Annotated in this window: 53 protein-coding genes (2 of these 53 cut by a window edge); 23 read left to right on the forward strand and 30 right to left on the reverse strand. The window is 67.1% G+C overall.

The features are described 5' to 3' along the window. A protein-coding gene (locus ORI27_RS10920; RefSeq protein ID WP_265996843.1) for an Ig-like domain-containing protein crosses the window boundary here: on the reverse strand, positions 1–1,560 show its beginning. It extends 12,591 nt beyond the left edge of the window; 1,560 of the gene's 14,151 nt are visible here — the first part of the coding sequence; it begins with the start codon at positions 1,558–1,560; its stop codon lies beyond the left edge, outside the window. A 746-nt stretch (positions 1,561–2,306) separates the two neighbouring features. Beyond that, entirely contained in the window at positions 2,307–3,413 is a 1,107-nt protein-coding gene (locus ORI27_RS10925; protein WP_265996844.1) for an Rv2629 family ribosome hibernation factor, read from the reverse strand. 285 nt (positions 3,414–3,698) lie between these two features. On the opposite strand from ORI27_RS10925, the gene ORI27_RS10930 reads away from it, so the two are divergent. The 3 genes from ORI27_RS10930 (at position 3,699) to ORI27_RS10940 (ending at position 7,627) form a co-directional block, all read left to right on the forward strand. Continuing rightward, positions 3,699–5,579, forward strand: coding sequence for an MFS transporter (locus ORI27_RS10930; protein ID WP_265996918.1), 1,881 nt, complete (start codon positions 3,699–3,701; stop codon positions 5,577–5,579). A 242-nt stretch (positions 5,580–5,821) separates the two neighbouring features. Beyond that, positions 5,822–6,601 (forward strand): PASTA domain-containing protein, encoded by a 780-nt coding sequence (locus ORI27_RS10935; RefSeq protein ID WP_265996845.1) that lies wholly within the window; start codon positions 5,822–5,824, stop codon positions 6,599–6,601. A gap of 195 nt (positions 6,602–6,796) precedes the next feature. Next, positions 6,797–7,627, forward strand: a complete 831-nt coding sequence (locus ORI27_RS10940; RefSeq protein ID WP_407666278.1) for an SDR family oxidoreductase — start codon at positions 6,797–6,799, stop codon at positions 7,625–7,627. 17 nt (positions 7,628–7,644) lie between these two features. Here ORI27_RS10940 and ORI27_RS10945 read toward each other — a convergent pair whose 3' ends face one another. From ORI27_RS10945 to ORI27_RS10970, 6 genes are read right to left on the reverse strand one after another with little or no spacing between them, the layout of a single operon-like run. Beyond that, entirely contained in the window at positions 7,645–8,211 is a 567-nt protein-coding gene (locus ORI27_RS10945) for a hypothetical protein (protein WP_265996847.1), read from the reverse strand. A 38-nt stretch (positions 8,212–8,249) separates the two neighbouring features. Then, a complete protein-coding gene (locus tag ORI27_RS10950; RefSeq protein WP_265996848.1) occupies positions 8,250–9,191 on the reverse strand; it encodes an alpha/beta hydrolase in 942 nt (313 codons plus the stop codon). 5 nt (positions 9,192–9,196) lie between these two features. Further along, the gene (locus tag ORI27_RS10955) at positions 9,197–10,678 is read right to left on the reverse strand and encodes a flavin-containing monooxygenase (protein WP_407666279.1); all 1,482 of its coding nucleotides are present in this window, start codon (positions 10,676–10,678) and stop codon (positions 9,197–9,199) included. After that, positions 10,660–11,385 carry an SDR family NAD(P)-dependent oxidoreductase gene (locus tag ORI27_RS10960; protein ID WP_265996850.1) on the reverse strand — a complete coding sequence of 242 codons (726 nt, stop codon included), beginning with the start codon at positions 11,383–11,385 and terminating at the stop codon, positions 10,660–10,662. Before ORI27_RS10960 ends, ORI27_RS10955 begins: the two co-directional genes overlap by 19 nt. Positions 11,386–11,431: 46 nt before the next feature. Continuing rightward, a complete protein-coding gene (locus tag ORI27_RS10965; protein WP_265996851.1) occupies positions 11,432–12,187 on the reverse strand; it encodes an HpcH/HpaI aldolase family protein in 756 nt (251 codons plus the stop codon). Continuing rightward, entirely contained in the window at positions 12,184–13,155 is a 972-nt protein-coding gene (locus tag ORI27_RS10970) for a zinc-binding dehydrogenase (protein ID WP_265996852.1), read from the reverse strand. The genes ORI27_RS10965 and ORI27_RS10970 overlap by 4 nt, the downstream gene beginning before the upstream one ends. A 119-nt stretch (positions 13,156–13,274) precedes the next feature. Here ORI27_RS10970 and ORI27_RS10975 point away from each other — a divergent pair, with 119 nt between their 5' ends. Beyond that, entirely contained in the window at positions 13,275–14,126 is an 852-nt protein-coding gene (locus ORI27_RS10975) for an SMP-30/gluconolactonase/LRE family protein (protein ID WP_265996853.1), read from the forward strand. Next, positions 14,123–14,941, forward strand: a complete 819-nt coding sequence (locus ORI27_RS10980) for a thioesterase family protein (RefSeq protein ID WP_265996854.1) — start codon at positions 14,123–14,125, stop codon at positions 14,939–14,941. Before ORI27_RS10975 ends, ORI27_RS10980 begins: the two co-directional genes overlap by 4 nt. On the opposite strand, the gene ORI27_RS10985 is transcribed toward ORI27_RS10980, so the two are convergent. The 4 genes from ORI27_RS10985 to ORI27_RS11000 are packed head-to-tail and all read right to left on the reverse strand — an operon-like array spanning position 14,938 to position 21,693. Next, positions 14,938–16,215 (reverse strand): MFS transporter, encoded by a 1,278-nt coding sequence (locus ORI27_RS10985; RefSeq protein WP_265996855.1) that lies wholly within the window; start codon positions 16,213–16,215, stop codon positions 14,938–14,940. The two genes, ORI27_RS10980 and ORI27_RS10985, sit on opposite strands and share 4 nt — an antisense overlap. Before the next feature lie 46 nt (positions 16,216–16,261). Further along, positions 16,262–17,614 (reverse strand): FAD-binding oxidoreductase, encoded by a 1,353-nt coding sequence (locus ORI27_RS10990; protein WP_265996856.1) that lies wholly within the window; start codon positions 17,612–17,614, stop codon positions 16,262–16,264. Continuing rightward, positions 17,611–20,991: a TM0106 family RecB-like putative nuclease gene (locus ORI27_RS10995; RefSeq protein WP_265996857.1), complete on the reverse strand. Its 3,381-nt coding sequence runs from the start codon at positions 20,989–20,991 to the stop codon at positions 17,611–17,613. The genes ORI27_RS10990 and ORI27_RS10995 overlap by 4 nt, the downstream gene beginning before the upstream one ends. A gap of 30 nt (positions 20,992–21,021) precedes the next feature. Beyond that, positions 21,022–21,693: an LppP/LprE family lipoprotein gene (locus ORI27_RS11000; RefSeq protein WP_265996858.1), complete on the reverse strand. Its 672-nt coding sequence runs from the start codon at positions 21,691–21,693 to the stop codon at positions 21,022–21,024. Here ORI27_RS11000 and ORI27_RS11005 point away from each other — a divergent pair. Continuing rightward, positions 21,687–23,372 carry a DEAD/DEAH box helicase gene (locus tag ORI27_RS11005; protein ID WP_265996860.1) on the forward strand — a complete coding sequence of 562 codons (1,686 nt, stop codon included), beginning with the start codon at positions 21,687–21,689 and terminating at the stop codon, positions 23,370–23,372. The two genes, ORI27_RS11000 and ORI27_RS11005, sit on opposite strands and share 7 nt — an antisense overlap. Beyond that, complete coding sequence (locus ORI27_RS11010; RefSeq protein WP_265996861.1) at positions 23,369–24,508, forward strand: acyltransferase family protein; 1,140 nt, start codon at positions 23,369–23,371, stop codon at positions 24,506–24,508. The genes ORI27_RS11005 and ORI27_RS11010 overlap by 4 nt, the downstream gene beginning before the upstream one ends. 71 nt (positions 24,509–24,579) lie before the next feature. Here the strand turns inward: ORI27_RS11010 and ORI27_RS11015 are convergent, their stop codons facing one another. The 3 genes from ORI27_RS11015 to ORI27_RS11025 are packed head-to-tail and all read right to left on the reverse strand — an operon-like array spanning position 24,580 to position 27,358. Next, a complete protein-coding gene (locus tag ORI27_RS11015; RefSeq protein WP_265996862.1) occupies positions 24,580–25,440 on the reverse strand; it encodes an endonuclease domain-containing protein in 861 nt (286 codons plus the stop codon). Between the two features lie 56 nt (positions 25,441–25,496). Then, positions 25,497–26,120, reverse strand: a complete 624-nt coding sequence (locus ORI27_RS11020) for a TetR/AcrR family transcriptional regulator (RefSeq protein WP_265996863.1) — start codon at positions 26,118–26,120, stop codon at positions 25,497–25,499. Continuing rightward, positions 26,120–27,358, reverse strand: a complete 1,239-nt coding sequence (locus tag ORI27_RS11025; protein ID WP_265996864.1) for a cytochrome P450 — start codon at positions 27,356–27,358, stop codon at positions 26,120–26,122. The genes ORI27_RS11020 and ORI27_RS11025 overlap by 1 nt, the downstream gene beginning before the upstream one ends. Before the next feature lie 224 nt (positions 27,359–27,582). On the opposite strand from ORI27_RS11025, the gene ORI27_RS11030 reads away from it, so the two are divergent. The 7 genes from ORI27_RS11030 to ORI27_RS11060 all read left to right on the forward strand — a co-directional run bounded on the left by ORI27_RS11030 (position 27,583) and on the right by ORI27_RS11060 (position 33,811). Then, positions 27,583–27,798 (forward strand): FitA-like ribbon-helix-helix domain-containing protein, encoded by a 216-nt coding sequence (locus tag ORI27_RS11030; RefSeq protein ID WP_265996919.1) that lies wholly within the window; start codon positions 27,583–27,585, stop codon positions 27,796–27,798. Next, the gene (locus tag ORI27_RS11035; RefSeq protein ID WP_265996866.1) at positions 27,795–28,235 is read left to right on the forward strand and encodes a type II toxin-antitoxin system VapC family toxin; all 441 of its coding nucleotides are present in this window, start codon (positions 27,795–27,797) and stop codon (positions 28,233–28,235) included. Before ORI27_RS11030 ends, ORI27_RS11035 begins: the two co-directional genes overlap by 4 nt. Before the next feature lie 470 nt (positions 28,236–28,705). Beyond that, a complete protein-coding gene (locus tag ORI27_RS11040) occupies positions 28,706–30,511 on the forward strand; it encodes an NAD(P)H-dependent oxidoreductase subunit E (RefSeq protein WP_323055594.1) in 1,806 nt (601 codons plus the stop codon). Continuing rightward, a complete protein-coding gene (locus ORI27_RS11045; protein WP_265996867.1) occupies positions 30,508–31,221 on the forward strand; it encodes a 2Fe-2S iron-sulfur cluster-binding protein in 714 nt (237 codons plus the stop codon). Before ORI27_RS11040 ends, ORI27_RS11045 begins: the two co-directional genes overlap by 4 nt. Further along, on the forward strand, positions 31,218–31,847 hold the full coding sequence (locus ORI27_RS11050; RefSeq protein WP_265996868.1) for an NADH-quinone oxidoreductase subunit B family protein: 630 nt from the start codon (positions 31,218–31,220) through the stop codon (positions 31,845–31,847). Before ORI27_RS11045 ends, ORI27_RS11050 begins: the two co-directional genes overlap by 4 nt. A gap of 13 nt (positions 31,848–31,860) precedes the next feature. Beyond that, the gene (locus tag ORI27_RS11055) at positions 31,861–33,327 is read left to right on the forward strand and encodes a Ni/Fe hydrogenase subunit alpha (protein ID WP_265996870.1); all 1,467 of its coding nucleotides are present in this window, start codon (positions 31,861–31,863) and stop codon (positions 33,325–33,327) included. Continuing rightward, a complete protein-coding gene (locus tag ORI27_RS11060; protein WP_265996872.1) occupies positions 33,311–33,811 on the forward strand; it encodes a hydrogenase maturation protease in 501 nt (166 codons plus the stop codon). The genes ORI27_RS11055 and ORI27_RS11060 overlap by 17 nt, the downstream gene beginning before the upstream one ends. On the opposite strand, the gene ORI27_RS11065 is transcribed toward ORI27_RS11060, so the two are convergent. The 5 genes from ORI27_RS11065 to ORI27_RS11085 all read right to left on the reverse strand — a co-directional run bounded on the left by ORI27_RS11065 (position 33,808) and on the right by ORI27_RS11085 (position 38,397). Beyond that, positions 33,808–34,749 (reverse strand): Acg family FMN-binding oxidoreductase, encoded by a 942-nt coding sequence (locus ORI27_RS11065; RefSeq protein WP_265996873.1) that lies wholly within the window; start codon positions 34,747–34,749, stop codon positions 33,808–33,810. The two genes, ORI27_RS11060 and ORI27_RS11065, sit on opposite strands and share 4 nt — an antisense overlap. Before the next feature lie 89 nt (positions 34,750–34,838). Continuing rightward, complete coding sequence (locus tag ORI27_RS11070; RefSeq protein WP_265996874.1) at positions 34,839–35,072, reverse strand: hypothetical protein; 234 nt, start codon at positions 35,070–35,072, stop codon at positions 34,839–34,841. A 202-nt stretch (positions 35,073–35,274) separates the two neighbouring features. Beyond that, complete coding sequence (locus ORI27_RS11075) at positions 35,275–36,642, reverse strand: FAD-binding oxidoreductase (protein WP_265996875.1); 1,368 nt, start codon at positions 36,640–36,642, stop codon at positions 35,275–35,277. 37 nt (positions 36,643–36,679) lie between these two features. Then, positions 36,680–37,153 carry a DUF3237 domain-containing protein gene (locus tag ORI27_RS11080; protein WP_265996876.1) on the reverse strand — a complete coding sequence of 158 codons (474 nt, stop codon included), beginning with the start codon at positions 37,151–37,153 and terminating at the stop codon, positions 36,680–36,682. Further along, complete coding sequence (locus ORI27_RS11085) at positions 37,150–38,397, reverse strand: multidrug efflux MFS transporter Tap (protein WP_265996877.1); 1,248 nt, start codon at positions 38,395–38,397, stop codon at positions 37,150–37,152. Before ORI27_RS11085 ends, ORI27_RS11080 begins: the two co-directional genes overlap by 4 nt. 53 nt (positions 38,398–38,450) lie before the next feature. Between ORI27_RS11085 and ORI27_RS11090 the strand changes: the two genes are divergently transcribed. Together ORI27_RS11090 and ORI27_RS11095 are read left to right on the forward strand one after the other, a co-directional pair. After that, positions 38,451–39,278: a uracil-DNA glycosylase gene (locus ORI27_RS11090; protein WP_265996878.1), complete on the forward strand. Its 828-nt coding sequence runs from the start codon at positions 38,451–38,453 to the stop codon at positions 39,276–39,278. Between the two features lie 114 nt (positions 39,279–39,392). Continuing rightward, positions 39,393–40,424, forward strand: a complete 1,032-nt coding sequence (locus ORI27_RS11095) for an LLM class flavin-dependent oxidoreductase (RefSeq protein ID WP_265996879.1) — start codon at positions 39,393–39,395, stop codon at positions 40,422–40,424. Between the two features lie 67 nt (positions 40,425–40,491). Here the strand turns inward: ORI27_RS11095 and ORI27_RS11100 are convergent, their stop codons facing one another. Together ORI27_RS11100 and ORI27_RS11105 are read right to left on the reverse strand one after the other, a co-directional pair. Next, a complete protein-coding gene (locus ORI27_RS11100; protein ID WP_265996880.1) occupies positions 40,492–40,929 on the reverse strand; it encodes a nitroreductase family deazaflavin-dependent oxidoreductase in 438 nt (145 codons plus the stop codon). A 10-nt stretch (positions 40,930–40,939) separates the two neighbouring features. After that, positions 40,940–41,371: an HIT family protein gene (locus ORI27_RS11105; RefSeq protein ID WP_265996881.1), complete on the reverse strand. Its 432-nt coding sequence runs from the start codon at positions 41,369–41,371 to the stop codon at positions 40,940–40,942. 37 nt (positions 41,372–41,408) lie between these two features. Between ORI27_RS11105 and ORI27_RS11110 the strand changes: the two genes are divergently transcribed. Then, positions 41,409–42,800, forward strand: coding sequence for an amidase (locus ORI27_RS11110; RefSeq protein WP_265996882.1), 1,392 nt, complete (start codon positions 41,409–41,411; stop codon positions 42,798–42,800). Here ORI27_RS11110 and ORI27_RS11115 read toward each other — a convergent pair. After that, the gene (locus ORI27_RS11115) at positions 42,797–43,297 is read right to left on the reverse strand and encodes a DNA-deoxyinosine glycosylase (RefSeq protein WP_265996883.1); all 501 of its coding nucleotides are present in this window, start codon (positions 43,295–43,297) and stop codon (positions 42,797–42,799) included. The genes ORI27_RS11110 and ORI27_RS11115 overlap by 4 nt on opposite strands. Positions 43,298–43,323: 26 nt before the next feature. On the opposite strand from ORI27_RS11115, the gene ORI27_RS11120 reads away from it, so the two are divergent. Further along, entirely contained in the window at positions 43,324–44,448 is a 1,125-nt protein-coding gene (locus ORI27_RS11120; protein WP_265996884.1) for an adenylate/guanylate cyclase domain-containing protein, read from the forward strand. 13 nt (positions 44,449–44,461) lie between these two features. On the opposite strand, the gene ORI27_RS11125 is transcribed toward ORI27_RS11120, so the two are convergent. Next, the gene (locus ORI27_RS11125; RefSeq protein WP_265996885.1) at positions 44,462–44,668 is read right to left on the reverse strand and encodes a hypothetical protein; all 207 of its coding nucleotides are present in this window, start codon (positions 44,666–44,668) and stop codon (positions 44,462–44,464) included. A 75-nt stretch (positions 44,669–44,743) separates the two neighbouring features. Between ORI27_RS11125 and ORI27_RS11130 the strand changes: the two genes are divergently transcribed. Then, positions 44,744–45,319 carry a hypothetical protein gene (locus ORI27_RS11130; protein WP_265996886.1) on the forward strand — a complete coding sequence of 192 codons (576 nt, stop codon included), beginning with the start codon at positions 44,744–44,746 and terminating at the stop codon, positions 45,317–45,319. Between the two features lie 86 nt (positions 45,320–45,405). Here the strand turns inward: ORI27_RS11130 and ORI27_RS11135 are convergent, their stop codons facing one another. Together ORI27_RS11135 and ORI27_RS11140 are read right to left on the reverse strand one after the other, a co-directional pair. Further along, positions 45,406–47,274 (reverse strand): ABC transporter ATP-binding protein, encoded by a 1,869-nt coding sequence (locus ORI27_RS11135; protein WP_265996921.1) that lies wholly within the window; start codon positions 47,272–47,274, stop codon positions 45,406–45,408. 35 nt (positions 47,275–47,309) lie between these two features. Beyond that, a complete protein-coding gene (locus ORI27_RS11140; protein WP_265996887.1) occupies positions 47,310–49,064 on the reverse strand; it encodes an ABC transporter ATP-binding protein in 1,755 nt (584 codons plus the stop codon). Positions 49,065–49,228: 164 nt separating this feature from the next. Here ORI27_RS11140 and ORI27_RS11145 point away from each other — a divergent pair, with 164 nt between their 5' ends. Next, complete coding sequence (locus ORI27_RS11145) at positions 49,229–49,795, forward strand: DUF3558 domain-containing protein (RefSeq protein WP_265996888.1); 567 nt, start codon at positions 49,229–49,231, stop codon at positions 49,793–49,795. Positions 49,796–49,827: 32 nt separating this feature from the next. Beyond that, a complete protein-coding gene (locus ORI27_RS11150; protein ID WP_407666282.1) occupies positions 49,828–50,340 on the forward strand; it encodes a DUF3558 domain-containing protein in 513 nt (170 codons plus the stop codon). Between the two features lie 77 nt (positions 50,341–50,417). On the opposite strand, the gene ORI27_RS11155 is transcribed toward ORI27_RS11150, so the two are convergent. After that, positions 50,418–50,924, reverse strand: a complete 507-nt coding sequence (locus tag ORI27_RS11155) for a SixA phosphatase family protein (RefSeq protein ID WP_407666280.1) — start codon at positions 50,922–50,924, stop codon at positions 50,418–50,420. A 115-nt stretch (positions 50,925–51,039) separates the two neighbouring features. On the opposite strand from ORI27_RS11155, the gene ORI27_RS11160 reads away from it, so the two are divergent. Together ORI27_RS11160 and ORI27_RS11165 are read left to right on the forward strand one after the other, a co-directional pair. Beyond that, entirely contained in the window at positions 51,040–52,191 is a 1,152-nt protein-coding gene (locus tag ORI27_RS11160) for a metallophosphoesterase family protein (protein ID WP_265996890.1), read from the forward strand. After that, the gene (locus ORI27_RS11165) at positions 52,188–54,809 is read left to right on the forward strand and encodes an AAA family ATPase (RefSeq protein WP_265996891.1); all 2,622 of its coding nucleotides are present in this window, start codon (positions 52,188–52,190) and stop codon (positions 54,807–54,809) included. The genes ORI27_RS11160 and ORI27_RS11165 overlap by 4 nt, the downstream gene beginning before the upstream one ends. A gap of 12 nt (positions 54,810–54,821) precedes the next feature. Here the strand turns inward: ORI27_RS11165 and ORI27_RS11170 are convergent, their stop codons facing one another. The 3 genes from ORI27_RS11170 to ORI27_RS11180 form a co-directional block, all read right to left on the reverse strand. Next, the gene (locus tag ORI27_RS11170; RefSeq protein ID WP_265996892.1) at positions 54,822–55,103 is read right to left on the reverse strand and encodes a hypothetical protein; all 282 of its coding nucleotides are present in this window, start codon (positions 55,101–55,103) and stop codon (positions 54,822–54,824) included. 80 nt (positions 55,104–55,183) lie between these two features. Next, positions 55,184–55,975: a cysteine hydrolase family protein gene (locus tag ORI27_RS11175; RefSeq protein ID WP_323055595.1), complete on the reverse strand. Its 792-nt coding sequence runs from the start codon at positions 55,973–55,975 to the stop codon at positions 55,184–55,186. A 56-nt stretch (positions 55,976–56,031) separates the two neighbouring features. Continuing rightward, positions 56,032–56,681, reverse strand: the 3' portion of a protein-coding gene (locus ORI27_RS11180) for an SDR family oxidoreductase (RefSeq protein WP_265996893.1). Its footprint extends 154 nt past the window's final position; the window shows 650 of its 804 coding nt (coding positions 155–804); the start codon falls outside the window, past its right edge; it ends in the stop codon at positions 56,032–56,034.

Here is a 56,681-nt window from a genome sequence, read left to right on the forward strand (position 1 = left end):
CGCGTCCTGGAAGCCGCTGCCGGCATAGATGCGGGAGCCATCTCGGCTCATGGCGAGCCCGGCCACCGCGGTGTCCCCGAGGTTGATGCTGTGGCCGGCGTTGCCAGCCGTGTCGCTGGGGCTGATCGTGACGGTGACCGTCGTGGTGGCATCACCGCCGTGGCCGTCGGAGACGGCCACGGTGAAGGTGTCGGTGTCCTCACCCTCGGTGGTCGCGGCCTGCTGGCGGGCCTGTTCGGTCGGGGTGTAGGTGAACGCGCCGCCGCTGGTGACCACGACACTGCCCTTGGCGGTGGTGGCCGATCCGGTGAAGGTCAGCGAATCGTGATCAGAATCGGTGGCCGCGACCGAACCGGTCACCACCCCGTCAGAGCCCGTCGCCATGGCGACGGTGGTAATGGCCGGCGCGGTGTTGGCCGGCTCAACCTGGACGGTGACCGCCACCTCGAGGGTCCCGCCCCGCCCGTCGCTGGCCACCACGGTGAAACTGTCGGTCTCCTCCGAGGAGCCGGCCCCCGCCGAAGACGCATCATGGCGGGCGGAATCTGTTGGGGTATAGGTGAATCCGCCGCCAGGGGTGACGGTGACAACACCTTTACCGGGGGTGACGCCCACCGAGTACGTCACGGTATCCCCGTCGGGATCAGCGGCTGAGACCGTCCCGGTGACCACACCGTCGACCGCCGGGGCGCCGACCGTCGCGACGCCGTTGACGGGGGAGTGGTTGACAGCGGCGGTCGGGGTGATCGGCACGGTGAGGCTGATCGGGGTGGAGTTGACACCATCGGAGACGGCGATCACCGCCGTCACGCTGTCCACCCCGGGGGTGGCAGCCGCCTCATCGCGGGCAGCGGTGCTGGGAGTGAAGGTGAACGCCCCGGTCGTGGAGCTGATCGAGAAGTCACCGGCGGCCACGACCGCGGAGTTACCCGAACCCAGCGCGTAGGAGAGGGTTTTGTTCTCCGGATCGGTGGCATAGACCTGGCCGGCGACGACCCCGGTGGTGGTGTCGACGGTATAGGTATAGGACGGGTTTCCGGCCACCGGCGCCTGGTTGACCGGAGCCAACACCGTGATCTTGATGACCGCCGTCACCGGCGAGTCGATCCCGAGCATCCCCAACAACCCGTGGGTGTGGGCCGGATTGCCTGCCCGGTCATCAACGATCACTTTGAACGTGTCGGTGCCGCCAGCCGCGGCGATCGACTCATCCGGGGTGTAGGTGAAAGTCCCGTCAGCATCGACGCTCGCCGTCCCGTGTGTCGGGGCCACATCGACGGTGTAGGTCAACACGTCACCGTCGAAATCGCTGGCCCCGATCGAACCGGTGATCACCCCGGTCTGTGGGTCCTGACCCGAAATCACCGGATGCGCGACCGGTTTCTGGTTATTCCACGACCGCAGATTCTGGCGCACGCCCACCCACAACGCACCCACAACATCAGGCAACGGCAACGCCGGAATCGGCAGACCAGAAGCCAACGGCCCCAACCCGACCCACGTCAACACATCAGTGATGACACTCTTCAACGTCACCGGAGCCGCAGAAGCAAACGCCACCGGCGCACCAGATGCGAAGGCCGCCGGTGCCAACACAGACCCGGTGATCACACCGGCCGCTGCCGGGGCCGTGGGAGAAACGGCGAGAGAATCAACGGAGGGTTCGACACCGTCACCCGAGGCGGCGTTTCCCGCAGGTGTCGTGGCCCGCTTGGGTACCGCATTCGCGCGCGTCGCACCTGCTGCCGCGGGGCGGTCGTCGACCGCGGACCGTGTTGCATCTGATCCGGCGGGCTCGCCGCGCTGGGCCGCCACTCGAGGGCCCGTAACCGGTCGCCGAGGACCCGCCACCGAACCCGTCGCGCGCCCCGACTTCCCTGTGGATGCGGAGCCCGTCGTCCCACCGGTGTTGGCTCCCGAAGTTGACGATGATCCGTCGCGGCCGCCCGATGCCGCACCTCCGGTGCCGTCGGCATGGGCTACCGCGGGCCCGTTGGCCAGAGCCAGCCCCAAGCCCAAGGCGACGGCACCGGTACCCAACCAGCTGTAGGGTTCGCGTCCCGACTGCTTGGCTCGATGGCGACCGGCTTTCCTGTGCGACGGGACGTGAACACGCCGACCGGACCGGTGCTTGGCAGCCACGTACCCCCCTGAGCGCTGCAAGACTGCTTCGAGAATTCCGAAAGAATGCTGTGTGAGTTATAGCACTTGACCTAGTCAAAGGCACAGTGAACTCACCAAAAGTCCGTGCAAGGCGTTTTCGGCAAACAGTGGTTCTGGTCGGTCAGCGCACCCGACGACGCAAGCTAGCCCGCCGAACTGTTCTCCGCGTACCGCAGCACCGCGCCGAACCCGTCGGCCAGGGTCAGCCGCTCGTCGGTGCGCACCAGCGCCGCGTCGGTGGCCACCGCCAGCAGCGGTAGCGCTTCGTCGGCACGCAGCGTGCGCTGCGGTGCGCCGCCGAGACTGGACACGGTGTCGGCGTCGGGTGCGATCGTGGCCAGGTCGGTGTCGGCGACCACGGTGGCCTCCCCGACATCGCCGATGATGAGGGTGTCCACCGCGCCGTCGCGCAACGCGGCGGTCACATCGGCCAGCCCCTCGACGGCCAACCCGGTGCCCCGGCCCGCGGCGAACCGCGCAGCGGCGTCGGCGATCGACGCCAGGCGGCGCTTGAGGAACTCCTGACCGATCTCGTGCTGCACCTCGGTCGCGTCGATGCCGGCTGCGCGCCCACCACCGGTCAGCTGGACGGCCTTCTCGGCCACCCGCTCCGGCAGCGCGGAGACCAGTTCGGCGCGGGCGTCGACCTCGCCTTCGATGAACACCAGCCCGGCTCGGCTCTCGTCGGTCAGATGGGTGATGCGGTCGGCGACTTCGCGGATGTTCTTGCGCACGGCTTCCTCGACCCGCGGCTGCGCCTTGCCGTATTCGTGGTGCTCGGCAGCCTTGGCTTTGTGGACGGGGTAGCCCTTGCCGTCGACGCTTTCGGTGTCGACGCGGCCGGAACGGTGCACGGTGATGTCGGCGCCGGTGTGATCGACCGCGACCCGCAGATAGGCGGTGTGCAGCAAGCCGTGCGTGACGATGGGCACCACGTACGGCAGTTCGGAGACCCGCACGACCGTCGTGGTCGGGGGGCGGATGAGGTGCTCGTCGAGGACGACGGTGTCGCCGGCGGCGATCACCGCCCGGCCGCTACGGCCCACCGGCGGGTGGGCTGCGCGCACCGCGGTATCGATGGCCTCGATCACCGCCGCACCCACGGCCTGCTCCTCGAGATGCTTACGGATGTCGCGCAGCCTGGCGTCGAGCTGGGCTACGGCGTCCTGGGTGTCATGGGAATCATCGAAGTAGATCGAGACGAACGGCCCCTTCGCGTCCACTAGTGGGCGAAAGCGATCCGAATGCATGGCTCCTCCTGCGCTGGAAATCGGTCTGGAAAGGGGCACCCGTGTGCCTCAAAGTACGCCCGACTCGCCACGTTCCGGCCGGGGCCCTCCACCGAGCGCCCGTTCGCCGGGCCGATAGGCTCGAACCGCGGCGCGACGGCAGCGGCGAAGCTTGAGCGGCTGCGGCGGCGTTACGCACGTGGTGTTGCTGCTCATCGATCACGCGCGCGGGCCGACAACGGTTTCGCCAGCGCACGCCGACACCGTCGCAGGTAGCCGAAACGAGGTATGGATATGACCAGGAACATGGCCGGCCCCGCGCCGGACGTGGACTTGGACCCCGACTCGCCCGGCGTCCCCGCGAATCCGTGGCATGCGCTGTGGGCGATGCTGGTCGGCTTCTTCATGATCCTGCTCGACTCGACAATCGTCGCGGTCGCCAACCCGAGCATCATGGATGCACTGGAGATCACCGACTACGACACCGTCATCTGGGTGACCAGCGCCTACCTGCTGGCCTATGCGGTGCCGTTGCTGCTGGCGGGGCGTCTCGGTGACCGCTTCGGTCCGAAGAATCTCTACATTGCCGGGCTGGCGGTCTTCACCGCGTCCTCGCTGTGGTGCGGCATGGCCGGCTCGATCGACATGCTGATCGCCGCGCGCGTCGCACAGGGACTCGGCGCCGCCCTGCTGACTCCGCAGACCCTGTCGATGATCACCCGGATCTTCCCGCCCGAGCGCCGGGGTGTGGCGATGAGCCTGTGGGGCGCGACAGCGGGGGTCGCCACCCTGGTCGGCCCGCTCGCTGGGGGGGTGCTCGTCGGCCGCCTGGGCTGGGAGTGGATCTTCTTCGTCAACGTGCCGGTCGGCGTCATCGGCCTGGCATTGGCGGTCTGGCTGATCCCGACGCTGCCCATCCGGCGTCACCGGTTCGACGTGGTGGGTGTGCTGCTCTCCGGTATCGGCATGTTCCTGGTGGTCTTCGGGCTGCAGGAAGGCCAGAGCCAGCACTGGGCGGCCTGGATCTGGGCGGTCATCGTCGCCGGAATCGGGTTCGTCACCGCGTTCGTGTACTGGCAGTCGCTCAACCGGCACGAGCCGCTGATTCCGCTGCAGATCTTCGCCGACCGGGACTTCAGCCTGTCCAACCTCGGCGTCGCGGTGATCGGTTTCGTGGTCACCGCGATGATGCTGCCGGTGATGTTCTACGCCCAGGTGGTTTGTGGGCTGTCGCCGACGCGCTCGGCGCTGCTGATCGCCCCGATGGCGGTGGCCAGCGGTGTGCTGGCCCCGTTCGTGGGACATCTGACGGATCGGGCGCATCCCCGCCCGATCCTGGGGTTCGGCTTCTCGGTGGTGGCGATCGCCCTGACCTGGTTGTCGATCGACATGACACCCACGACGCCGATCTGGCGGTTGGTGGTGCCGCTGACGGCGATGGGAATCGGCATGGCGTTCATCTGGGCGCCGCTGGCTGCCACCGCCACCCGCAACCTGCCGCCACACCTGGCGGGCGCCGGTTCCGGGGTCTACAACGCGACCCGCCAGGTGGGTTCGGTGCTCGGCAGCGCCGGGATGGCCGCATTCATGGCGTCTCGGATCAGCGACGAGATGCCCGCCGCACCGTCCGCCGACCTGGGGGTGTTGCGGCTCCCGTCGTACCTGCACGAGCCGTTCGCCGCCGCCCTGGCCCAGTCGATGCTGTTGCCGGCGTTCGTCGCGCTGTTCGGGATTGTCGCGGCGCTGTTCGTGCTCGGCGGACTGGGCGTCCGTTTCGTACGCCAGGGTGGGGACGCCGATGACGACATCACCGATCCGATTCCGGTCTACGACGACGGCTATGACGACGACGACTACGTCGAGTACCTCGTGGAGCGGACCTACCTGCCCGCATTCGTGTCCGAGCCCGTCGATGACGAGACCGAAGTGATCGTGTGGCAGCGTCCGGCGGACGAGCCCGAGCCACAGGGCGACCTTCCCGCTGGGCCGATTGGATTCGCGCACAACGGCTTCCATATCGACGGCCAATCAAACTACCGGTCCCTGGAGAGCGTTGCGCCGCCCGAGTCGGCATGGCTGTCACAGCATCGCCTCACCGAGCAGAGCGAGGCGCGGCGTGGTCGCCACTACCGCGCCGACCGCGACGACGTCGAGACCTACGGTCGCCATTCCCGTCCGGGTGACTGATGAGCCCCGGTCGTTCTCGCGTCCACAGCACCGATTGGACGCTGGTCTGTCCCCAGATTTGGGATCGGTAGCGCCAAGAACTGTCTTCAATGCTGTCGTGACCGCTGCATCCAGCAGTGACCTAGTGCAACGGATGCGACATGAGAACGATCAAGCCGGTCTTGACTGTGGCGGTGGTGGGTTCCCAGCAGCTCTTGCGAGGTCGCCATCCGGTCCCCGAGCGACTGAAGGCTCTATCTGCCATGACTTCGAGGATTATCGCTGCGTGCGCGACGACAGTGCTGGCGCTGGCGGGAGGCCTGGCCGCGCCCAGCGCGGCCCAGCCGGTTCCGGGCACTCTTGACCAACTGTGCGGCACACTCGCCTGGCCGCGGCCGCTGCCGGACGTGGCCGGCCAGTTCTTGAGCCAGACGATCAGGCTTGGGGCGCTGGGTTGTTGGACCAACGTGCGAGGTATCGCCCCGGACGGGCATGACCCGGTCCACAGTCCTGTCGGCACCGACCGCACGGACTTCCGCGTCTCCGCTGTGTCGCCCAGCCCGGGCACTCCGGTGGGGCGCAACGAGACGGTGACTCTGCAGCTGACCCCCGCCGACCCGGCGGCGCCCGCGGTCTTCCACCCCTGTGACTGGGTATCCGCCGATGAAGCGGGCGCGCTGCTCGGCGCACCGGTCCAGACCCGACCACTTGGCGACCAAGCCGGCTCGGTCGACATCTCCTGCAGTTACAGCAGCGGCGTCAGCGACACCGCCATGCAGGCCGGTCTGCGCCTGCCTCAATCCTTCCCGGTAACCGCCGCAGCACAGTTCGGGCTGGCGACCAGCGCGAAAAACGGCACACCGCTCGACGGTGTCGGCGTCCAGGCGCAGTGCGTTTTGGAGCCGTCGACAACTCCGCCGTCCACCACCGTGGTGGTCCTCCTCGATGGGAACCGGCTGTACCGCGCGACCAGCTGGTATGGCACCTCGTGTGAGAAACTCAAGCAATTCGCGCAGATCGCCATTGGTCGTATCGGCGTGTGACCGATATCGAGGCCGCCATCTTCGTCTTCGACCAGGACCAGTTGTTCGGCCTCGATGAGGGGCCTTCAAGCGAGGGTGCCGTGTGCCGAGCTGGCCTCGGTTCTGATCCGGCCGACGCAGACCCCCGCGACCGTTCTTCCCCTCAGAGGACTATGCTCGCTGAAAAAGAGAATGCAATTTTCAGTGAGGAGAATGATGGCCGAGAAGCACTCGCTCACCGATCGCACCCTGGTCGTATCGGGGGGTAGCCGGGGCATCGGTCTGGCCATCGCGCTCGGCGCGGCTCGGCATGGCGCGAATGTCGTGCTGCTGGCCAAGACCGCCGAGCCGCACCCGAAGCTGCCCGGCACCGTGTACACCGCCGCCGCGGAGATCGAGGCGGCCGGCGGCAAGGCCATCGCCGTGGTCGGCGACGTGCGCAGCGAGGACGACGTGGCCCGCGCCGTCGACGCCGCGGTGCAGCAGTTCGGCGGCGTCGACATCTGCGTCAACAACGCCAGCGCCATCGCCACCGATCCGACCGAGACGCTGTCGGCCAAGAAATTCGACCTCATGCAGCAGATCAACATTCGCGGCACGTTTCTGTTGACCAAGGCCTGCTTGCCACATCTGCGCAAGTCGCCGAACGGTCACGTCCTCACCATCGCGCCGCCGCTGAACCTCAATCCGCACTGGCTTGGCGCGCACCCGTCCTACACCCTGTCCAAGTACGGGATGACCCTGTTGTCGATGGGGTGGGCGGCTGAATACGCCGACACCGGAATCGGTTTCACCTGCCTGTGGCCCGAGACCTACATCGCGACCTCGGCGGTGGCAAACTCCGCCGACTTCGAGGACGCCCTGGCCGCCTCGCGCAGCCCCGAGATCATGGCCGACGCGGCTGTCGAGATCTTCACCTCGGCCGGCTCGCAGGTCAACGGGGACTGCTCGATCGACTCCGACGTGCTGCGGGCAGCGGGTATCGACGACCTGACCCGCTACGGCGGCGGGGACAACCCGATCATCGACATCTTCGTCGACCGGTAATCGGGGAGGGAGAACTCTCAGCCGACCGGCAGCAGGTCCGGGTACTCAGTCGCGATGTGCTGGCCGTAGCTGTGGAACACCTCGAAGGCGGTGACGGCCGGGTCCAGCCCAGCGGCAAACCTGGCCTGCGCTTTGAATACCCGTGCGGCCGCGCTCAATTCGTGGCGGACCTCGTCACCGGGGCGGCCCAGGGTGGGAACCCATACCTCACCCCACATGGTGACTTCGGTGCGCGCCGAGCGCACCGAGGCGGCCAGTGCGTCGCGCACCCGATCGTCGGCGCTGCACGCCGCGCCGGCGACCGCCAGCGCGGCCGGTGCCTGCACGTTTCGGTCAAACACCGCTGCCAGGCTGACCGCCTGCACCCCGAGGATCTGCAGTGCGGCGCCGTCGCCGGGCTCGGTGACAGCGACCCGGACGTCCCAGCCGGCCATGACCCGGTCGAACAGCCAGCCGCCCGCCGAGCCCACGACGTCGGCGGCATGGGTGCCGACGACGTCGAGTTGATAGCGGGCGAGCCTGGTCGTGCGCTGCCGTGACCGTGCGACCTCGCGCTGCCGGTCTCGTTCGTCGATGTCGAACACGCCACCCAGCGTGACACTTCTAGGCCAATCTGTAAAGGTCATGATCGGTCGAAGAAACGCCTGAGTGCCTGCGCCTGCATTGCCAGCAGCGCCTGACTGACCTCCCAGTCGGGACACAGCGAGTCGAATCCGTGACAGGTCCCGCCGAAGATGTGCATATCAGTGCGCACGCCGGCCCGCATGAGCTGCCGGGCGTACTCCAGCGCCTCGTCACGCAGTGGATCCAGTTCCGAACACGTGATGAAGGTGCTTGCGGCACCGATTATTTGGCGGTTGCGCCCCGGCACCGACGCGGGGCTCGGCTCCGCCTCGCCGAGGTAGTGCCGCCACATCAGTGCGGCGGCGACACCGTCGAAACCCGGCGTCGATCCGAACTCCGCCTTCGACGCGGTGGGACGGTCGTCGAGTACCGGCTGATGCAGTACCAAGCCGACGACCGGTGGCACGGTCTCGGCCGCCGCGCGCTGGGCCAGCCCGGCCGCCAGTGCCCCTCCGGCACTGTTGCCGGCCAGCACCAGCCGGTCGCGATCGAGTCCCAAATCCGAGGCCGCTCGCGCGGCCCACACCAGCACCGTCGACGCATCATCGAGAGCCGCGGGGTAGGGATGCTCGGGGGCCAAGCGGTAGTCTACGGATATCACCGTGCAAGCACCTTGGCGGGCGAGTTCGACGCACTGCCGGTGGTCGGTGTCCAGATTTCCCAGGACGAATGCACCGGCGTGGCAATAGATCACCGCCGGTGACGGCGGAGGTGCGCCGCGGTACACGCGTACCCGGACCGCCGGTCGCTGAGCGCCGGGCACCGTTATGTCGGAGATCTCGACGCCGGAGGAATCGATTTGCCCGATTGCGTCGCGCCGTCGCTGATTCAGCGAATCCCGCACGGCGGCAAGTCCGCTGGTGGACAGGTCACTGCGCGCCGCGGCGAACGCACGTAGCGCGGGGTCGAGGCGACCGAGGATGTCGGGGTCGGGCTCCATGGCCGCTACGGGCCCGGCGGCGGAGTGAACGTGTAGTCGCGTGCGCGGAACCGGCGCGTCATCGACCAGAATGCGCGAGCACTGCGCGGCCACTGCGTGACCACCCGGCCGTTTGGTGCCCGGAAGTAGTTGCTGCACCGAGTCGTCCAGACGGTGCCCGCCATCCACCGGTCGACCTTGGCCAAGAAATCAGCCATCGCCGAAGAGCGCACCGCGACGTACCGTCCACCTGTTCGGCGCAAGTGTTCGAGCGCCCGCACGATGTAGTGCGCTTGGGCTTCGAGGACGAAGATCACGCTGTTGGAGCCGACATTGGTATTGGGTCCGTAGAGCATGAAGAAGTTCGGGAAATCCGGAACCGTCATACCCAGATAGGCGAAGGCGCCGTCGCGCCAGGTGTCGTGCAGCGAGCGTCCGCGTTCGCCGATGACCTCGATCTGACCCAGGTAGTCGGTGGCGGCATAGCCGGTGGCGCACAGCACCACGTCCACATCCAGTTCGGAACCGTCCTCGGTGACCAATGACCGCGCCCGAAGCGAGCGGGCCGGGCTGGACACCACCTCGACGTGCGACTGGGTCAACGTCGACAGGTAGTCGGCGGCGAAGACCAGCCGTTTACAGCCCAGTGGGTGATCGGGAGTCAGCTTGGCCCTCAACTCGGGGTCGGCGACGGTGGACTCCAGGAATCGCAACGAGATGTCTTTGAACTCTTGGGTTTTGTCGCTGCCGTTCTCGATCACCGAGATATTTCGTTCGCTGCGCAGCCACAGGCGGGTTCGGTAGAACTTCTTGGCGAACGGGATGTGCTTGAAGATCCAGCGTTCCCGGTCGGTGTACGGGCGGTCGGGCTTAGGCAGCACCCATGTGGGTGAGCGCTGTACCGAATACACCTTGGCGGCCACCTTGGCGACCTCTGGCAGCAGCTGTGATGCGGTCGAGCCGGTGCCCAGCACGGCGACCCGCGTCCCGGTGAGGTCCACGGAATGGTCCCACTGAGCGGTGTGCATCAGGGTCCCGGTGAACGGTTCCTGCTCGGTCAGGTCGGGTAGCAGCGGCCTGGTGAACATCCCTACGGCGGAGACCACGATGTCGAAGGTGTGGCGCTGTCCGGTCGAGTCGGTCAACGTCCAGGTATTGGCACCGGGATTCCACTGGGCCGTCGTGATTTCGGTATTCAAGCGCAGGTGCGGCCGCAGACCGTGGCGGTCGGTGGACCGTTCGAAGTACTCGAGCAGTTCGGGCTGGTCCGGCCACATCCGGCTCCACTCCGCGTTCAGGTCGAACGAATACGAGTACAGGTGCGACTTCACATCACAGGCCAGTCCCGGATAGGTGTTGATCCGCCAGGTTCCGCCGACCCCGTCCTCCCGGTCGAAAATCGTGAAGTCCCGGAAGCCGGCCTTTTCCAGGAAGATACCCAGGGCCAGCCCGCCCGGCCCGGCGCCGATGATGCCGACCGACACCCGCGTCATCCGATCCGCAGGCATTGTCCACCGTCGATGATGAGCTCTGCTCCGGTGATGAACGACGCGTGCTCGGACACCAGGAAAGCCACCGCATCCGCGACCTCCATCGGCTGACCGAGCCGCCCGCCGTACGAGCGCTCGATCAACCGCTGCCGGGCCGTATCGTCGAGCATGGGTGTGTCGATCGGCCCGGGGAACACCGCATTGACCCGGATGCCGTCACCGGCCAGTTCCGCCGCGGCGATCTGGGTCAGGCCGCGTAGCGCCCATTTTGAGGAACCGTAGGCCGCATGGAATGGAAAGGGCCGGATCGCGCCGGTGCTGCAGGTGTTGACGATCGCTGCGCCCTCGGCGCGGCGCAGGTGCTCCAGCGCGGCTCTGATTCCCAAGAATGGACCTAGAGTATTGAAGCGCCAACTACTTTCGAAGCCCTGTGCGGTCTCCTCGGAAAGCGAGGCCCGGTGCAGAACACCGGCGTTGTTCACCAGCGCGCTCAGCCCGCCGAAGCCCTCGACCACCGCGCTCACCGCGTCCGACCACTGCTGCTCGGAGGTGACATCCAGCTCGACGGCAACCACACCTGGGTCATCGAGTGCTTCGACCGCGGTGCGCAGCTCGTCGATGCGCTTGTCGGCGGCGGCGACCTGGAAGCCGTCGGCGCGCAGCCGCTTGACGAGTGCCGCGCCTTGACCTCGTGCCGCGCCGGTGATCAGCGCGACTCTCGACATGCGCCGCTCCTCCTCATCGCTTCGCTCTGCATCGTCGCCGGCGGGGTCATGCGCGGCCCTCGGCTTCGGCGAGGTGGGCGGTCGCACCGCGCCGCAGTGCCCCCGACTCCGGGGCGAGGGTGATCATCTGAAAGCCCAAGGCGGCCAATTCCTTTCCTGTCACACCATCTCCGGCATGGATGCCCGACACAACGCCGGCCGCCGTGGCGGCCTGTTGCACGCGCACCATCGCGTCGAGAACCTTCGGGTTGCCGGTCGCCTTGACCACGCCCACGCCCAGCGAGATCGCCAGATCCGCCGGGCCGACGTAGACGCCGGCCAGGCCCGGCGCCGCGCAGATATCTGCGACCGCGTCCAGCCCGGCCATTGTTTCGATCATCGCGAACACGCTGACCCGGGACGCCAACGCCACGGGGTCGTGGCCCAGGCTGGCTTGCAGCGGGCCGAAACTGCGGATTCCCTCCGGCGCGAACCGGGTCGCCGCCACGGCGTCGGCGGCCTGCTCAGGGCGATCGACCATCGCGACGATGATCGCGTCGGCGCCGGCGTCGAGCACCCGGCCGATCGGAGCGGGGGCCGGCGACGGCACCCGGACGGCGGTGGCGATCGGGACATGCTCGATGCGGCGCAGGGTGACCGCGACGTCGGCGTCGTCGAGGTAGCCGTGCTGGATGTCGAATCCGACGTAGTCGTAACCGGCGCGCGCGAATTCATCGGGTCCGGCGAACGAGGGGCCGGTGATCCAGCCACCCCACACCTGTGGTTTGCCGGCCAAGGCCTGCTGCAACCTGCTGTCGCTCATGACGCCGCGATCGAGATCTTGACCCGGCCCGGCGTCGGGCGGCAGGCGAACTCAAACGCCTCCTGCACCTCGGTGATGCCAAAAGTATGGGTGACGTACATGTTCAACAGATCGGGATGCTCACGGGCGAATGCATCGGCGGCATCGAGCACCCGCCGGCGGTCCAGCGTCACACCGGATTTCAGTGTGAGGTTGTTGCGCAGCATGGTGCGCATGCTGATCGGGTAGCTGTCGTCGTCGGGTACGCCGAAGTAGAAGACCGTGCCGCCGAACCCAGTAGCCTCGACCGCATTGTTCAGGGTGGCCACCTGGTGGCCGACGGCTTCGATCACGACGTCGGGCTTGTCGTGCGGTGCGAGGTGAGCCACCCAGCGATCGCTGGTGGCTCGCACCACGGTATCCACCCCGAATTTCGCAGCGATGTCGTCACGGTAGATGGGGTCGACTCCGGTGACATGCTCGGCGCCGCACGCCTTGGCCACATACGAGAACAGCAGGCCGATCGAGCCCTGGCCGATGACGGCGACGTGCTTGCCGGCCAGCGGCGGAAGTTGTTCGAGTGCATACAGAATGCAGGCCAGCGGCTGCAACCCGACCGCATGGGCTGGGCTGAGCGCGGGATCGTAGGGGGCCAGCCCGCCGCCGTCGGAGACGACGAACTCCATCAGGCCGTCGAAGCCGGACGCCCATCCGACGACCCGGTCGCCGGGTCGGTGATCGGGATGGGCACTGGCCAGAACCTCACCGACGATCTCATGGATCGGAAAACCCGCCATCTCGGCCGCCAGTGCACCGGTATCACCGGGCAGCCGGCCCTGCACACCCTTGAAGCCCGGGATATCGCTGCCGCAGATGCCGGCGGCGAGAAATTTCAGCAGCACCTGCCCGTCGCGCAGCCGGTCGGACGCCGGTTCGGCCACCGCGATCCGTTCGAACGTATACGGCGCGACGAGCCGATAACACCACACGGGTTAGGCCTCCGATGACGCGTGGGTCGTTGACAGTGCCACATACGGAGCGTGACACTTATGCGATGTTTTGTAAAGTACGGCGGAGCGTAAAGCAGGGCTATGTGTAAGGGCACGGAATGACAGCGATCGGTTCGCCGCCGCGTACCCCGCTGGCCGACGGCTTCTGTTTCGGCGAGGGGCCGCGCTGGTTCGAAGGTCTGCTGTGGCTGTCCGACATGCTCGGCGAGGCGGTGCACACCGTCACGCTGGACGGATCGGTCACCACGCTGGCGCTTCCCGGCCACGCTCCGGCGGGTCTGGGTTTCCGGCCCGACGGCACGCTGCTGATCGTGTCGACCGAACGCCGCGTCGTTCTGCGCTACGACGGCGATGCGGTCACCGAGGTCGCCGACCTGTCCCGGATCGCGCCGGCTAGTCTCGGCGACATGGTGGTCGACGCCGACGGGCGGGCCTACATCGGGTCCCAGGCCCGCGAGGGCGGCATCATCGTTCGGCTCGACCCCGACGACTCGCTCACCGTGGTGGCCGACGATCTCGACTTCCCCAACGGCATGGTGATCACGCCCGACGGCGGCTCGCTGATCGTGGCCGAGTCGATCGGGCGCCGGCTGACGGCCTATGACATTGACGACGACGGGTTGTCCGGGCGCCGGGTCTTCGCCGACGGGCTGGACGGCCCGCCGGACGGGATCGCGCTGGACGCCGCGGGTGGGGTGTGGACGTCGATGACACTGGCCCACCAGTTCGAACGCATCGTGGGCGGTGGCGCGGTCACCGATCGGATCGACATCGGTGACCGGGCGGCCATCGCCTGCATGCTCGGCGGCCCGGACCGGCGCACCCTATTCCTGGTGTCGACGCCGGATGCCTATCCGCAGCGACTTGTCGGCACCCGCGGCTCGTGTGTCGAGACCGTCAGGGTCGATACTCCTGGCGCGGGCTTTCCGTCGACCGAAAGGCGAGCATGACCGACAGCTACTACGAACTCGTCGACCCGGATGATCCGCGGGGAGAGAAATTCCGGGCCACCGACCTGGTTCGCAGCACCTGGACGTCGCATATCCAGCACGCGGGTCCGGTGTCGGCACTGCTGGTGCGTGCCTTGGAACGGTGTGAACAACGCGACGACACCCGGCTGAGCCGGGTGGTCGTCGACCTGCTTGGTCCGGTCCCGGCAGAGGGAGATCTGTGGGTGACCGCGACGCTCGAAAGAGGTGGCAAGCAGATCGAATTGGTCTCCGCACAGATGCTTGGCCAGGGCCCTGACGGCCGGCCGCGTCCGGTTGCACGGGCCAGTGGCTGGCGGCTGCACACGCTTGACACCACCGCGTTGCTCTCAGCGCCAGTCGCGCCGCTGCCTGCTCGTGCGGACGGCTACAACCGCAACCTGGCCGACAAGTTCGAACGCAACTACGTGCACAGCCTGGAGTGGCTGTGGCTGACCAAGCCGATGGCGCCCGGTCCGGGGGAGTCGTGGCTGCGGCCGCTGGTCGATCTGGTGCAGGGTGAGGAGATGACCCCGCTGGAGCGGCTGTTCGCGGTGGCCGATGACGCCAACGGTATCGGTTCCAAGATAGACATCACCAAGTACGCGTTCCTCAATACCGATCTGGCGGTGCATGTGCACCGGGTTCCCGCCGGTGAATGGATCGGTGTCCGCGCCGAGACGATGTACGGGCCGGACGGGGTGGGGACGACGGTGGGCACGTTGTTCGACGACGACGGCGCCATCGGCGCCATTCAGCAGTCGGTGCTGGTGCGGCCGCGCCCGTCGAAGACCTAACCGGTGTCGGCCGGGTGTCGTCGACGGCCGAGCAGCAGGATCGGGACGAGGGCGGCGCCGGCGCCGGCGCCGATGACGGCGAGGGTGGGGTAGCTGGTCGCAGCGACGATCACCCCGGACAGCAGCCCACCGGCCGCCCCGGCGAGAGCGACGAAGAGGTCAACGGTCCCTTGGGTTTTCGCGCGGGTCTCCAGTGCGGTGGCATTGGCGACGGTAGTTGTACCCGAGATCAGCCCGAGACTCCAACCGAAACCGAGCAGGGCCAGCGCCGCCGCGAGCGCGACGACCGAGTCCGCTGGGGCGAGGCTGGCCAGGACGCCGGCCGCGACCAGCGCCAGCGCGGCCAGCCCAGCGGTCTTCGGGGCCCCGATGCGGTCGACGAGATACCCGGACAGCGGCGACGGCAAATACATGGCGGCCACATGGATGGAGATGACCAGGCCGGCATCGGCGAGTTCGTGGTGGTGGTGCTGCATGTACACCGGGGTCATGGTCATGATCGCGACCATCACCAGCTGGGTGATCATCATGACGGCGGCCCCGGCGAGCACGAAACGGTTCCCTATCGAGGAGGCCGCGGAGGTGGCCTCGGGCGGCGCGCCGGTCAGATCGACGTCGCCGTCCCGGTCCGGCAGGGCGGCGGCCAGCAGTAGCGGGTCGGGACGCAGCAGGATCCAGATGATGATCGCGGCGGTGCCGTAGGCGAAGGCGGCAAGCAGGAAGGGCCCGGCCAATCTCGGCACGCCGATGGTCACGGCGATATCGCCGAGAACGTCGACCAGGTTGGGTCCGACGACGGCGCCGAGCGTGGTCGCGACGAGCACCGTGCTGATGGCGCGGGCACTGTGGTCGCGGTGGGCCAGGTCCGCGCCCGCATAGCGGGCTTGCAGGTTGGTCGCGGTGCCCGCGCCGTAGACGAACAACGCGACGAACAGCAGTGCCACGTTGCCGGCGACGGCGGCGGCAATGATGCCGATGCTGCCCAGCGCACCGGTGGCGTAGCCGGCCGCCAGGCCCGTGCGGCGGCCCAACCGCTGGGAGAGCCCTCCGACGCCGGCCGCTGCGGCGGCCGAGCCGATGGTGAACAGGGCAGTGGGCAGACCGGCCAGGCCGGTGGAGCCGAGCATGTCCTGGGCCAGCAACGCTCCCACGGTGATGCCGGCGGCCAGTCCGGCGCCGCTGAAGACCTGGGCGGCGAACAGCACCCTCAGCGTGCGCTTCTGGACGGCGTCCAGGCGTCTGCCGGCCGTGGCGTCGGCGTCAGGTGTGGGCACAAGGGCTCTTTCGTCGAATCAGTCGAAGCTCTCGGCGGACTGCGGGTCAGTCGAACAGCACCGCGGGATTCAGATAGCCCGTCGGGTCGAAAGCGGCCTTGATGGTGCGCATCGCCGCGATGTCGGCATCCGAGCGTGCCATGCCGAGGTAGGCGCGCTTGCGGCTGCCGACTCCGTGCTCCGAGCTGACATTGCCGCCGTGGGCGGCAATGAGTTCCATCATCACGGCGTAGAGGTGGCCCTCCTGTTCGGCACCGCAGCGCAGCACGTTCAGATGAAGATTGCCCTCGCCGATATGGCCGAACAGCACCGGGATGGCCTCCGGCGCGTGCTCGGCGATCAGCCCGGCGGAGTCGGTGGCGAACGACGGGATCGCCGAAAGGGGTAGGGAAACATCGAATTTCAGCGGCGGCCCGAAGAGCCCGACCACCTCTGCGGTGGATTCGCGGACCTCCCAGAGCCGTTGCTGGGCAGCGTTGTCGATGCCGACTGCCGGTTCACCGCTCAGGTCGGCATCCTCCAGCGTGTCGGCCAACCGCTCGGTGAGGTCGGTTTCGCCGGCCAGCTCGATCAGCAGCAGCCAGTCTCCGCCGCTCGGTACCGGCACATCGAGATGGGCGGCCGCCAGTGCGGCCGACCGTCCGTCGATGAGCTCCAGAGCGGCAATGGATTCGGTGTCGCGCAGTACCCGGCCGGTCGCCACCAGGGCATCGAGGTCGGCGAACCCGCACACCGCTGTCACCCGGTGCGCGGGGACCGGGTGCAGTCGAAGATCCAGGCCGGTGATCACTCCCAACGTGCCTTCGGCGCCGATGAAGAGCGACGCCAGGTCGTAGCCGGTGTTGTCGGACCGCACCTGGCTGTGCCGGTGCACCACCGAGCCGTCGGGCAAGGCGACGTCCAGGCCGATCACCTGCTCGCCCATGTTGCCGTAACGAACGGTGCGCAGGCCGCCGGCGTTGGTGGACGCCATCCCGCCGACGGTGGCCGAGTCGCGTGCGGCGAGGTCGACTCCGAACAGCAGGCCGGACACGGCAGCTGCCCGCTGCACGGCGGCCGCCGTCACGCCGGCCCCCACCCGGATCCGCCGCTCGACGACGTCGACGTCGCCGATCTCGGTCAGCCGCTCGGTGGACAGCAGGACGTCGTCGTGTTCCGGCACCGTTCCGGCTACCAGGGAGGTGCGTCCGCCCTGCACCGTCACGGACACCTCCGATGCGCGGCATTCCCGCAATACCGCTGCGACTTCATCGGCCGAACCGGGTCGCACCAGCGCACTGGCCTTTCCGCGGTAGCGGCCGGTGTGGTCGACGCTGCGGCCATCGAGGACGTCGGTGTCGGTGACGACATGGGCGGCGCCGACGATGGCTTGGAGCCGTTCGGCCAGCGATGAACTCATGGCGCACACATTGCCAGGAAAGCCCCCAACTCCACCAACCCTGCCGGCGTCGACGGCAGGTAGTCGGTCAGCATCGTCGACCGCACGATCACCGCCGCGTACTTCGCCCGGCTCACCGCGACGTTGAGGCGATTGCGATTGAGTAGGAAGGAGATTCCCCGCGGTACCTCCGCGATCGAGGAGGCCACCATTGAGATGAAGACGACCGGGGCCTGGCGGCCCTGGAATTTGTCCACCGTGCCGGCCTGCACCTCGGCCAATCCCGCCGCGTCGAGCAGGCGGCGTAACAGCACCACCTGGGCGTTGTAGGGCGTGACGATCAGCACGTCGGCGGCGGTCAGTTCTCGGGTGCCGTCCTCGTCGGTCCAGGCTGAGCCGAGCATGCCGATGATCTCGGTGACGATCGCCTCGGCCTCCTGCCGGCTGTCGGTCGAATTGCCGTCGTGATCGACGGCGAGCACCCGTACGCCGGGCCGGACCCCGGCGAGCCGGCGGGCGGCGGTGCGCTCTTCGACCGAGTGCAGCCGGTTGTCGTAGGAGAGCCGCGACACCGCAGCACACACCGCCGGGTGCATGCGATACGACCGGTCCAGGAAGTAGCCGAGATCTTCGGGCAGAGTGTGCCGTCCGTCGACCAGCCAGCCCAGCGCGGACGCGTCCACCGGTTCGGGGTGGGTGCCCTGGCTGACCTGGGGAAGTTGCTGCGGGTCGCCGAGCAGCAGCAGATTGGTGGCCGCCTGGGCGACGGCGATGGTGTTGGCCAGGCAGAACTGGCCGGCCTCTTCGATCACCAGCAGGTCCAGAATTGCCGGCGGTACCCGTGTCCGGTTGGCGAAATCCCATGCCGTTCCGCCGATCACACAGCCTTCGTTACCGGCTATGAAGGCGGGGTAGACCTTCTCGTCGATGGTTGTCCAGGCGCCGGTACCGCTGGGCTTCTTGGCGACCAGAGTCGGGTCCACCCCGGCACCGATGATGTCACGAAACAAGTTCTCCACCACGGCATGTGACTGAGCGACGACGCCGATGCGCCAACGGTGTTCTTTGACGAGCACGGCGATGACGCGGGCGGCGGTGTGGGTCTTGCCGGTTCCGGGTGGTCCGTGCACCGCCACATACGACGAATCCAGCCCCAGCAGCGCGGTAACGATATCGGCGGCGCTGTCGCCGGTACGCGGTAGCGAGGTGCTGGTGCGCGGCGGGCGCCGCAGCAGGATGTCAACTACGGCCGACGGAGGCAGGCCGGGGAGCCCGGCCGCGATTTCGGTCGCGGTGGCGTCGATCGACTCACGCAGCGCTTTGGTGTGAAACGGCGGGCCCGGCGTCAGCGCGAACGGCAACGCCTCAAACGGGCCGCCGCTCTTCGGTTCTCGCTCCATCACCAGCACCTCGGTGGGCGCGGCCGGGTCATCGCAGCCGAGTACCGATACCGAAGCGAATGCCCGCCGCTCGGGGTCGTCGGACAGGCCGCTCGGGGTCGGCGGGTCATACAGCGCATACATCTCGGCGCTGAGCTCGCCGGCGGTGATCACGCCGTCGAGCAGCAACCGCCGCTGTTGCTTGCGCGCGCGCGGCGGGATATGCCACTCGGTGTCGACCTCTGCCCCCTCGACGAGGAAAACTCCCGGCGTGTCGGACCATTCGTCAACCGGACTGTTGAGTCGGTCGAAGTGTCCCCACCAGAACGGTTTGTCCTCGCGGCGGTGATACCCGCGGGCAGCCGCGATCATCGCGACCGCGCGCTGGTCCGGGCTGCGGGTGGTGAGGTCGTCGCCGGCGAACGCGCGCAGCGTACGGTCGAGTTCGTCATCGACGTCGAGCGGCCCGCTGTCGCTGACCGGCTGTGGCCCCAGCGGCGGCACGCCGGCTTCAAAGGCGCGGCGCAGTAACCAGTCCCGGAGTTTGCGGGTCGACCGGCAGTCGTAGTGGTTGTAGTCCTCGATCTCCTTGAGCACCGCCGTGGCCTCGCTGTCGTTGCCGTCGGCGAGCAATTCGCAGTAGCGGGCATACATCGTGATCGAGTCGGCGGCGGTGGTGACGTCACCGGTCCGCAGTTCGTCGCCCATGTAGAGCGGTTCCAGAGACTTCAGGCTGTAGTTCTCGGTGCCCACCCGAATGCTCTTGCGTACAAAGGGATATAGGTCCACCAGGACGCCGTTGCGTAACAGATCGTCGACCTCGTCTTCACCCTCACCGTAACGGCCGGCCAACCGTAGCAGGGCAGTCTTCTCGTACGCCGCGTAGTGGTAGATGTGCATCTTCGGATACCGCTTGCGTCGCTTACGCACGGCATCCAGAAAGCCTTTGAGCGCCTTGCGTTCCTGGCGTCGGTCGTGGGCCCACAGCGGCCGGAAGTCCCCGCCCGCGCCAAGCACCCCGAACAGGTATTCCAGCCCCCAGTCGGTGCCGTCGGCGGTCCATAGCGGGTCACCTTCGAAATCGAAGAACAAGTCGCCCTTGTCGTGGTCCGGCAACAGCATCAGCGGCTGCGGGTCCACCACCTCGAAGGGCGGCTTGCCGTCCACCCGCGGGGCGAGCTGCAGCCGCGCCTGCCCCCGCAGTGAGGCCACTGAGCGGGCCGGCAGGTCGGGCACCGGGGCGTCGTGCGTTGCCAGCTCGGTCACGGTCGTGATGCCGGCGTCGATCAGGCGGGCGCGCTGGCTCACCCGCATCCCCGCCACGAGCAGCAGATCGTCACGCTCGCGTAGCTGGCCCTCGCACTCGGGGCAGCGCATACACGCGCGCACCGATTCGTCCTCCCAGCTGACCGCGACACCGTCGGCGAGGTGCCCATCCAGCAGGGCCTGAAGTCCGGAGCGACGGGAGCGGTAGACCGGGAGCAACTCGTCCACGCGGTAGGCCCGAGTGGTGCCGTTGCCCAGCACCAGTTCCACCTCGTCGTGGACGTCGACACCCGCGGCGGTGAGGGTCTCGGCGTAGGCGGCCAACTGCAGCAGGGCCTCCACCTTCACCGATCGGGCGAGCTTGGTGTCGCGCAGCCGATAGCGGTCGGCCTCGAGGAGCAGAAAGTCCGCGAAACCCACGAAGCGCCCGTCGAACATCGCGGCCTGATAGATGACGGGTGCGCGCCGCTCGACGGCGCGCAGCGTGGCGGTTGCGGCGGCGGTCAGCCCGGGCACCGTGTAGACGGGCCTGCCGATGACCGTGACGTCGGCCGCCGCGCGGAGCTCGTCGAGGTGGCGCTGTTCGTGCTGGCCGCCGAGCTCGGCGGTACGCGCCAGCAGCTCGTCGGTGACCGAGACGGCCGGCCCCCGGCCCAGCTGCGCATCGAAGGCGCGCAGCAGCGCAAACTCGCAGCGTGCGGCCGCGGCGAGGTCGGAGGCGCTGTAGATGACGCGGTCCTCGGCGACGAACACAGACCCACTGTAGGCGCGGGTACCGACGGCTCAGCCGTTGCCGATCAGCTCCACACCGTTGCCGTTCCAGCGGAACTTCACCACGCTCTGCATGCCCAGGCCGTTGACGTAGGCCAGGGCGACGGTGTCACCGGTGCTCTGCGTGGTGTCGACGCCGTTGAAGCCGTAGGTGTCGGGCACGCCGGTCGGAATGTACTTGCCGAGATGGAACAACACCGCGCGGGTATTGGGGTTGTCGGCGTTGGTGTTGGCCTTGATGATCACCGCCGACAGCTGGGCGCATTCGTTGTAGTTGCCGGCTATCGGTACGGGATACCAGCCCTGTTCGCTGCGCGGGTCGCGGGGCAGCTCGGAGACCGCCTGGGCGATGGCCGGAGCGGCGAGGTTCACCGCGCACGGGTCCGGTGGTGGTGGCGTGCTGCTCGGCGGTGGCGGCGGCGCGCTCGTCGGCGGGGGCGCCTCGGTGGTGGTCACCGCGCTCGATGTCGGCTGCGGAGTCTTGGCCACCGTCGAGTCGCCAGAACTGCAGCCCGCGAGTGCAGCGGCCAGCACGGCTCCCGCCACCGCGATCGTGAGCCCTGTTCCCCGGGTCGCTTCGCTCCTGCCCGCCGCCCGCTGCCACACACCGGCGACGGTACCGGCCTTCTCGAGCAGAAGCGGGTTACGGCACGCTCCGGCAGTAGACTGCAGATCCGATGACATCCCCGGACGACGCCCCCCAGACCTTCGCCGACCTGCAGATCCACCCCGCGGTGCTGCAGGCTGTTGCCGACGTCGGCTACGAAACACCGTCGGCGATCCAGGCGGCGACCATCCCGGCGCTGCTGGCCGGCTCCGACGTCGTCGGCCTGGCGCAGACCGGTACGGGCAAAACCGCGGCCTTCGCGATCCCGATCCTGTCCAAGATCGACCCGGAAAGCCGCAACACGCAGGCGCTGGTGCTGGCACCGACCCGCGAGCTGGCCCTGCAGGTCGCCGAGGCGTTCAGCCGCTACGGCGCACACCTGAAGATCAACGTGCTGCCGATCTACGGTGGCTCGTCCTATGTTCCGCAGCTCGCCGGGCTCAAACGCGGCGCCCAGATCGTGGTCGGGACCCCCGGGCGCGTCATCGATCACTTGGAGAAGGGCAGCCTGGACCTGTCGCACCTGGACTACCTGGTGCTCGACGAGGCCGACGAGATGCTGCAGATGGGGTTCGCCGAGGACGTCGAGCGCATCCTGGCCGACACCCCGGAGTACAAGCAGGTCGCGTTGTTCTCGGCGACCATGCCGCCGGGGATCCGCAAGATCACCACCAAATACCTGCATGACCCCGTCGAGGTGACGGTCAAGTCCAAGACCCAGACCGCCGAGAACATCACCCAGCGCTATTTCCTGGTGTCGTATCCGCGGAAGATGGACGCGCTGACCCGCCTGCTCGAGGTGGAGCAGGGCGACGGGATGATCGTGTTCGTCCGCACCAAGCAGGCCACCGAGGAGGTCGCCGAAAAGCTGCGGGCCCGTGGATTCGCCGCGGCCGCCATCAATGGTGATATCCCACAGGCGGTCCGCGAGCGAACGATCAGTCAGCTCAAGGACGGGACCGTTGACATCTTGGTGGCCACCGATGTCGCTGCCCGCGGGCTGGACGTCGAGCGCATCTCGCATGTGGTGAATTTCGACATCCCGCACGATCCGGAGTCCTATGTGCACCGCATCGGGCGCACCGGCCGGGCGGGGCGCTCGGGCACCGCGCTGCTGTTCGTGACGCCGCGCGAACGGCACCTGCTGAACTCGATCGAGCGGGTCACCCGGCAGAAGCTGGTCGAGGGTCAGCTGCCGTCGGTCGACGACGTCAACGCCCAGCGGGTGGCCAAGTTCCAGGACTCGATCAGCGAGGCGCTGAACGCTCCCGGATTCGAGATGTTCCGCCGGTTGATCGAGGACTACGAGCGCGACAACGACGTGCCGATGGCCGATATCGCCGCCGCGCTGGCACTGCAGAGCCGTGACGGCGCGGAATTCCTGATGACCGAGCCGCCGCCGGAGAAGCGTCGCGAGCGCCCAGAGCGTCCCGAACGTGAACGCGCACCGCGCAAGACCCGCGACGATCTGGCGACCTATCGCATCGCGGTCGGCAAGAAGCACAAGGTCGGCCCCGGCTCGATTGTCGGGGCGCTGGCCAACGAAGGCGGCTTGCATCGAAGCGATTTCGGGCACATCACCATCAAGGAGAACTTCTCCCTGGTCGAACTGCCCGCCAGCCTGTCCAAGCAGACCCTGAAAGCCCTTGAGAAGACCCGGATTTCCGGTGTGTTGATCGATCTCAAGCCCGACCGCGGCAACCCGAGATACGACGCGCGTCCCTCCGGCGGGAAGCCCCGGCGCACGAGCCGATGACCGCGTCCGGCCAGGTCGATCAGGGCGGTCTGGAAGCGGTCTCCGGAGTCGACCGGGTCGCCTCGCTGACCGGGATCCGGGCGGTCGCCGCGCTGCTGGTGCTGGCCACCCACGCCGCGTACACCACGGGCAAGTACACGCACGGTTTTGTGGGCCTGGTGTATTCGCGGATGGAGATCGGCGTGCCGATCTTCTTCGTGCTGTCGGGCTATTTGTTGTTCGGCCCGTGGGTGCGCGCGGCGGTCGGCGGGCAGACGCCGCCGTCGGTGCGTCGCTACGCCTGGCACCGGGTGCGGCGGATCATGCCGGCCTACGTCGTCACCGTGCTGGCCGCCTACCTGATCTACCACTTCCGCACCGCCGGACCCAATCCGGGCCACACCTGGATCGGGCTGCTACGTAATCTCACGCTCACCCAGATCTACACCGACAACTACATGTTCAACGGTTATCTGCACCAAGGGCTCACGCAGATGTGGAGCCTGGCCGTCGAAGTGGCTTTCTACGTCGCGCTGCCGGTGCTGGCATGGCTGTTGCTGGTCGTGGTGTGCCGGCGGCGGTGGCGGCCGAGGTTGTTGCTCGCCGGGCTGGTGCTGCTCGCGCTTGTCAGCCCGGCCTGGATGGTCCTGGTGCACACGACGGATTTTCTGCCCAGCGGAGCCCGGCTGTGGCTGCCCGGCTACCTGGCCTGGTTCATCGGCGGAATGTTGCTCACGGTGTTGGGTGCGATAGGAGTTCGGGTGTACGGCTTCATCGTCGTGTCGCTGGCCGTCGTGAGCTTCCTGATCGTGTCCACGCCGATCGCCGGCGAGCCCACCACCTCGCCGAGCGGGCTGACCGAGGCGCTGGTCAAGACGGTCTTCTACGCGGTGATCGCCACGCTGATGGTCGCGCCGCTGGCTCTGGGTAACCGAGGGTGGTATGCGCGCGCCCTGGCCAGCCGCCCGATGGTGTGGCTGGGGGAGATCTCTTATGAGATCTTCCTGGTGCACCTCGTGGTGATGGAGATCGCGATGGTGGAAGTCCTGGGGTGGCCGGTCTACACCGGGTCGATGCCGGCGCTGTTCCTCGTCACGCTGGTCATGACGATCCCGGTGGCGTGGGTGCTGCACCGGTTCACCCGGGTGCGCACCTAGTCTCACAGCCGAGTCTGCGGTGATTGCGTGATTCTTGCGAAAATCCCACGCTGACGGCAGGTCCAGTGCGCTCACCGCAGAATCGATGCGCGCCGACCCAGGGCGTCGCGCACTCGCCGAACAATGTCGCCCGACGTGTGCTCGGCAAGCACCCGGATGACGATCCAGCCGAGACGCTCAAGTTCCTCGAGGCGAATGACGTCCTTATTGTGCTGCCAGCGATCGGTGCGGTGATGGTCGCCGTCGTACTCGACAGCGACCATCAACTCTTCCCAGCCCATGTCGAGGTAGTACGTCGTGAAGCCGTCGGCACTTCGTACGGGAATTTGCGTTCGCGGCCGCGGGAGCCCGGCATCGATCAGGGTCAGCCGCAACCAACTTTCCCTGGGCGATTGCGCCCCGGCGTCGACGAGAGCCAGCACAGCTTCCAGCTGGCGAAGGCCTCGTGCGCCGGGATGCTGCTTGGCGAGCGCGGCTACCTCCTCAACCCCGATACCCGTGGCACGCAACAGTGCGTCCATCCGGGCGACCGTCGAGCGCGTTGGTTGGCGTCGACCGATATCAAAGGCTGTCCGTTGCGGGGTGGTGACCGGCAAGTCGCCCAACAGCATCCGCTCCTCGGTCTGGATACGCATATCGTGCGTCCGTAGACCATGTGGTGGCCTGGCGTTCGATGCCACCAGCTCGACGGGCAAACTGCCATCCAGCCACTTCGCGCCGTGCAGACTCGCTGCTGTCAGACCCATGACGGTGCCGCTCCGATGTGACCACAGCCATGCGGCCCTTGCACGCTCGTGAAGTGTGAGCTCAATCCCCTTTGGGGCGTATACATTCGGAAAGACTGCGCGATAGTGAGCGCGCAATTGATGGCCGCGCAAGGCGTCGCTCGCGATCGCTTCGCTCCCGATGAAGGGTGATTCGATGTTCGCCATGGCGACACCTTCGGATCACTGCCCGACGCTGAGCCGCCCACTCTGCACTCAGCGCGTCATCCTGGGGATGAATCTCGATCTGTGCGCAGACTCGATGCCTCCACCGCAGACTCGCTGGGGCACACCATCGGGACGACGAACTCCTCGAGCATCGCGCGCTCGTCGTCGGCGTCGCGGCCCGGGAAGATCAGCAGCGAGGTCAGCACCCTGACCAGCCAGCGGGCCCGGCGGTGGACGACATCGGGGTCGTCGGGTCGCAATGACAGCAGGAAGCCCGATGTCAGCGCCTGGATGACCTCGGACTGTTCGGCCATCTCGGCCCCGATGGGGGAGTCGGTGGTGGCGAACCACGACGACAATGCCGGGCTCTCGCGGACGAGCTTCATCGACGCGCCGAGTCCGGCCAGCAGCCGTTCCCGTGGATCGGGAATCCCGCGGACCAGTTCGGTCATCTGCTCGTGCAACCGGTACGCCTCACGGTGTACGTAGGCGGTGTGCAGCACCTCGCGGTTCTCGAAATAGCGATACAGCGTTGCCCTGGAACATCCCGCACTGCGGGCGATGTCGTTCATGCCGACGCTGGCCACGTCGTGGTGGGCGAACAGTTCGCCGGCCGCGTCGAGGATGCGGTCGGCGGCCACCTCAGCGCGCCGCGAACTCAGCCAGTCCTTGCCGGCCATCAGCCGCGCACCCGGAACGGCACCGACAGTGGGCGACGCACGTAGCCGCCACCGGCCCAGACGATGCCCGACTCGTCGATCTCGAAATCGGGGCAGCGGGAGAGCAATTCGGTCAGCGTCACCCGCGCTTGCATTCGCGCTGCGGCCGCGCCGAGGCAGTGATGGGCGCCGTGGCTGAACGTGAGGATATTGCGCGGGCGCCGGGTGACGTCGAGCTCGCCCGCGTCCGGGCCGTACTGTCGCTCGTCGCGGTTGGCCGACCCGTACAGCAGCAGCACCTTGCGTCCGGCCGGGATGGTCTTGCCGTGCAGCTCGACGTCGCGGGTGACGGTGCGGGCCAGCCCCTGAACCGGGGACGTCAGCCGCAACAGCTCGTCGACGGCATCGGGAATGAGCTCAGGCTGCTCGACGAGCATCCGGCGCTGGTCGGGACGTTCGGCGAGCAGCGGCATCGACCCGCCGAGCAGGCCGGTGGTGGTGTCGTTGCCCCCGGTCACCATCGTGAAGGTGAAGGCCAGCACGGACAGCGTGCCGGCGATATCACCGTCGGCGCCGACGCCGGCGGCCACCAGGTGCGACACGGTGTCGTCCTCGGGCTCGCGCCGGCGGCGCTCGATGAGTTCGGTGAAGTAGGCCATCATCGACCCGACCGCGTCGCCGACGGTGGCCAGTGCGCCACCGATGCCATCACTGGAGGTGTTGGCGGCCACGATCGCATCGGTCCAGCCGTCGAACTGGTCACGGTCATGGTCGGGAACGCCGAGGTAGTGCGCGACCACCATGGATGGCAGCGGTTTGAACAACTCGGTGACGATGTCGCCGCCTCCGTTGGCGCGCAGCCGCTCGATGCGCTCCACGACGAACTCCCGCACCTTGGGTTCGACCGCTTCCACCTGCCGGGGGGTGAAGCCGCGGGACACCAGTTTGCGGAATTCGGTGTGTACCGGTGGATCCTGCATCACCATCGGCGGGTTATCTTGCAGTCCAATCAGTTCCAGCTCGTTGTAGGTGACGGTGAGGCCCTGGGCGGAGGAGAACGTCTCGTGGTCGCGCGCGGCGGCGAAGATGTCGGCGTGCCGGGACAGCACCCGATAGTCGTGATCGGGGTTCTCCGGTACGACATGGTGTACCGGGTCGCGGTCGCGTAACGCCCGGTACATCGGCCAGCGGTTGCCCCAGGTCTCCGGGGTGGCGAGCTCGAAGCGGGCCTCTGCTTCGTGAGACACAACAGCAGTCATGTCTTATGAGTACGACAAGATCGCTGCTGTGTCAATGCCCGGCCGGGATCCCAGTAGATTTGTCCTAGTGCCAGACGGTTTGTCCACCGTGTGTCCAATTGGAAGGCCAAGTGGGACGCGCATGTGGTCGGTGGCGGAGGTGGAACGTCCTGGTAGGTGCGGGGGGCCTGATGGGCATCAATTTGATATCACAATATTGATATCGTTTTCGCATGGAGCAGATCGTGATCCGAAACCTTCCCGAAGGAACCAAGGCGGCGCTGCGCGTGCGCGCTGCACGTCACCAGCACTCCGTCGAAGCCGAAGCCCGCGCGATCCTCACGGCGGGGCTGTCGGGCGAAGATGTCCCCATGTCAGTACTGCTGGCTGCCGACACCGGCCATGACATCGACTTCGATCCGCAACGTCTCGGCCTGACCGCCCGCACCCCAGAGCTGTGACCTACGTCCTCGATACCAACGTGGTGTCCGCTTTGCGCGTACCGGGACGCCATCCGACCGTGGCGGCATGGGCGGACTCGGTTGAAGTGTCCGAACAGTTCATCGCAGCCACAACGATGGCTGAGATCGAACGCGGCGTGATCGCCAAGGAGCGGACCGACCCAGCCCAGGGTGAGCATCTGCGGCGCTGGTTCGACAACAAAGTGTTGCCCGTGTTCGCCCACCGGACACTGGCTTTCGATCTGGCCGCCGCCCGCATCCTGGCCGCCGCCCGCATCCTGGCCGCCTACCGCGTGCCAGAGCACGCTCCCTACGACGTCGCACTGATCGCGGCCGTCGCCCAGGCCACCGACAAGATCGTCGTAACCCGCAACACCCGACACTTCGAACCGCTCGGCGCCCGATGCCTGGACCCCTGGGAGTGGACTACACCGTGAACGCGAGCGGGGATGCGAACTCGCAGCCAAGTCGGTCCGACCGCAATGCGGCTCAGCCGATGGGTGCGCGCCGAAGCTCAATCGCTGGTGGTTGATAAATGACGTATTTCCGGGACGAATCGTGCATGAAAAACCCGGGACGCTGCAAATCACGGCAGGTCACGGTTGAGTCGAATGACAGACGCGTCGGGAACCTACAGCCCGGCCGGGATTACCTCTGGGTCACGGTCAGTTCGCTTGGATTCCGATCAGGGTTTGCGCAGACGCCATCGGTGATGTCCACGTCGTGGGCGTGAGTCGGAGCGCCGCTGCGAATTTGCCTCCTCCACAAGGTAAAAACCAGCGTTGCGTGTTAGCCTCGCGGGACCACTCAGCCCCGTCGGGGGGCGGTGGGAGGCCCGATGAAGCGTCACCGTTGCCGCGCAAATCTTCAGTTCACCCTTGCGTACGGAACTCGATACCCTGATTGAGTGGGCGGTACAGTGACCACGACTTTCGACATCGCGACAGTTCTCGACGGCCGCAAACGTGACCGCGTCGAGCTCATCGACATCCTGTGGGAGGTCCAGCGCGGCGCGGGTTACCTCGATGCCGGTGTCGCCGAGCAGATTGCCGAGTGGCTCGGGCTCTCCGTCGGCGACGTCTTGGAGACCGCGACGTTTTACCATTTCTTCCACACCGAGCCGTCGGGCCGCTACCGAATTTATTTGAGCAACAATGTTGTTGCGAAAATGCGGGGCTATGACGCCGTGCATGAGGCGCTGGAACGTGCGACCGGTACGCGGGTCGGCGGACCGGGGTCGGCGGACTTCGGATTGTTCGAGACCGCCTGCATCGGACTGAGTGACCACGAGCCCGCGATGCTGATCGACGGCGTGGTGTTCGCGGATCTGACACCGGAATCGGTCACCGAGATCGTCGATGCGCTCAAGAGCGGTCGGTCGCCGGCGCAGATCGCCAACCCGGCCGCTATTCCGACTCAGGATGTCGCCTACGTCGAGGCCCTGACCCGCACGGCCGTGCACACTTCCGGGCCGGTGTTCTTCACCGGCGAGACCGACCACGCCGCACTGGTGGGCCGCTGCCGTGACACCGATCCCGAGGACGTGATCGCAACCATCACCGAGTCGGGTCTGCGCGGCCGTGGCGGTGCGGGCTTCCCTACCGGCAACAAGTGGAAGTTCTGCCGGGCGGCAGCCGGAGACGAGAAGTACATCATCTGTAACGCCGACGAGGGCGAGCCGGGAACCTTCAAGGACCGGGTGCTGCTGACCAACTCGCCCAAGGACGTCTTCGCGGGTATGGCGATCGCGGCCCACGCCGTTGGCGCCCACACCGGAATCCTCTACCTGAGGGCCGAATATGCCTACTTGCAGGACTATCTCGAGCGCCAGCTGACCGAGCTGCGCACCGACGGTGCGCTCGGTGAGGGCTTCGACATCCGCATCCAGCTCGGTGCGGGCGCCTACATCTGCGGCGACGAGTCGGCCCTCATCGAGTCCTGCGAGGGCAAACGGGGAACGCCCCGACTCAAGCCGCCATTCCCGGTCCAACACGGATTCCTGGGCATGCCGACAGTGGTCAACAATGTCGAGACTTTCGCCGCGGCAAGCCGGATCATGGCCGAAGGTGCCGCCTGGTTCGCCGCCATGGGCGTGCCCGGGTCGACCGGTACCCGGCTGCTCAGCGTCGCCGGAGACTGTGCCGCCCCCGGGATCTACGAGGTCCAGTGGGGGATCGGGCTGGCCGAGGTGCTCGACCTGGTGGGTGCGCAGGACCCTCGGGCGGTACAGATCAGTGGACCGTCGGGTGAGATGCTGTCCGTGGCCGCCGACGCCGACCGCAAGCTCGCCTACGACGACCTGTCCTGCAATGGCTCCTTCATGGTCTTCAACCGCGACCGCGACCTGCTCGACATCGTCGCGGATTTCATGCAGTTCTTCGTCGACGAGTCCTGCGGCATCTGCGTGCCCTGCCGGGCGGGCAATGTTCAACTCCGGGAGAAGGTCGGCCTGGTTGTCGCCGGCCGGGCCACCCGGACCGATATCGACGACATGGTCACCTGGGGCGGAATCGTCGCCCACACCAGCCGGTGCGGGCTGGGCGCCACCTCTCCGAACCCGATTCTGACCACCCTGAAGAAATTCCCGGAAATCTATGAAGCCAGACTCCGGAGCCAGAACGACGGCGACCTGTTGTCGTCGTTCGACGAAGTGGCAGAACTGACCGGCTACGCCAGGGCCGTCGCCGAACTAGCACCGCAGGAGACGCTGTGAGCATCCGCATCGAGATCGACGGCGTCGCCGTCATCACCGAGGAAGGTAAGACGCTCGTCGACGTCGCCGCCGAGGCCGGCGTCTACATTCCGACGCTGTGCTACCTGCCCGAGCATCCGGCCCTGGGCACGTGCCGGGCGTGTTCGGTCCGGGTCAACGGCTCGATCACGGCCGCGTGCGCGGTCACGGTCAGCGACGGAATGCGGGTCGAGGTCAACGCCCAAGACGTTGTCGACGCGCGCAAGGCACTGGTCGAAATGCTGTTCTCCGAAGGCAATCACAACTGCCCCAGTTGCGAGAAGTCGGGCCGGTGCACCCTGCAGGCCGTCGGCTACGAAGTGGACATGATGGTGTCCCGCTTCCCCTATCAGTTCCCCGAGCGGGTCGCCGACCACGCGTCGAGCACCATCTGGCTCGAGCGCGACCGCTGCATCTTCTGCCAACGCTGTGTCGAGTTCATCCGTGACCGGGAGACCGGTGAGAAGATCTTCAGCATCCACGGCCGCGGCACCGACGCCCGCATCGAGATCGACGCCGCCCTGGCCGACAAGATGCCCCCCGAGCAGGTCCGGGAGGCGGTCGACATCTGCCCGGTCGGCACGATCCTGGAGAAGGGCCAAGGCTACGACGAACCCATCGGCCAGCGGCGCTACGAGGTCGAATCGGTACGTGACCGCGCGCTCGAACCATCACGGAGGCCAGTCCAGTGACCGCATCGGACGCCAACGAGATTGCCTCGCATGAACTTCCGGCCACCCCGCTGGATCCGGATCTGGCCGCCAAACGCGCCGAGAAGATCAAGGTCTCGATGATCAGCCTGTGCGGCTGCTGGGGCTGCAGCCTGTCGCTGCTGGACATCGACGAGCGCATGATCGGGCTGCTCGACAAGATCACGATACTGCGGTCGTCGTTCACCGACATCAAACGCATCCCGGAGCGGTGTGCGATCGGCTTCATCGAAGGCGGAGTGGCCAACGACGAGAACATCGAGACGCTGCGACATTTTCGGGAGAATTGCGACGTCCTGATCTCGGTCGGCGCCTGCGCGATCTGGGGCGGTGTGCCGTCGCTGCGTAACCTGGCGGGACTGACCGATTGTCTTGCCGAGGCATACACCAATTCACCGACCGCTCCGGCCGGCGCGGTGCCGGTGGTTCCCTACGACCGCCACATTCCGATCCTGACCAACAATGTCTACCCGTGTCATGAGGTCGTCCACATGGATTACTTCGTCCCGGGCTGCCCGCCGAAGCCAGACGCGATACTCGACGTGCTCGACGACCTGATCGCGGGCCGGCCGGTCGATCTGCCCACGTCTCTCAACCACTTCGATTAGGGGAACGTCCACCGTGGCAACGACACTCGTCATCGACCCGATCACCCGGATCGAAGGGCATGGCAAGGTGGTCATCGAGCTCGATGACGACCACAACGTCACCGACGCCAAGCTGCACGTGGTGGAGTTCCGCGGCTACGAGAAGTTCATCCAGGGCCATCCGTACTGGGAAGCACCGGTTCTCATGCAGCGGATCTGCGGGATCTGCTTCGTCAGCCACCACCTGGCCGGCGCCAAGGCCCTCGATGACCTGATTGGCGTCGGGCCGGGCTCGGGAACCCGGCTCACCCCGACCGCGGTCAAGATGCGCCGGCTGGGGCACTACGCCCAGATGCTGCAATCGCATGTCACCGCGTACTTCTATCTCGTAGTTCCCGAGATGCTGTTCGGGATCGACGCCGCCCCCGAGAAGCGCAACTTCATCGGACTGATCGAGGCCAACCCGGAGCTCGTCAAACGTGTTGTGCGGCTGCGCAAATGGGGACAGGAAGTCATCGAGGCCGTATTCGGGAAGCGCATGCACGGTATCTCCTCGGTCCCGGGAGGTGTGAACAAATGCCTCACCACGGCCGATGTGGCGCGATTCCTGCGTGGGGAGGAGGGACTGTCGTCGGTCGACGAGGTCATCGAAGATGCCCAGCTGGGCCTGCAGATGTTCTACGACTTCCACGACAAGCATCGCGCCGAGGTTGACGGTTTCGCCAAAGTTCCCGCCCTCAACATGTGCCTGGTCGACGACGACGGCAACGTCGACTACTACGACGGCCGGCTCAAGGTCGTCGACGACGACAAGAACACCGTGCGCGAGTTCGACTACCGCGACTATCTCGAGCACTTCTCCGAAGGCGTCGAGAAGTGGAGCTACATGAAATTCCCATATCTCACCGACCTGGGCCGTGATGCCGGGTCGGTGCGGGTGGGACCGTTGGCCAGGCTCAACGTCACCAACACATTGTCGACGCCACTCGCCGCGGAGGCGCTCGAGAAGTTCCACGCCTACACCGGTGGACGCGCCAACAACTCGACGTTGCACACCAATTGGGCAAGGACGATCGAGATCATCCACGCTGCCGAGGTGGTCAGGGATCTGCTCAACGACCCCGATATCTGCAAGGACGACCTGCTGGTGACACCGGGCGATGACGCCTGGATCGGCGAGGGAGTCGGTGTGGTGGAAGCCCCGCGCGGCTCGCTGCTGCACCACTACCGCGCCGACCGGCAGGGAAACGTCACGTTCGCCAACCTGATCGTGGCCACGACGCAGAACAACCAGGTGCTCAATCGGACCGTGCGTAGCGTCGCCGAGGACTACCTCGGCGGTAAGACGGAGATCACCGAAGGCATGATGAACGCCGTCGAGGTCGGCATCCGCGCCTACGATCCCTGCTTGAGTTGCGCCACCCACGCCTTGGGGCAGATGCCGTTGACCGTGTCCGTGGTCGACGCCCGTGGACGGGTGATCAATGAACGAACCCGCTGAAATGCTGCGCCTTCCCGCTGATTTGCTCGGAAGCCCGGACACGCTGGTCTACGGGATCGGCAACTGCGGACGTCAGGACGACGGACTGGGGTGGGCGTTCATCGATCAGCTGGAAGGGGACTGCCGGAAAACCGGCGCCGGGCTGCGGCGAACCTACCAACTCAACCTCGAGGACGCCGATCTGATAAACCGGTTCTCGCGGGTCCTTTTCGTCGACGCCACCAAGGATCGGTCAGTGGAGTCGTTCGCCATCAGTCGTCCGGAACCGGTGCTGGATCTGACCTTCACCTCCCACGCGCTGTCGGTGCCGTCGATCCTGGCGACTGCGCGGCAGTGCTTCGGCCGGATCCCGGAGGCCTACCTGCTGGCGATCCGCGGCTACCACTGGGAGTTGAGCGAGGGATTGACCAGCCACGCGCGGGACAACCTCAACCAGGCGCTGCATTTCGTTTCGCCGCTGCCGGCGTCCGTGCGCAGTGGCTAGTCGAATCTGGTCCCGTCCACGTAGCTGACGACATCGGCCATCGGGCGGCGCGAGGTCGGCGAACACGGCGCGCCGGAGCACTGCGCCCAGCCGACCCGCAGCAACATCTGCGGGGACGCCTGATCGGAGAACACCTCGCGCTGAACCGCATCACGCGTTTCGGCGATCTCCAACGGCTCGGTCAGCGGGCAGCATGCGAAGCCGGCCGCCGTCGCCGCGAGTAGCACCATGCTGCTCGCTTCCCCGGCCCGCAGCCACGCGAGCATCCGATCGTTGGCGGTGCCCAACGCGAGGATGACCGCGTTGTCGGGACCGTTGTCCGCGGAACCTTCAGATGCGGTATCCCCGCCGCCCCATTCGCCAGCCGTCGCTGAAGACGCGCGGATGGTCCACTTCTCCAACTCAGCCAGATACTCGGGGTCGGTAGCATGCTGGTGAATCGCCTGGGCCACGATGCGGCGCAACCTGGGTACGGACCTTACTTCGCGGGCGATGACGCCCGTCTCGCTCAATCGAGCACAGATACTCGCAATGGCGACCGAAGGGATGGCTCGTTGGCCGTAGGGGCGTCGGTCGGCCCGCCGCCGCGGGATCGCCTTTGCCAGAGCGATATCGGCTTCGGTCGGCTGAGCGCGAAATGGCCGGATCTCGGCGAGATGGTCGGGGTTCGCTCGATCGGGGAACCGGCTGATCTGCGCATGCCAACCCGCCGCCGCCAATGCCACAGCGCAATGGTGAAGTGCCGCTCCGCAACTGATGATCCGTTCACGCCCATCAGGATCGGAACTGGGCAACTGGACGTCAGGGTCGGCGTAGAGATGTAGAGCGCGATTGCTGATCCGCCAACGCCACGGTTGTGAATTGCCTATCGAGGGCGCCCGAAGCGCTTGGGCCAGAACGGTATGCAGCGTTGCGGTATCGGGGAAGTCGAGGGCCATGAGGTCGTCACCACCTCGTCGTTGAGCGCAGTGAGATTTGTATGGCGTGGGCCCGCTTGAAGCAAGCCCACGCCCGGGTTGCGGGTGCCTCAGCTGGCCAATCCACTGAGCCCGAGGACCGGGGGTCGCGGATCGCCATTGATATCAAGTTGATTCAACCTCTGCTCCACCGTCGCCAGCAGGGCGTCGAGCGCGGCGTGGGGTGTGGTCGCAGGGGTCGACTGCATCGTCGGAAACTCCGCCACCGAGGCGACATAGCCATGTTCGCCCGGTGACCAATGGATACGGTAGCTGTACTCGTAGGCTTTCCATCGAGGCTTCATGACCAAACTCTAACGCTCGGCCGTCTGGTTCGCTCTTGCCAAGAGCCCTCAACGCGTGGGACCAACGGCCCATTCTTCTGAACGGCGCCGATCGGGAGATTCGCACGTAACATGTTGTGGGACAGTGCACTTCACTGCATTGCGGATCCGATGCCGTTAACGGCGTAACAATCCTGAAACGTCAGGCCCCGGTGGGTGGTTCCTAGATGACCGCACCCGGGTTGAGGATCCCGTCGGGATCCAGCGCGGCCTTGATCTTGCGATTGAGCTCCATGGCCGCTGGCCCCAGCTGACCCGCCAGCCAAGGCTTCTTGAGCCGGCCGACACCGTGCTCACCGGTGATGGTCCCGCCGAGCGCCACCGCCAAATCCATGATCTCACCGAACGCCTTTTCGGCCCGCGCGGTCATCGCCGCATCGGCGGGGTCGTACACGATCAGCGGATGGGTGTTGCCGTCGCCGGCGTGCGCGATCACCGAGATCGTCAGATCGTGACCGGAGGCGATCTTGGCCACCCCGCCGACCAGGTCGGCCAGCGCGGGCAGGGGCACGCCGACATCCTCGAGCAGCAGCGAGCCCTTGGCCTCCACCGCAGGGATGGCGAACCGGCGAGCCGCGACGAACGCCTCGCCCTCGTCGGGGTCTGCCGTCGAAAAGCATTCGGTAGCACCGGCTTCGGCGAATACCTGAGCCATGTACTCGGCATCCTCGGCGCCGGCCGGTCCCCGGTCGTCGGAGGCGGCGACCATCATTGCCGCCGCCGAGCGGTCCAGCCCCATGCGCAGTTTGTCCTCGACGGCGTTGATCGCCACCGCGTCCATGAACTCCAGCATCGAGGGCCGGATGCGCCCGGTGATCGTCACCACGGCACCGGCGGCGGCCTCCACCGAGTCGAACGTCGCCACCACGGTGCATGCCCGGGGCTGGGGCGGCAGGAGACGCAATGTCACCTCGGTGATGACCCCCAGGGTGCCCTCGCTGCCGACGAACAGTTTGGTCAGCGACAGCCCGGCCACATCCTTGAGCCGTGGCCCACCCAGGCGCACCGCGGTGCCATCGGCCAGCACAACCTGTAGTCCGAGAACGTAATCGGTGGTGACGCCATACTTCACACAGCAGAGCCCGCCCGCGTTGGTGGCGATGTTCCCACCGATGCTGCAGATCTCGTACGATGACGGATCCGGCGGATACCACAGGTCGTACTCCGCGACCGCCTTCTTCACCTCGGCGTTGAGCAGACCAGGTTGGACGACGGCGGTGCGGGTCACCGGGTCGACGGTGATGTCGCGCATCTTCTCCGTCGACAGCACGATGCCCCCGTTGACGGCCGTCGCCCCACCGGACAGGCCGGTGCCGGCGCCGCGGGGCACGACCGCGACTCGGTTGGCGGTCGCCCAGCGCAACAACGTCTGCACCTCTTCGGTGCGGGAGGGTCGGACCACCGCCAGCGGTGTCCCGGCGGCGGGATCGGTTGCCCGGTCGTGGCGGTAGGAGGCCAGGATGTCGGGGTCGGTGACGACGACCCCATCGGGCAATTCGGCGGCCAGGCCGGCCACGGTGCTCACGGCCATTGCGTCATCCTAGGCGTGGGCACGATCGGGGAGGCCGTCACAGCACCTCGAAGACCCGGTAGTGGACCTCCGACATCGACATCTGGTTGATCGCGACGGTGTGGACCGCATTGATCCACCGGTAGCGGTCGTCGTCGGTCTCGAACAGTGGGCTCGACCGGGCGTAGGCCTCGTCGTGCCGAATGAACTCACCCGTGATGTAGCGTGCCGTGGCTTCCTGGGGCATCGATACCCGTCCGGTCACGGTGATGTGGACGTAGGCTCCGTCGTCGGTGCGCAGCGTGGCACGGACGTCGAGGCGGGCCACCCGGTCGCTGCCGACGACGATCCAGTCGCCTCCGCCGGCCAGGAGGTCGCCGGCGATCCGGTCGCCTTCACAGCGGCCCCGACGGATCACGAAGGTCATCCGCGTTCCGGTCGGCGTCGGGAAAACCTGCGCCGGGTCGAACTCGATCCGCATGTCGAGCAAATGGGTGAAGCGGGGTTCGGCGTCGATATCGACCAGGGTCATGTTCGCAGCGTAGGCACCGGACCGCCGGCGTCGGTGTCGAGTTCGCGAAGTGCAGGTATCCAGGGGCAGGTCAGCCCGATGACCAGGATCGGCACCGCCAGCACCAGGAAGGTCACCTTCAGCCCGAACGTGTCGACCAGCGGGCCGGCCAGCGTGAACCCGATCGGACCGGCGGCGTAGGCCATCGACGTCATGACCCCGACCACCCGACCCCGCAGCTGTGTCGGGGTGCGGGCCTGCATGATCGAGTTGTAGATGGGCCCGATCGGGCCGTAGACGAGGCCGACCACCGTGGCCAGGGAGAGGATCACCGGCAGCGGCGGCAGGAACGCGATCACGGCCACGGCGATGCCGAAGGTCAGGACGGCGGTCAGCACGGTTGTCCGCTTACTGGCGATTTTCGACAGCACCGTCCAGCTCAGCGCTCCGATCAGCCCGCCGATCGACAGCGCCATCAGTACCCAGCCGAGCTGGGCCGGTTCGTTGCGGTCGGTGAAGTACTTGGGGAAGAGCACGCTTTCCATCGGCAGGTACAGACCGGTGACGGCGAGGTCGATGAGCCCGAGGGTGCGAAGCGCCCGGTTTTGCCAGACGAACTTCAACCCTTCCACGACGCCGGAAACCACGGTCTCGGGGAGTTTTTCGCGGGGTGGCCGCCCGGCACCCTCCAGCCGTAGTACCGCCATCGCCAGGATGGCCAGCCCGAAGAGCGCGGCGGTCACCCACATGGTGTTGACCCCGCCCAGGGTCGCGATGAGCAGACCACCAATGCCGGGGCCGGTGATGTAGGCCAGGTTGAACACCGCCTCGTAGACGCTGTTCGTGTGATCCCGGGTCCACCCGGCCCGGGCGGCGGCCTCGGGCAGCATCGATTGTCGCGCGGTCATTCCGGCCGGATCGAAGAATGCGCCCAGGGCGGCCAGGCTCGCCAGTACCAGTGTGTTCAGCACGTCGGTGCCAAAGGCGATGGTCAGCACCGGGATCGCCGCGACCGCGGTCGCCGACAGCGCGTCGGAGAGCATCGCGACCCGGCGGCGGCCGACGAAGTCGACGGCGGCGCCGGCGATGAGTGTGGCGACCAGCAGCGGCAGGGTCGCGGCACCGGCGACGATCGAGGCGTCCACCGCGTTGCCGGTGCGCTGCAGCACCAGCCACGGGAATGCGACCAACGAGATCCCGTTGGCGCCCGCGGCCAGGAAGGTCGAGGACAGGATCAGCAGCGCGGGAAGGCGCGTGGTGGTCACCCGCCGAGCTTAATTTTCGCGCGCGCGAATGCCGACGCAGGCACAGTGGAGCGGTGACCGTCCACGCTCATCCGCGCACCGGGGTGCCATTCGAATCACCGGTTCCGCCCGGGACGGGCTGGCCCGGTGACCCCGCCGGCACCGATACCCCGGCGGCCGCCGACGCCGGACAGGTGGCCGCGCTGGCCGCGACAGCCGGCGACCTCGCAAGCCTTGATGCCCTGATCAGTGTGTGCCGGGCCTGCCCCAGGCTGGTCACCTGGCGCGAGGAGGTGGCGGTCACCAAGCGACGGTCCTTCGCCGGTGAACCGTACTGGGGGCGGCCCATCACCGGCTGGGGCTCGGCGCGGCCGAAAATTCTGGTGCTGGGACTGGCCCCGGCTGCCCACGGTGGCAACCGGACGGGGCGGGTGTTCACCGGCGACCGCTCGGGTGATCAGCTGTTCGCCGCGCTGCACCGGGCCGGGCTGGTGAACTCGGCGATCAGTGTCGATGCGGCGGATGGTTTGCGCACCAACAACATCAGGGTTGCCGCTGCGGTACGGTGTGCCCCGCCCGGCAACGCGCCGACACCCGACGAGCGGTCGACCTGCGAGCCGTGGCTGGCCGCCGAGTGGCGGCTGATCGCCCCCTATGTCCGGGTGATCGTGACTCTGGGCGGGTTCGGCTGGCAGGCCGCCCTGCGGCTGCTCGCCGACGAGCTGCCGGGCCCGGCCAAACCGAAGTTCGGCCATGGGGTGGTCGTCGAACTGTCGTCGGGTCGGCAGCTGATGAGCTGCTATCACCCGAGCCAGCAGAACATGTTCACCGGGCGCCTCACCCCGGACATGCTTGACGCCGTGTTGGCCGATGCGGTGAAGCGGGCCGGCCTGCGCGGGTGAACTCCGCCAATTCCCCGGGTCGCTTCGCTCCTGCCCTCCGTGTGCCAATTCCCCGGGTCGCTTCGCTCCTGCCCTCCGGGGAAGTAAGTGCCCGGCCGTATCGTTGAGGCCGTTATGCGGCTTTCTGTCCTCGATCTCGTCCCGGTGCGCACCGATCAGACCACCGCCGACGCGCTGGCGGCCACCGTGCGGCTGGCCCAGACCGCCGACCGGCTCGGATTCACCCGATACTGGCTCGCCGAGCACCACAACATGCCCGCGGTCGCCGCCACCAGCCCACCGGTGCTCATCGCCTACCTCGCCGCCCAGACCACGCAGCTGCGGCTGGGCTCGGGTGGGGTGATGCTGCCCAACCACGCGCCGTTGGCTGTCGCCGAGCAGTTCGCACTCCTGGAAGCTGCCGCTCCCGGCCGCATCGATCTGGGCATCGGCCGCGCGCCGGGCTCGGATCCGGTGACATCGATCATGTTGCGCGGCACTCGCGATGATTCCGATATCGAGAACTTCCCGCAGTATCTCGACGATGTCGCGGCGCTGATGAGCGCGCACGGGGTTCGCATCCCCATCCGCAACCAGGACTACATCCTCAAGGCGACCCCGGCCGCGGTCGGGGAACCGCGACTGTGGCTGTTGGGCTCGTCGATGTATTCGGCGCATCTGGCCGCCGCCAAGGGCCTGCCTTACGTGTTCGCCCATCACTTCGCCGGGCAGGGCACCGTCGAGGCGCTGGCCGCGTATCGGTCGGAGTTCCGGCCGAGCGCGGTGGCCGCCGAGCCGGTGACGTTCATGACGGTCAACGCGGTGGTCGCGCCAACCCGTGCGGAGGCCGATGCACTGCTGCTGCCGAACCTGCAGATGATGGCGCGGCTACGTACCGGCCAGCCGCTGGGGCCGCTGGATCTCGTCGAAGACGCGGCGGCGCTGACGATGCATCCGCAGGCCGAGGCGATCATCGCCGCCGGCCGGGCCAAGGCGGTCGTCGGTTCGCCGGCCGAGGCGGCCGAGCAGGTTCGCGCGGTGGCCGACGAGTTCGACGTCGACGAGGTGATGGTCAACCCCGTCGCCTCGGCGCATCGTGGCACCGACCCGGCTACCGCACCAGCCCGCGAGGCGACGCTGGAACTGCTGGCCAAAGAGCTGTTCTAGCTCGCTGAAACTGCAGTTCTTGTCCGCATTTCGCGGGGAGACCCGCGAAAAACCGCAGTCTCGGCGCCTACGGTGTCAGCCGGACCACCGGGATGGGCCGCTTGGTGCCCCTCTGGTAGGCGGCGTACCGGCCGGCGTTCTTCGAGTCGCAGAGCTGCCACAACCGGGCGTAATCCGGGTCGTCGGGCAGCACAATGTGCGCGGTGACGGCCAAACGCTTTGGGCCGACATTGATCTCGATGTTCGGCTGGGCGCGCAGATTGTGGTACCAGGCCGGGTTCCGGTCTGCGCCGCCGTTGGAGGCGACGACCAGATAGTCGCTCCGGTCGCGGTAGTAGGCCAGCGTATTCTTGCGTGGCTCACCGGTTTTCGCGCCGATGGTGTGCAGCAGAAGCGAGGGTGGCGCGCCGGGTATGCGGTGTCCGATCCAACCGTTGCTGCGCTGGTAGAGCGCGTCGTGCACCTGGACCCACGTCGTGAGTGCCCTCTGGGCCAGCGATGTCATGGCAGCATCCTCATCCGGTCGTGTCCATTGCCGCCAGGGCTTCACGCACAATCCGCCCGGTGGCGTCCCGGTCGGGGTCGCGACGCAGCAGCATCCCCTTGGCGAACGAGAGCTTGTCGCCGTCGCGTCGGGGGATCACGTGCAGGTGAATGTGGAACACCGTCTGCATCGCCGACTTGCCATCGTTGATCGCGATGTTGTTTCCGGTCGCGCCCAGCGCCGACAGCCGCGTGGCCTGCGCGATCCGCTGCCCGACGGCGAGCATTCCCGCCAGGGTGTCGGCCGGGGTGTCGGTCAGGTCGACGCTGTGCCGTTTGGGCAGGACCAGGGTGTGACCGCGGGTGAACGGCCGGATGTCGAGGATGCCCAGGAAGTCGTCGTCCTCGTAGACCCGGATGGCCGGCGCCGTACCGGCAACGATCTCGCAGAACACGCATGCCATCTCGCCACCGTAGCGTTCGGCGCTAAGCTGGGCGCAGATGGACTCCACCGACATTGCCTTCGCCGGTGCCGCCGAGCAGGCGCGCATGCTCGTCAACGGTGCCATCACCGCACCGGCGCTGTTGGAGCTCTATCTCGAGCGGATCGCCCGTGTCGACCGGGAGTTGCGCGCGTATCGAGTGGTGTTCACCGAGAGCGCGCGCCGCCAGGCCGCCGCCGCGCAGGAGTTGCTCGACGCCGGCGAGCGAAAGCCCCTGCTGGGAGTGCCGATCGCGATCAAGGACGACGTCGACGTCGCCGGTGAGTTCACCTGCTACGGCAGCAGCGCGTACGGACTCGCACCAACGGCCGACGCCGAAGTGGTGCGCCGGCTGCGCGACGCCGGCGCGGTGATCCTGGGTAAGACGTCGGTTCCGGAAATGATGTTGTGGCCCTTCACCGAAACGGTGGCCTTCGGCGCCACCCACAATCCGTGGGATCTGGCACGCACGCCCGGCGGCAGTAGTGGTGGCAGCGGGGCGGCGGTGGCCGCGGGACTGGCGCCGATGGCGCTGGGTTCCGACGGTGCCGGCTCCATTCGCATCCCGTCCACCTGGTGCGGACTGTTCGGTCTCAAGCCGCAGCGTGACCGGGTGCCGATCGCGCCGCACGACGACGCCTGGTGCGGGCTGAGCGTCAACGGGCCGATGGCGCGCACGGTCGAGGACGCCGCGTTGTTCCTCGATGCGACGACCACGCAGCCCGGCCCGCCCGGCGGATTCGTCGCCGCGGCCGACCGTGACCCGGGCAGGCTGCGAATTGCGTTGAGCGCCAAGATCCCGCCTACCGTCGTCGGCCGCGTCGGGACGGCTCAGCAGAAGGCGCTGGACGGAGCCGAGGCGCTGCTGCGCGATCTCGGCCACGAGGTCGTCTGGCGCGATCCCGACTATCCGGCCTGGGCGGTCTACGGTCACGTCCTGCCCCGGATGTGGCGCGGCGCCTACCAGGACGTCTCCGCCCTGCCGCACCGCGAGCGTCTCGAGCCCAGGACCAAGGGCATCGCCCGGCTCGGCCGGTTGATCTCCGACAAGCAGATCGCCCGGGTGCGCTCGGCCGAGACCGCGCTGGCCGCGCGGGTGCAGTCGATCTTCGACGATGTCGACGTGCTGATCACTCCCGGTACCGCCCTTGGTCCGTCCCGGATCGGCCAGTACCAGCATCGCGGCGGGCTGACGACACTGGCCATGGTGGCCTCGCGGGTGCCGTTTCACGCCATCTTCAATGCGACCGGACAGCCGGCCGCAATCGTCCCGTGGGGGTTGGACCATGACGGAGTCCCGGTGTCGGTGCAGCTCGTCGGCCGGCCCTCCGACGAGGCGACGCTGCTGTCTTTGAGCCGTCAGATCGAGATCGCCCGTCCGTGGGCGCACCGCCGGCCGCCGGTGTCCTAACGGGCCTGGGACAACGCCGCCCGCCAGGCGGTCAGCTTGTCGGCGTAGGGCATGGTGTGCGCGGGACTGGTGGACGGTAGCCGTAGAGCGCCGGGGGGCTCGACGGTGACGAGTCGGGCAAAGTTGCGTTCTGCCGCGGTGCCGTTGAAGTACACCCGCTCGACGTTCGGGTGGGTGGACAAGAACGAATCGAAGTCGTTGGCGACCATGCTGTCCGGCTCGATCGCCGAGTCCAGACTGCCGACTCGCCGACAGTGCTTGAGCACGTCCCAGACCGCGATCCCACGGCGGGCGAGCATTGCGGTCCGTTGGTCGTACGGTGCATCGGGCTCGCACCCACAAAGCTCGCCAATGATGCGCCAGAAAGCATTTCGCGGGTTGCCGTAGTACTGCCCGGTCGCCAGCGACAGCGCGCTGGGCATGTTCCCGAGGATCAGCAGCCGCGGCTCGGCGGAGCCGACCGGTGGCAGACCCTGCAGGAGCGGGGATCGGGACATCGGGGTCGACGGTATACGTTGGGTCGGTGAGCGAAGCCGTCGACCCGGAGGTAGCCGGGCTGCTCGACGGGTTGGCAGGTGACGCCCGTGCCCAGCGCGCCGAGTTGATCCCATGGTTGGTGGAGCAGGGCATCACCCTCGAGGAGATCCGGGCGTCGTTCGCGCCGATGCTGCTGCCGGGCCGCCGGATCTTCGGTGACGACGGCACCCGGTTGTCGGCCAGGCAGATCAGTGAGCGAACCGGTCTGGATCTCGACCAGCTCCGGCGCTTCCAGCGGGCCAGCGGGCTGGCAACGGTCGACGATCCGGACGCAGCGGTGTTCTCCAAACCCGATGCGGAGTCGGCCGTGCACATCAAGCGGTTTCTCGATCTGGGTTTTGATCCCGATCGACTGCTCACGGTGGTTCGGGTACTGGCGGAGGGGCTTTCGCATGCGGCGGAGGCGATGCGCTACACCGCGGTGGCCACGACGATGCAGCATCCCGGTACGACTGAACTGGAGATGGCCCGGGGCGCGCGGGAGTTGGTCGCCGCAGCCGCCCCGTTGCTCGGGCCGATGGTCCAGGACATGCTGATGCTGCAACTGCGGCATGCGATGGAAACCGAGGCGGTCAACGCCAACGAGCGGGCCGCCGGCGCACCGCTGCCGGGAGCCCGCCAGGTGGCCGTCGCGTTCGCCGATCTGGTCGGCTTCACCCGGCTCGGCGAGCTGGTGCCGCCCGAAGAACTCGAGCGGCTCGCCAACCGACTGGCCGATGCGGCCCGCGATGTGGCGGTTCGGCCGGTGCGGTTCGTCAAGACGATCGGCGACGCGGTGATGCTGGTGTCGACGGATGCGGTGGCGCTGCTCGATGCCATGCTGACTCTCGTCGAGGCGACCGAGGCCGATGAGGCGCTGCCACAGTTGCGGGCGGGCATGTCCTACGGCTTGGCGGTGAGCCGGGCCGGCGATTGGTTCGGCAGCCCGGTCAACCTGGCCAGCAGGGTCACCTCGGTGTCCCGGCCCGGCTCAGTCCTGGTTTCCGAGGCTGCCCGCGAGAAGATCGGCGACGAGGGCTCGTTCAGCTGGTCGTTCGCCAGGGCCCGCCACCTCAAAGGCATTCAGGACGACGTCAAGCTGTTCCGCGCTCGTCGTGCCCACCATCCCTGAGCGGTCTGCGCTTTCAGCGCTTGCGCAGCATCCACCAGCCGCCGCCCAGGACCGCCGCGATCAGCATCACGATCGCCAGGCCGGGCCCGGCCAGCCACCACACCACTGCGACTGCGACGAGCGCCGGCGCGCCGAGGAGTAGCGCCACCATTGCCGGGTGCTGACGCACCACATCACGGGCCGCGCGGGCGCGTTGCGGGTCCAGCTCATTACCTGCCATGCCGTCATTATCCGCGCACGTTCGCCGATGGCGAACATCTGACCTCAGCGCTGTAATGGTGTAATCATGTAATTCATGAGGCATCAGCACACGCACCGACGGCCCGGTCGCCCCGGCGGCTGGCAGCAGGCCGATCAGCCCGACGCAAGCGATGCCGGCGAGTGGTTCGCCGGTCGGCTTCCCGACGGCTGGTTCTCGAGCGACCCGACGGTGATCGTCGACCGCGAGGAAATCACCGTGATCGGACGACTGCCGGACTCCGCGGACAAACCCGACACCGAGGCTCGCGCGGCCGGGCGGGCCTCACGGTTTCGTGAGGACACCCGGTCCGAACGTATCCGGATCGCCGAGGAAGCTCAGGACAAATACGGCCGCAAGGTGTCCTGGGGTGTCGACGTAGGAGTGCGGGGTTCAACTGATTCCGAGCGAATCCTGTTCACCCACATCGCCGTTCCGGTGATGACCCGCCTCAAACAACCCGAACGTCAGGTTCTTGACACCCTGGTCGACGCTGGCGTCGCCCGGTCGCGATCGGATGCACTGGCCTGGAGCGTGCGCTTGGTCGGCGAGCATGCCGAAGAATGGTTGGCCAAACTGCGTTCGGCGATGGCCGAGGTGGACGACCTGCGCGCCGAAGGGCCTGGACTGTAATTAGTCCCGTTCTTCCGGCGAGCAGACGCAAAGTGTCCGAAAACCTCGGCGTGTCGGGAACGTTCCTGTCTGCTCGCGGGGCCGAACTAGGCCCGCGTCATCGCGTAGTAGACCCCCCGCCGGCTGAGCAGTTCGGCGTGGCTGCCCGCCTCGACGATCCGCCCCGCCTCCATCACCAGGATGCTGTCGGCATCGCGGACGGTCGAAAGCCGGTGGGCGATGATGAAACTGGTCCGTTCCCGGCGCAATTCGGTCATCGCGTGCTGGATCAACAACTCGGTGCGGGTGTCCACCGAGCTGGTGGCCTCGTCGAGGATCAGCAGCTGGGGGCGGGCCAGGAAGGCCCTGGCGATGGTGATCAATTGCTTCTCGCCGGCACTGATGTTGCCGCCGTCGTCGCTGACCCGGGTCTGATATCCGTCGGGCAGGGTGTGGACGAACCGGTCGACGTAGGCCGCGCGCGCCGCCTCGATCACCTCGTCCTCGCTGGCTCCGGGCCTGCCGTAGGCGATGTTGTCAGCGATCGTCCCGCCGAACAGCCAGGTGTCCTGCAGCACCATGCCGATCCGCGAGCGCAACGATTCCCTGCTGACACCCGCGATATCAAGGCCGTCGAGCAGGATCCGTCCGGCGTCGACGTCGTAGAACCGCATCAGCAGATTGACCAGCGTCGTCTTGCCGACGCCCGTTTTTCCGACGATGGCCACCGTGCTGCCCGGTTCGGCAACCAGCGACAGATCCTCGATCACCGGTGTCCCGGGCAGATAGCTGAACCAGACGTTCTGAAATTCGACCCGGCCACGAGCATTGCTGGGCAACACCATTGGCGGATCGGGTGATTCCTCGGGTTCGTCGAGGAAGTCGAAGACCCGCTCGGCGCTGGCGACGCCCGACTGGAGGGTGTTGTACATGCCGGCGACCTGGGTCAGTGGCTGGTTGAACTGGCGGACGTATTGGATGAAGGCCTGAATGCTGCCCAGAGTGATCTGGCCGGTGGCGACCTGATAGCCGCCGACCACGGCGACCGCGACATAGCTGAGGTTCCCGATGAACGTCGTCGCCGGCGACACCAGGCCGGAGAAGAACTGCGCTCCGAAACTGGCGTGGTATACGTCGTCGTTGAGTTCCCGGAACTTCTCCTGTGCCGCGGTACGGTGCCCGAACGTCTTCACCACGGTGAAGCCGCTGTAGGTCTCTTCGATGTGCGCATTGAGCCGGCCGGTGTTGGTCCACTGGGCGATGAACATCCGCTGCGAGCGGCGCGCGATCGCGCGAGTCACCCACAGCGACAACGGAACGGTGACGATGGTGAGCAGCGCGAGCAGCGGCGAGATGCTCAGCATCATCGCCAGGACCGCGACCACGGTCAGTATCGAGGTCAGTAGTTGACTGATGGTCAGCGACACCGACGACTGGATGTTGTCGACATCGTTGGTGACCCGGCTCAACAACTCGCCGCGCTGGCGGGAATCGAAGTAGGACAGCGGCAGTCGGTGCACCTTGTCCTCCACGTCGGCGCGCAGTGCCGTGATCGTGCGTTGCACGATCACGTTGAGCAGTCGGGCCTGCGCCCAGACCAGGAGCGCGGCGACCACATACAGGACGAGCGCCAGTAGCAGGGTGCGGCCCACCGCGGCGAAGTCGACACCGCGGCCGGGCACCACGTTGGCTCCGGACAGCAGGTCGGCGAAGGTGGTGTCGCCGCGGGCCCTGGCCGCGGCGACGGCCTGCTCCTTGGTCATGCCGGCCGGCAACTGGCGGCCGAGGACACCGTTGAACAACAGATCGGTGGCGTGTCCGAGGATGCGGGGGCCGATGACACCGAGCGCGATTCCGGTGATCGACAAGGCGATCACCGCGGCGGTCGGCCAGCGCTGCGGGGTCAGCCGTCGAATCAGGCGCAGCGCGGACCCGGTGAAATCCCGCGAGCGGGCCTGCCGGGGATCCTGGGTCATCGTGCGCAACCCGCCGCCGCGCGACGCCGGCCCGGTCACTGACCGCCCCCGACGCCGGCGCCCACCGACTGGGAATCGGCGAACTCGGCATATGTCGCGCAGTCGGCCAGCAGGGTGTCGTGGGTACCGGCGCCCACCACCCGGCCGTCGTCGATCACCACGATGTTGTCGGCCTGCATGACGGTGGAAATGCGTTGCGAGACGATGATCACCGTGGCGTCGGCGGATACCTCGCGAAGTGCGGCGCGGACCCGGGCGTCGGTGTGGACGTCGAGTGCGGAGAACGCGTCGTCGAACAGATAGATCTCCGGGCGTCGGATCACCGCGCGGGCGATCGCCAGCCGCTGGCGCTGGCCGCCGGAGAAGTTGATGCCGCCCTGGGCGACCCGCATGCCCAGGCCCTCGGGATGGGCGCGCACGAAATCCTCGGCGTCGGCGACCCGTAGCGCCGACCACATGTCGTCCTCATCCACCACCTGGCCCGGGGCCGCGCCGAGCCGCAGGTTGTCCGCGACGGTGCCGGAGAACAGGTAGCCCCGTTGTGGCACCAGCCCCAGCGTCGACCAGAGCGTCTCGGTGTCGTAGTCGCGCACGTCGAGGCCGTCGACGCGGACCGCCCCGTCGGTGACGTCGTAGAGCCGGCAGATCAGCGCGATCAGCGTCGACTTGCCAGAGCCCGTGCTGCCGACGATCGCCGTCGTCGTCCCCGGTTGTGCGGACAACGAAACATCTTCCAGTACAGGGCGCTCCGCGCCCGGGTAGCGGAACGTGGCGTTCTCGAGTGTGACGGCGCCGCGGATACCACCGTCTGGGTGGCGCGGCGACGCCGGATTGTGGATCGCGGTTCGGGTGCTCAGCACCTCGGTGATCCGCTCGGCACAGACCGACGCGCGCGGCAACATCACCAGGGTCAGGGTGGCCATCAGCACAGCCATCAGGATCTGCATGAAGTAGGACAGGAACGCGATCAGTGAGCCGACCTGCATCTGGCCGGTGTCGATGCGCAGTCCGCCGAACCAGATCAGGGCGACGCTGGAGATGTTGATGGTCAACGTCGTGACCGGCAGCATCAGGGCCTGCCAGCGCCCGGCGGCCAGTGCGGTATCGGAGACCGCGGTATTGGCGACGGCGAACCGTTCCCGCTCGAAGGCTTCCCTGGCGAAGGCCCGGATCACCCGGATGCCCGAGAGCTGTTCACGCATCACTCGGTTGATGCCGTCGATCAGCCGTTGCATGCTGCGGAAGATCGGCAGCATGCGCGAGACGATCCAGTAGTTGGACAACGCCAGCACCGGAACACTCACCAGCAGCAGCCAGGACAGCCCGGCGTCCTGGTGGATCGCCATGATGATGCCGCCGACGCACATGATCGGCGCGGTCACCAGGACGGTGGTCGCCATCTGGATCAAGACCTGAATCTGCCGGACGTCGTTGGTCGACCTGGTCAACAGCGACGGTGCTCCGAACCGCGCGGTCTCCTGCTCGGAGAACGTCGTCACGTGGTGGAACATCGCCGAGCGCAGATCGCGACCGAACCCCATGCCGGTGCGGGAGCCGAAGTAGACCGCGCCGACCGCGCACATCACCTGAAGACCGGTCACCGCCAGCATCAGCATGCCCAGTTCGGTGATCAGCCCGGTATCACCCTTCGCCACACCGTCGTCGATGATCGAGGCATTGATCGTGGGTAGGTAGAGCGAGGCCAGCGTGCTGATGGTCTGCAGCACCATCACCGACGCGACCAGCCACCGGTACGGCCGGACATACTGTCTCAGCAGCGCCAGGAGCATTTCGCTACTGTCGCACACCGGAGAGCACCGATGGCCGGGTCATGCAGCGCTCTGTCGGTTCCCGTCCCGCAATGTCACAGCAAAGTACCAGGTCAAGCGGCATGTCGGTGGTTGTGATAAGAGCTGGCCGCTACAGTGCATGCTGTGACACGCAAAAGGTGCGTATGACAGCGACGCGCAAACTCGCGGTGGCCGCTCGGGTGGTAGCCGTCGTAGCCGCCGTCTCGGCGCTCGGCGCATGCTCGGATTCGGGGAGCGGACCCGGTCAGACCCAGGCATCGCAACCGTCCACCCCGCAGCCGGGCAACGCCAAGCACGGTCCGATGTTCCCCGAATGCGGTGGCATCAGTGACCAGACGATGGCCGAGGAGACCCGGGTGACCGGTCTGGTGAACACGGCGAAGAACTCGGTCGGTTGTCAGTGGCTGGCCGGCGGCGGAATCCTTGGCCCGCACTTCTCCTTCACCTGGTACCGGGGCAGCCCGATCGGGCGTGAACGCAAGACCGAGGAACTGTCGCGCACCAGTGTCGAGGACATCAATATCGAGGGCCACAGCGGATTCATCGCGGTCGGCACCGACCCGACTCTGGGAGACAACCTGTGCGAGGTCGGCATCCAATTCAACGACGACTTCATCGAATGGTCGGTCAGCTTCGCCGAGAAGCCGTTCCCGCCGGCCTGCGATGTAGCCAAGGAGTTGACCCGGCAATCGATCGTGAACGCCAAGTGAGCGCGCGCCGGTTCGTCGCCGTCGGGGTCGCGGTGCTGGCCGCGCTCACGACCGCCAGTGGCTGCGCCAGGACCGTGGACGGGACCGCGGCGAAGTCGGGTTCGGGCACCACGCCGCGCAACGACAACTCCGCGCAGCAATACCCGAACCTGCTCAAGGAGTGCGACGTCCTGACCACCGACATCCTGGCCAAGACGGTGGGGGCTGATCCGCTCGACATCCAGAGCACGTTCGTCGGTGCGGTCTGCCGCTGGCAGGCCGCCAACCCCGCCGGCCTGGTGGACATCACCCGGTTCTGGTACGAACAGGGCAGCCTGGACAACGAGCGCGCCGTCGCCGAATTCCTCAACTACCAGATTGAGACACGTTCGATCGCCGGCGTGCCGTCGATTGTCATGCGAACCAGCGACCCCAACGGGGGCTGCGGAGTGGCCAGCGACGCCGCCGGAGTCGTGGGGTGGTGGATCAACCCGCAGGCGCCCGGCATCGACGCCTGCGGGCAGGCCATCAAGTTGATGGAGCTGACGCTGGCCACGAACTCCTAGCAGCAACGAGCCAGAACTGGGAGCGACAATTCCTCCCTCGACCTCGCTCGCACGTCTGACTCGATGCGCGTGGACCCTCAGCGCGGTACGTGGAATGACGTCAACTCGGCGCCGTTGAGCTCCAGGCCGGGCCACTGGCCCGGCACCCACAACACCGCGATGGCCGAGGTCGGGAACTTCATCGAGATGCGTTCGGTCGCGTCGCGGTCGGAGCCCTCAGGCTCGGCGAGACCGAGCGCCACGCTGCTGATCGTGGGCTCATGGCCGACGACCAGCAGCGTGCCCACATCGTCGGGAACCCGGTTGATCTCATCGATCATCGTTCCCGGGGAGGCGCCGTAGAGCCGTTCGGAGTAGGTGACCGGCGCGCTGATCTCGGTGCGGTCCAGGGTCTGGCGGGTTCTGGTCGCCGACGAGCACAACACCAGGTCGATCGCGGGGAGGTTCGCCCGCAGCCACTCGCCCGCCAGGCCGGCTTCGCGGATACCGCGGGACGCCAGCGGCCGGTCGTGGTCGGCCACCCCGGTGGGGTAATCCGACTTGGCGTGGCGCATGAGTATCAGGGTGCGGCGTGGCGCGGTCACGGACGTAAGGCTAATCCGTCGGCATACATGCCGATCCAGGTCCGCGGACTTGTCGGCGTAGGTGCCTACACTCGCCGCAACACTCGTAGATGAGACACGGACAGGACCTGACGGAATGCGATTCGTGCACACCGCCGACTGGCAGCTCGGCATGACGCGTCACTTCCTGGAAGGTGAGGCCCAACCCCGCTACTCGGCGGCCCGGCGGGACGCGGTGGCCGGCCTCGGCGCGCTGGCTGAAGAGGTTTCGGCGGAGTTCGTGGTGGTTGCCGGCGACGTCTTCGAACACAACCAACTCGCGCCCAAGGTGATCAGCCAGTCGCTGGAAGCCATGCGTGCCATCGGCGTCCCGGTCTATCTGCTGCCGGGAAACCACGACCCGCTGGACGCCTCGTCGGTGTATTCCAGTGCGTTGTTCAACGCCGAACATCCGGACAACGTGATCGTGCTTGACCGCGACGGAGTGTGGGAGGTGCGCCCCGGGGTCCAACTCGTGGTGGCGCCGTGGCGCACCAAGGCGCCGACGTCAGATCTGGCGGCCGCGGTCCTGGCCGATCTTCCCGCCGACGGCACCGTGCGGATACTGGTCGCCCACGGCGGGGTCGACGTGCTCGACCCCGATCCCGGCAAGCCGTCGCTGATCCGGATGGCCGGCCTGGCCGATGCCATCGAGCGCGGTGCTGTTCAATACATCGCTCTGGGGGACAAGCACTCTCGCACGTGCGTCGGAGACAGCGGACGCATCTGGTACTCGGGCTCGCCGGAGGTGACCAATTTCGACGACGTCGAATCGGACCCGGGCCACGTCCTGGTGGTCGATATCGATGAGGCCGACCGGGCTCACCCGGTGAGTGTCGAGTCTCGCCACGTCGGGCGGTGGCGGTTCGTCACGCTGCACCGCCAGGTCGACGACGACCGCGACATCGCCGATCTCGATCTCAATCTTGACCTGCTCACGGATAAGGACCGCACCGTCGTACGGCTCGGGCTGACCGGTTCGCTCAGCGTCACCGACCGGGCGGCGCTGGATGCCTGCCTGGACAAGTACGCCCGGCTGTTCGCGTGGCTGGGGACGTGGGACCGGCACACCAGCATCGCGGTGATGCCTGCCGACGGTGAATTCGACGATTTGGGAATCGGCGGATTCGCGGCGGCTGCCGTCGAGGAACTGGTCGGCACGGCCCGCTCCGGCGATGGCGAGGCGGCCCGGGACGCCCAGGGCGCACTGGGGCTGCTGCTGCGACTGGCCGGGGGGAGTGCGGCATGAGATTGCACCGGCTGGTCCTGACCAACTACCGCGGCATAGCCCATCGCGAGATCCAGTTTCCCGACCACGGTGTGGTCGTCGTCTGCGGGGCTAACGAAATCGGTAAGACGTCGATGATCGAGGCCCTCGATCTGCTGCTGGAATCCAAGGATCGCTCGACCAAGAAGGAAGTCAAACAGGTCAAGCCGACCCACGCCGATGTCGGTTCCGAGGTTCTCGCCGAGATCAGTACGGGGCCCTACCGTTTCGTGTATCGCAAACGCTTCCACAAGAAATGCGAAACCGAGCTGACCATCCTGGCGCCGTTCCGCGAGCAGCTGACCGGGGATGAGGCCCACGACCGGGTACTCGCCATGCTCGGCGAGACGGTCGACACCGGGCTGTGGCACGCGCAGCGGGTCCTGCAGGCCGGCTCGACCTCGGCGGTGGATCTGTCCGAGTGTGACGCGTTGTCCCGCGCCCTGGACCTCGCGGCGGGCGACGATGCGGCGCTGTCGGGTACCGAACCGCTTCTGATCGAACGGATCGACGCCGAATACGGCAGGTATTTCACTGCCACGGGCCGGCCGACCGGTGAATGGGCGGCGGCGATCGCCCGGCTGCGCACCGTCGACGAGGAGGTGGCCCGATGCGCGGCCGCGGTCGCCGAGGTCGACGACCGGGTGCGTCGGCATGCCGACCTCGCGCAGCGGCAGGCCGGGCTGACCGATCGCCGCGACGGTGTCGCCGCGCGCTTGGCCGCCGCCCGGGCGGCGGCCGGCGCGCTGGCCGAGCTCGCCGAACAGCTGCGACAGGCCGAGCTCGTCGCGACCGCGGCGCGGGGAACGTGCGCCGCGTCGAGCGCCGCGCAGGCCGAACGTGTGCGGCTGCGCGACGAGATGACTGCCCGCACGCGGGCCGTCACCGAGGTGCAGGCGCAGCTGGCTACCGCGGTCGAGGCCGCGCGCACCGCCAGTGACGTCGCCGAAATGGCATGTGCGGCAGCAACAGATTCGGCCACCGCGCTCACCACCGCTCAGACGGCCGTCGATGAGGCCCGGCGGGTCGTCGACGCATTGGCCAGCGAGGAACAGGCGCGGCGCCTGGCCACACGGCTCGAACGTGTCGAGGCCGCCGAGCGCGAAATCGGCGATCTCACCGATCAGCTCTCCGAGATCACCCTGACCGCCGAGGTGATAGCCGACATCGAGTCGGCCGCCGCGTTGGTCGACCGCATCGCGGCGCAGCTCGCGGCGACCGGCAGCACGGTGGAGTTCACCGCTGCCCGTGATCTCGACCTGGCGGTGGGTGGGCAGACCGTCCGGCTGTCCGCCGGGCAGCGCTGGGCGCCGGCCAGCTCGTCGGAGACCATCGTCGAGCTGCCCGGGCTGGTCAGCGTGCGGATCGATCCGGGTGCCACCACTTCCGGGGTTCAGGCGAAACTGGAAGCAGCCCAGCGAATCCTGACCGAATTACTGCAACAAAGTGGTGCCACCGACATCGAGGACGCCCGGGCCATCGACCGGCGCCGCCGCGACCTGGCAGGCAATCGTGATCACCTGGCTGCGACCCTGGCCGGGCTGTGCGAGGGTGACGACGTCGTCCAGATGCGGGCACGGCTGGCCGCGTTGCACGACGACGCCCCCGCCGAGCTGCTCACCGCGGGTGTCGACGGGGCCGGTGCCCGTGCGGCCTTCGTCGGTGCGATCGAGGCTCGTGAGAGCGCTCGCGCCGAAGCCGATCTGCATCAGCGGGCGGCCGCTGAAGCGAATGCCAAACTTGCCGAAAAAAGCACGGCGGCAACAGTTCTGCGCTCCAAGGTGACCGATGCGGGCGCCGAGCTCGACGCGGCCACACAACGGTTGGCTGACTTGCGTTCACTGCGCGGCGACGACGAACTCGCCGCGCAGGCCGCCGCTGACGTGGAGGCCCGTGACCGGGCCGAACTTGTGGCCGCCGAGTTGGCCCAGCGGTATGCCGCCGCGGACCCCGCTGCCGTGGAAGCGGAGTTGGCGGCGGCCACGGCCGTTGCCGAGGATCTGGACCGTGAATACGCCGAGGTCGCGCAGGCACTCAATGACGTCACCGTCGAACTGGGGGTGATGGGCAACGAGGGGCGCAAGGGCAGTCTGGATGCCGCGCAGATCGCGCGCGAGCACGCCTTCGCCGAGCATTCGCGGGTATCGCGCCGGGCTAGGGCGGCACAGCTGTTGCGATCCGTCATGGTCCGCCACCGCGACAACACCCGGCAGCGCTACGTGCAGCCGTTCCGCACCGAGATCGAACGGCTCGGGCGCCCGGTGTTCGGACCGACCTTTGAGGTCGAGATCGACAGCGACCTGCGAATCCGCAACCGCACGTTGGACGGCCGGACCGTTCCCTACGAATCGCTGTCGGGTGGGGCCAAAGAGCAACTCGGCATCCTGGCCCGCCTGGCCGGCGCCGCGCTGGTCGCCGCGGAGGACACCGTGCCGGTGGTGATCGACGATGCGCTGGGATTCACCGACCCCGAGCGGCTGACCAAGATGGGTGCGGTGTTCGACACCGTGGGTGACCATGGTCAGGTCATCGTGCTGACCTGCACACCGACCCGCTATCTGGGGGTCCAGGATGCTCATGTGATCGAGTTGACCGGCTGAGCCGGCACCGCATCAAAAGAGTGCGGCGTGCGGCAACCAGTCCTGGTTGGCAGATGCCTGCTGGGACCGCTGCGACTCGGACTTGAAGGCGTAGATGGTCGAGGCAAGCAACTCGCGATCGTCCTCGCCCAGGGTGCACTTTTTGCGGGTCAGGTCCGAAACGATCTCACGAAATCTGATTCTGAACTCGCTGGGTGTCAGCCCAAATCGTGGCAAGGTCTCCTCCTCGGGTGGACCGCCGAACGGCATCCATCGAACCACGAATTGAATGATCTGCCTGTCATACCAATCCATTGACCTGTCCCACCCATCTGATTACCAACTCTTGCAGTTGATTTCAGTCTGCACACGGGCGCAGGACAATCACAATGACTTCAGATGGCGGCAGTAGTGATGTCACCGGCGACGGCGTGGCTGGCCAGCGCACGCTCGAGCTGGCTGACGGCCAGCACTTTCGCCTGCCGGGGAAAGACCCACTCCATCAGCAGCTGCTGTGTCGCCGCGTCGGCATCGGAGATGCAGTCCGCCAACACGATCAGCCGGTAATCCTTGTCCGCCGCTTCTCGAATGGTAGACATTACAGCGCCGCTGGCGTGTATTCCAGCAATGATCAATGTCGTCATGCCCAGATTCGTCAGGCGCTCATCGAGATTCGTCGTCGAGAACGCGCCGAGTCGCGTCTTGCGCACAATGATGTCCTCAGGTGCGCCGGCGTCCAGACCAGGGTATAGGTCGGCGTCGAAAGTGCCATCGCGCAAACGCCTCTCATGGGCGAGAGCGGCGAACTCTTTGTTGGTTGATGGCGTGAACCGGTAGTCGTTGTCCTCAAACGCCAGCCGGGTGAATGCGACCTGGCCACCGAGACGGCGGACGGTGCCGATGGCTGAATTGATCCGGACGATCAATGAGTGAGAGTTGACCACGCAGGCGAGCCCTTCGGGCTGGCAATCGAGGACCAACAACGTGCATTGAGCCGGGTCAAGGTCATCGAAGTCAGTGCCAACGGCAGGGTGACTCCGTACGTTGGGCTCCTCGCCCCGCAACTGCGCCAGTCGCTCGTGAAAGAGCCGCGTTCGCAACAGGTATCGCCGCGCCAGACTGCTACTCATGTGACTCCCTTCGTAGCACTCCGAAGCCGTCTGAAAGATTACTTTCAATGATTCCATCGACAATGGGTGTCCGGGACAACCGAACCGTCTTCAGATGGTGAGTAGTCGCAGCCCTATCGCGCTGTCCAGCCCCCGTCCACCGCGAGGACCTGGCCGGTGAGGTAGGAGCCGGCGTCGCTGGCCAGCAGTAGCAGCGCACCGGACAGTTCCCCGGCCCGGCCGGTCCGGTTCATCGGAGTGTTGCGACGGACGTAGGACGCGCCTGCTTCATCCTCCAGCAAGTCGGCGGTCGCCTCGCTCGGGAAGAATCCCGGTGCGAGTGCGTTGACGCGGATGCCGTACCGGGCCCACTGCACCGCTAACTCCCGAGTCATGTTGATAAGAGCACCTTTTGATGCGCAATACGCGGCTTGACGGTTGGGAGCCGAAGCCACCAGTCCGAGAATGGAGGCAACGTTCACGATGCTGCCGCCGCCGTTGGCGATCATCTGGCGCCCGACGAGCTGGGTCAACCGAAATGCCCCTACCAGGTTGACGTCGAGCACATAGCGGAAGTCGTCCAACGACTCTTCTTCTGCGCGTGCGGGGATGCTGAGTCCCGCGTTGTTGACCAGGATATCGACGTTGCCGACGCTGCCCTCCACCTCTCGGTGCGCAGACTCCACCGAGGACGGGTCGGAGACGTCGCAGGTGACCGCGGTAAGCCCGGGATGGCTCTCGCACAGGCCTGCCAATCGATCCGAACGTCGTGCGGCGACAACGA

It is taken from the genome of Mycobacterium pinniadriaticum, from assembly GCF_026242045.1.
Lineage (GTDB): Bacteria > Actinomycetota > Actinomycetes > Mycobacteriales > Mycobacteriaceae > Mycobacterium > Mycobacterium pinniadriaticum.

What these genes read in the sequence shown, in the direction of transcription:
- ORI27_RS10925 (WP_265996844.1), bottom strand. Translation starts at nt 3,413, where the DNA reads ATGCATTCGGATCGCTTTCGCCCACTAGTGGACGCGAAGGGGCCGTTC.
- ORI27_RS10930 (WP_265996918.1), top strand. Translation starts at nt 3,699, where the DNA reads ATGGCCGGCCCCGCGCCGGACGTGGACTTGGACCCCGACTCGCCCGGC.
- ORI27_RS10935 (WP_265996845.1), top strand. Translation starts at nt 5,822, where the DNA reads ATGACTTCGAGGATTATCGCTGCGTGCGCGACGACAGTGCTGGCGCTG.
- ORI27_RS10940 (WP_407666278.1), top strand. Translation starts at nt 6,797, where the DNA reads ATGGCCGAGAAGCACTCGCTCACCGATCGCACCCTGGTCGTATCGGGG.
- ORI27_RS10950 (WP_265996848.1), bottom strand. Translation starts at nt 9,191, where the DNA reads ATGGAGCCCGACCCCGACATCCTCGGTCGCCTCGACCCCGCGCTACGT.
- ORI27_RS10955 (WP_407666279.1), bottom strand. Translation starts at nt 10,678, where the DNA reads ATGCCTGCGGATCGGATGACGCGGGTGTCGGTCGGCATCATCGGCGCC.
- ORI27_RS10960 (WP_265996850.1), bottom strand. Translation starts at nt 11,385, where the DNA reads ATGTCGAGAGTCGCGCTGATCACCGGCGCGGCACGAGGTCAAGGCGCG.
- ORI27_RS10965 (WP_265996851.1), bottom strand. Translation starts at nt 12,187, where the DNA reads ATGAGCGACAGCAGGTTGCAGCAGGCCTTGGCCGGCAAACCACAGGTG.
- ORI27_RS10975 (WP_265996853.1), top strand. Translation starts at nt 13,275, where the DNA reads ATGACAGCGATCGGTTCGCCGCCGCGTACCCCGCTGGCCGACGGCTTC.
- ORI27_RS10980 (WP_265996854.1), top strand. Translation starts at nt 14,123, where the DNA reads ATGACCGACAGCTACTACGAACTCGTCGACCCGGATGATCCGCGGGGA.
- ORI27_RS10990 (WP_265996856.1), bottom strand. Translation starts at nt 17,614, where the DNA reads ATGAGTTCATCGCTGGCCGAACGGCTCCAAGCCATCGTCGGCGCCGCC.
- ORI27_RS11005 (WP_265996860.1), top strand. Translation starts at nt 21,687, where the DNA reads ATGACATCCCCGGACGACGCCCCCCAGACCTTCGCCGACCTGCAGATC.
- ORI27_RS11000 (WP_265996858.1), bottom strand. Translation starts at nt 21,693, where the DNA reads ATGTCATCGGATCTGCAGTCTACTGCCGGAGCGTGCCGTAACCCGCTT.
- ORI27_RS11010 (WP_265996861.1), top strand. Translation starts at nt 23,369, where the DNA reads ATGACCGCGTCCGGCCAGGTCGATCAGGGCGGTCTGGAAGCGGTCTCC.
- ORI27_RS11015 (WP_265996862.1), bottom strand. Translation starts at nt 25,440, where the DNA reads ATGGCGAACATCGAATCACCCTTCATCGGGAGCGAAGCGATCGCGAGC.
- ORI27_RS11020 (WP_265996863.1), bottom strand. Translation starts at nt 26,120, where the DNA reads ATGGCCGGCAAGGACTGGCTGAGTTCGCGGCGCGCTGAGGTGGCCGCC.
- ORI27_RS11025 (WP_265996864.1), bottom strand. Translation starts at nt 27,358, where the DNA reads ATGACTGCTGTTGTGTCTCACGAAGCAGAGGCCCGCTTCGAGCTCGCC.
- ORI27_RS11060 (WP_265996872.1), top strand. Translation starts at nt 33,311, where the DNA reads ATGAACGAACCCGCTGAAATGCTGCGCCTTCCCGCTGATTTGCTCGGA.
- ORI27_RS11065 (WP_265996873.1), bottom strand. Translation starts at nt 34,749, where the DNA reads ATGGCCCTCGACTTCCCCGATACCGCAACGCTGCATACCGTTCTGGCC.
- ORI27_RS11070 (WP_265996874.1), bottom strand. Translation starts at nt 35,072, where the DNA reads ATGAAGCCTCGATGGAAAGCCTACGAGTACAGCTACCGTATCCATTGG.
- ORI27_RS11075 (WP_265996875.1), bottom strand. Translation starts at nt 36,642, where the DNA reads ATGGCCGTGAGCACCGTGGCCGGCCTGGCCGCCGAATTGCCCGATGGG.
- ORI27_RS11080 (WP_265996876.1), bottom strand. Translation starts at nt 37,153, where the DNA reads ATGACCCTGGTCGATATCGACGCCGAACCCCGCTTCACCCATTTGCTC.
- ORI27_RS11095 (WP_265996879.1), top strand. Translation starts at nt 39,393, where the DNA reads ATGCGGCTTTCTGTCCTCGATCTCGTCCCGGTGCGCACCGATCAGACC.
- ORI27_RS11100 (WP_265996880.1), bottom strand. Translation starts at nt 40,929, where the DNA reads ATGACATCGCTGGCCCAGAGGGCACTCACGACGTGGGTCCAGGTGCAC.
- ORI27_RS11105 (WP_265996881.1), bottom strand. Translation starts at nt 41,371, where the DNA reads ATGGCATGCGTGTTCTGCGAGATCGTTGCCGGTACGGCGCCGGCCATC.
- ORI27_RS11110 (WP_265996882.1), top strand. Translation starts at nt 41,409, where the DNA reads ATGGACTCCACCGACATTGCCTTCGCCGGTGCCGCCGAGCAGGCGCGC.
- ORI27_RS11115 (WP_265996883.1), bottom strand. Translation starts at nt 43,297, where the DNA reads ATGTCCCGATCCCCGCTCCTGCAGGGTCTGCCACCGGTCGGCTCCGCC.
- ORI27_RS11125 (WP_265996885.1), bottom strand. Translation starts at nt 44,668, where the DNA reads ATGGCAGGTAATGAGCTGGACCCGCAACGCGCCCGCGCGGCCCGTGAT.
- ORI27_RS11130 (WP_265996886.1), top strand. Translation starts at nt 44,744, where the DNA reads ATGAGGCATCAGCACACGCACCGACGGCCCGGTCGCCCCGGCGGCTGG.
- ORI27_RS11135 (WP_265996921.1), bottom strand. Translation starts at nt 47,274, where the DNA reads ATGACCCAGGATCCCCGGCAGGCCCGCTCGCGGGATTTCACCGGGTCC.
- ORI27_RS11140 (WP_265996887.1), bottom strand. Translation starts at nt 49,064, where the DNA reads ATGCTCCTGGCGCTGCTGAGACAGTATGTCCGGCCGTACCGGTGGCTG.
- ORI27_RS11145 (WP_265996888.1), top strand. Translation starts at nt 49,229, where the DNA reads ATGACAGCGACGCGCAAACTCGCGGTGGCCGCTCGGGTGGTAGCCGTC.
- ORI27_RS11160 (WP_265996890.1), top strand. Translation starts at nt 51,040, where the DNA reads ATGCGATTCGTGCACACCGCCGACTGGCAGCTCGGCATGACGCGTCAC.
- ORI27_RS11165 (WP_265996891.1), top strand. Translation starts at nt 52,188, where the DNA reads ATGAGATTGCACCGGCTGGTCCTGACCAACTACCGCGGCATAGCCCAT.
- ORI27_RS11170 (WP_265996892.1), bottom strand. Translation starts at nt 55,103, where the DNA reads ATGGATTGGTATGACAGGCAGATCATTCAATTCGTGGTTCGATGGATG.
- ORI27_RS11175 (WP_323055595.1), bottom strand. Translation starts at nt 55,975, where the DNA reads ATGGAATCATTGAAAGTAATCTTTCAGACGGCTTCGGAGTGCTACGAA.